Source organism: Aquabacter sediminis, from assembly GCF_028863665.1.
Taxonomy (GTDB): Bacteria; Pseudomonadota; Alphaproteobacteria; order Rhizobiales; family Xanthobacteraceae; genus L1I39.
The window spans coordinates 512,425-569,744 of record NZ_JARBFX010000003.1 but is presented as its reverse complement, the minus strand read 5'-3'; the positions used below and the strand labels follow the sequence as shown (position 1 = coordinate 569,744).

The following is a 57,320-nucleotide window of genomic DNA, read 5'->3' as shown; positions in this document are numbered from 1 at the left end:
CAGCGGCACCAGCAGGCCGGCCATGCCCCGCGCGGCGAGCGCCCAATGGAGCCGGCGGGCATCGAAGACGAGGAGATCCGCCGCCAGCAGGCGCACCCGCGCGGGCCAGCGGGTGACCTTTGCCTCGCGTCCCCCTTGGCCGGTTCGTTCCATGCCCGCCCGCGTTCGTGCCGATGCGAAATGGGAGAGCTGGAGCGTCGAGGAGACCGCCTCTCTCCCATCCCCGTCTTAGACGGCGATCCCGGCGGAGGGAACCGGTCCGGCCGGGCTCGTGTCCTCTGGTCCTGCATCAGGAGCAATTGGCGGTGTCGCCGCGTGCCGGAGGGCGCGCCGGGTCAGGCGCGCCAGGTCAAGGATGCTCTGGCCTCGCCCCGTGTCACCCCTCGCTCACGGCCGCGATGGCGATGATCTCCACCTCGCGCCCGGCCACCATCGCCACGTCGCCTACGCTCTTGCCCATGACCGCATGGGCGAGGGGGGAGACGTAAGACACCGTGCCCGCGGCCGGGTCCGCCTCGTCTTCGCCGACGATGCGGAACACCTGCCGCCGCCCATCCTCCCGGTCCAGCGTCACGCGGGTGCCGAACTGCACGGTGCTGGCGTCGGTGGGGGGCTCGACCAATTGGGCAGTGGCCCGGCGGGCACTGAAATAACGCAAATCCCGTGTCGCCCGCGCCATGGCGGTGCGGTCCGCCTGGACATCGCCCAACTGCGCCGCTGCATAATCCGCCCGCGCCTGCGCCAATGCCGCGTCCAAAGCCGCCAGTCCGGTTGCCGTCACCAGGTTGGGATGGGGCGAAATGGGACGGTCCGGCAGGTCGGCGGCGGTGGCTTCCAGGTCGTTTTCGCGTGTGAAGGCAACGGACATGAGTGCGGCGGTTTCCTGGGCTGGAGGACGCGCATATGAGGCTGAAGGAGAAGAGATAGGGTCTCGGGCCAAGAGGCGCCACCCCGGGCGGGTGAAGATCCTCCAATCTGTCCGGGCGGTGATGGGGCACGCGCACAACCGATCCGGCAACTGCCATTGGCATGGCCGGAACCAGGCCATATGAATTGAGGCGCCGCCACGCCTTTCAGGGAAAGACACGCCTTTGGCCGAAAGCGACATCGTGGATGTCCTCAACATCATTGGCACTGCGGTCTTTGCCATCAGCGGCGCGGTGGTGGCCGGCCAGCGGAACATGGATCTGTTCGGCGCCCTGGTCCTGGCTTTCGTCACGGCGGTGGCGGGGGGCATCGTGCGCGATGTGGTGATCGGGGCCATTCCCCCTGAATCCATCGCCTATTGGCAGCCTGCGGCCATTGCGGTGGCGGCGGGGCTCTTCACCTTCTGCTTCCCCTCCCTCATTGCGCGGCTGCGCTTCCCGGTGTTGCTGTTCGATGCGGTGGGCCTCGGCATATTTGCGGTCACCGGCACCCAGAAGGCGCTGGAGTTCGGCATCACGCCGGCCATGGCCGTCGTCCTGGGCATGGTGAGCGGGATCGGCGGCGGCATGATGCGCGACGTCCTGACCGCGCAGATCCCCATCGTGCTGCGCGCCGACATCTATGCGGTGGCGGCGCTGGCGGGTGGGGCGATCGTGGCGGTGGGGCATCAGTTCGGGGTGCCGGTGCTGCTCACCTTGCTGGCGGGGGCCGCGGCCTGCTTCTTCCTGCGCCTGATGGCGATCTATCGCGGCTGGCACCTGCCCCGCGCGCGTCAGGTCCAGGGGCCGCCTGGGGGCTGATGCGGTCTATCGCGTCGCGAAGACCCTGGCCGGGCGCAAAAGGGCGGGGCGGACGAACCGCGTCGTCTCCGGCCGGGGCAGCGGGGGTCACTCTGAGGGCGGCGGTGCAACGCGGGTGGTGGCGTCCCCGGTCAGCAGGGTGCCAGACGGCGCAGCCTGCGGCAGCCAGGAGGCCAGCGCGCTGCGCCCCAGGTCCGTCAGCCCATAGACGCCGCGCTCCGCCCGTTCGAACCAGCCATAGACGTTGCGGCGCAGGATTTTCTGCGCATCCGGGCAGGTGGGCTTGAGATCGCGCGGCCTTTGCGGCGCGGCGGCCATGGCGGCGGCGCACGCCAGCGCCTGCTGACGGTAGGCGGTCATGATGGGCTTGCGCGTGCCGCCGCCCGCCACCGGGTCGCCCTGGCGCTTCTTGTGCTCCTCCATCAGCCTGGAGCGGCGCTTGGCATCCTTTCGGGGCAGGGGGGCGACGGGGGAGACGAGGATGTCGACGCGGCCGGCGGCCGACACGCCCAGCAGGCCGAAGCCCAGGCGCCGGCAGAGATTGCGGTAGCGCGGATCGCTTTCCCGCCCCTTGCCGCGGGCGGAGAGTTGCGCCGCCAGCCAGATCTCGTCCCCCATGGTCGCGCGGTCCACGCCCTGGAGGATGAGCTCCAGGTTGAAGGCCATCTTCAGTTCGCAGATGACCACGACGGGGGAATCGTCGTCGCGCACACCCACCATGTCGCAATGCCCGACCTCGCCTTTCACGGCGTAGCCGAGCTGCTCCAGGAAGCGCTTGACGGGCTCGTAAAGGGAAGTCTCCAACGCCGCGCCTCCAACGTCACGCTTTGCGGGCCGACGCGGACCCTGGCCCACCAGTGGTTTCGAAACGGCAAAAGGCCGGCACATGCCGGCCAGTTCCCGCCTCGTGGCAGGGGGATGCCCAAGGTTTTCGAAGGGTCGTCATCAGACAGGCTTCAGGGCGCCCAGTCCGGGCGCCCTAAGCTGTGAGGATCACGAGCAGCCGGTGGTGGAGCCGCAGGTGTCGCACTTCAGGCAGGTGCCGTTGCGCACCAGCGTGAAGTTCATGCATTCGGGGCAAGCTTCGCCCTCATAGCCCTTGGCGCGGGCCTCTGCCCGGCGCTCGGCGGCGCGGGCCTTGGGGCTCCAGGGGAGCTGCTTGTCCATGACGCTGGTGGCGGCTTCTTCCACCGCTTCGGCATCCACCTCCAGCAGGGCCTCGGGCTCTGGCTCGGACTTGAGCGCGGTGGCGCCGTCGGTCCGGGCGCGCAGCACCGTGACCTTGTCCGAAGAGGCGCGGGGCTCGGCTTGCGCCATGGCCTGGGCCAGCAGGTTCACCGTCTTGCCGCGCACCAGGCCCTTGGACACGATGCGGGCCGCTGCAGCCGAGGGCGCCTTGCCTTCTTCCACGCCCTTGCCGAGGGCGTCGAAGCCGGTGTCGGCGGGGTCCACATGGCCGAGGTCGCTGCGCGCCAGATAGGACACCGCCAGTTCCCGGAACACATAGTCCAGGATCGAGGTGGCGTACTTGATGGTGTCGTTGCCCTGCACCGGGCCGGCCGGCTCGAAGCGGGTGAAGGTGAAGGCGTCCACATATTCCTCGAGCGGCACGCCATATTGCAGGCCGAGCGAGATGGCGATGGCGAAGTTGTTGAGGAGCGAGCGGAGCGCCGCGCCCTCCTTGTGCATGTCGATGAAGATCTCGCCGATGCGGCCGTCATCATATTCGCCGGTGCGCAGATAGACCTTGTGGCCGCCCACCACCGCCTTCTGGGTATAGCCCTTGCGGCGGTCGGGCATCTTCTCGCGCTCGCGCACCCGGTGCTCGACGATGCGCTCCACCACGCGCTCGACGATCTTCTCGGTCACCGAGGCGGTGCGGGCGGCGGCGGGCTGGGCCACCAGGGCCTCCACCGCATCGTCCTCGTCCTCCTCGTCCGCCACCAATTGGGCGTTGAGGGGCTGGGAGAGCTTGGAGCCGTCGCGATAGAGCGCGTTGGCCTTCAGCGCCAGGCGCCAGGACAGGAGGTAGGCGGACTTGCAGTCCTCCACCGTCGCGTCATTGGGCATGTTGATGGTCTTGGAGATGGCGCCGGAAATGAAGGGCTGCGCCGCCGCCATCATGCGGATGTGGCTCTCCACCGAGAGGAAGCGCTTGCCGAGCCGCCCGCAGGGGGAGGCACAGTCGAACACCGGCAGGTGCTCGGCCTTCAGGAAGGGCGCACCTTCCAGCGTCATGGCGCCGCACACATGGACGTTGGCGGCATCGATCTCGGCCTTGGTGAAGCCCAGGTGCGCCAGCAGGTCGAACTTGGGGTCCGCCAACTGCGCCGGTGCCACGCCCAGCGTCTTGGCCAGGAACTCCTCGCCGAAGGTCCAGCGGTTGAAGGCGAACTTGATGTCGAAGGCGCTCTTGACCGCGCTTTCCGCCTTCTGGATCGCCGCCTCGTCGAAGCCCTTGGCCTTCAGCGTGGTGTGGTTGATGCCCGGGGCCTGGGCGAGCGAGCCGTGGCCCACCGCATAGGCCTCGATCTCGGCGATCTGCGCCTCGCCATAGCCGAGCGCACGCAGCGCTTCCGGCACGGCGCGGTTGATGATCTTGAAATAGCCGCCGCCGGCCAGCTTCTTGAACTTCACCAGCGCGAAGTCGGGCTCGATGCCGGTGGTGTCGCAATCCATCACCAGGCCGATGGTGCCGGTGGGGGCGATCACCGAGACCTGGGCGTTGCGGTACCCGTGCAGGACGCCCATCTCCACCGCCTTGTCCCAGGCCGTGCGGGCATGGGCGGACAGGCGCGCATCCTTGATGGACGCATGGTCCAGCGGCACCGGGTCGACGGCGAGGCCCTCATAGCCAGCGGCCTCCCCATGGGCGGCGCGGCGATGGTTGCGGATGACGCGGGCCATGGATTCGGCATTGGCCTCATAGGCCGGGAAGGTGCCCAGCTCCTTGGCCATCTCGGCCGAGGTGGCATAGCAGATGCCGGTCATGATGGCGGAGATGGCGCCGCAAATGGCGCGGCCCTCGGCCGAGTCATAGGGAATGCCCGACGACATGAGCAGCCCGCCAATATTGGCATAGCCCAGGCCCAGCGTGCGGTATTCGTAGGACAGTTCGGCGATGCGGCGCGAGGGGAACTGCGCCATCAGCACCGAGATTTCGAGCACCACGGTCCACAGCCGCACCGCATGCTCGAAGCTCTCCACGTCGAAGCGCTTCTCGGCGTCGCGGAACTGAAGCAGGTTCAGCGAGGCCAGATTGCAGGCCGTGTCGTCCAGGAACATATATTCCGAGCACGGATTGGAGGCGCGGATTTCGCCGCCCGCCGGGCAGGTGTGCCAGTCATTCACCGTGGTGTGGAACTGGATGCCGGGATCAGCGCAATGCCAGGCGGCGGCGCCGATCTTCTCCCACAGCTCGCGGGCCTTGATGGTCTTGGCCACCTTGCCGTCGGTGCGGCGGATCAGCTCCCAATCCGCGTCCGCTTCCACGGCGCGCAGGAAGGCGTCGGTCACGCGCACCGAATTGTTGGAATTCTGGCCGGCGACGGTCAGGTAGGCGTCGCCGTCCCAATCGGTGTCGTAGATGTCGATGTCGATGTCCGTATAGCCCTGACGGGCATACTGAATGATGCGCCGGATGGCGGCATCGGCCACATGGGCCTTGCGGGCGGCGCGGATCTCGCGCTTCAGGGCCGGGTTCTTCTCCGGGTCGAAGCAGGAATCCCCCGCGCCCTCGCAATTCACGCAGGCCTTGAGCACGGCCTTCAGGTGCTTGGCATTGAGCTTGGAGCCGGTGACGAGGGCGGAGACCTTCAGCTCCTCCACCACCTTCCAGTCCACATAGGCCTCTATGTCTGGATGATCCGCATCCACCACCACCATCTTGGCGGCGCGGCGGGTGGTGCCGCCGGACTTGATGGCGCCCGCCGCGCGGTCGCCGATCTTCAGGAAGCTCATGAGCCCGGACGAGCGCCCGCCGCCGGAGAGCTTCTCGCCCTCGCCGCGCAGGGACGAGAAATTGGTGCCGGTGCCGGAGCCATACTTGAACAGGCGCGCCTCGCGCACCCACAGGTCCATGATGCCGCCTTCATTCACCAGATCGTCGCCGACCGACTGGATGAAGCAGGCATGGGGCTGGGGCCGCTCATAGGCGGAGGTGGAGGCATGGACCTCGCCGGTCACATGGTCCACGTAGAAATGGCCCTGGCCGGGGCCGTCAATGCCATAGGCCCAGTGCAGGCCGGTATTGAACCACTGGGGGGAATTGGGGGCGACCATCTGCATGGCCAGCATGTAGCGGTGCTCGTCGAAGAAGGCCTGCGCGTCGGCCTCGCTGTCGAAATAGCCGCCCTTCCAGCCCCAATAGGTCCAGGTGCCGGCCAGGCGATCGAACACCTGCTTGGCCGAGATCTCGCCGCCATAGCGCTTGTCCACGGGCAGGGAGGCCAGCGCATCCAGGTCCGCCTTGGCGCGCCACAGGAAGGAGGGGACGGCATTCTCCTCCACCTTCTTCAGGCGCGAGGGCACGCCCGCACGGCGGAAATACTTCTGCGCCAGGATGTCGCTCGCAACTTGAGAGAAGTGCGCGGGCACCTCGATGCCTTCCTGCCGGAAGACCACCGAGCCATCCGGATTGCGGATCTCGCTGACGGTCTCGCGGAAGGCGATGCCGGCATAGGGCGACTGTCCGGCCGTGGTGTAGCGGCGTTCGACGCGCATATCGAGACTCCTCAGCCCCCCAAGGGCATTCAGCAAAGATGGCGGCAGCCGAACGCAAACGCGCGGGTACGACGGCTCGCGCCGTCCCGGAGACCGGACTGCTGTGTTTGGAACCGACAGTGGGTGAATACCGGCCTTCGGCCAATGTGTCCCGCTGTCGAGGAGGTGGACGCTAGAGCGAGTCTGGCGCCGCCGTCAAACACAGATTTGGGGGCTCCCTTCGTTGGCTGCCTACTAAATATAGTCGCGCCATCCCTGTTAACAAGTCGTAAACGTCCTTGGCCCGACGCGGGTTTCGGCCTCTTTGGGCCTGTGGACAAGGCCGGCCCCGGGGCCCCAGCGTTATGCACGTCATCCACAGCCGGCGAACCAACAATCGCGCGGTGTGTCTTTCGCGCGTCATGCGGGGGATTGGCCCCGCTACCGACGCGCGAACAGTTTCTCCACGTCCGACAACGAGAGCGTGACGAAGGTGGGCCGGCCGTGATTGCACTCGCCGGAATTGGGGGTCGCTTCCATCTCCCGCAGGAGGGCGTTCATTTCTTCCAAGCGCAGGCGGCGGCCGGCGCGCACGGAGCCGTGGCAGGCCATGGTGGCGGCCACGTGCAGGAGGCGGCGCTCCAGGGGCAAGGCATCGTCCCATTCCGCCGCATGCTCGGCGAGGTCGCGCACCAGGCGGGTGGTGTCGGCCTCCTTCAGCAGCGCCGGCACCTCGCGCACCAGCACCGCGCCATGGCCGAAGGATTCGAGCACCAGGCCGAGCCGCTCCAGATCGCCCGCCCGCTCGGCGAGGCGATCGGCCTCCGCCGGGTCGAGATCCACCACCACGGGCACCAGGAGCCCCTGGCGGGCGACCCCGTCGCGCTCCAGGGCGTGCTTTAATTTCTCATAGACGAGCCGCTCATGGGCGGCGTGCTGGTCCACCAGCACCATGCCGGCGCGGGTCTGGGCGACGATATAGGTCTCGTGCAATTGCGCCCGCGCGGCGCCCAGCGGCCGGTCGAGATCAGCCGCCTCCACCGGTGCGAAAGCCGGGCGGGCATCCACGGAGGGCGCGCCCAGCTCGAAGGCCGATTGCACCGGCTCCGCCAGCACGGCGGCGGCCACGGGATCGGCCACCAGCGGCCGGGCGGGGGAGGTGCGCCAGTCATGGCCGCCGGCGGGCAGGGGCTCGGGCGCCCGGAACCGGCCGGACCAGCCGCCATCGGGGCGGGGGAGCGGGCGGGGGAGGCCGGGGGGCAGGGCGGACGCCGCCGGCCCCGCTTCCAGTTCCGGCGCGCGGGCAAGCGCCACCAGGCGGTCCGCCATGGTGGCGGCGGTGCTGGGGGCACGCTCGGCCAAGGCCGTGGAGAGGGTGCGCACGATGAGGGCGCGGATGTTGCCGCCATCGCGGAACCGCACCTCGGTCTTGGCCGGGTGGACATTCACATCCACCTCGCGCGGATCGAGGGTGATGAACAAGGCGAGCAGCGGATGCCGGTCGGACGGCAGCAGGTCCGCATAGGCGCCGCGCACCGCGCCCATGAGCAGCTTGTCGCGCACCGGGCGGCCATTCACGAACAGGAATTGGGACAGCGAATTGGCCTTGGAGAAGGTGGGCAAGCCCGCAAGCCCCGTGAGCCGCGCCCCCTCCCGCTCGCCCTCCACCGGGATCACATTGCGCCCGGCCTCGGCGCCCAGCACATCGGCCATGCGGGCGGCGCGGCCTTCCGGGTCATCGGCGCGGGCGGGAAAGGTGAGGGGGCCGCGCTCCTCGGCGACCAAAGTGAAGGCCACATCCGGACGGGCCAGCGCCAGGCGGCGCACCACGTCGGTGGCGGCGGCTGCTTCCGCCCGATCGGATTTCAGGAATTTCAGCCGCGCCGGGGTGGCGAAGAAGAGGTCGCGCACCTCCACCCGCGTGCCGGCGCTGAGCGCCGCCGGCCGCACCGCGCCGACAACCCCGGCCTCCACCTTGATCTCGAAGGCATGTGGCGCGCCCTTCAGGCGCGAGGTGATGGAAAGCCGCGCCACCGAGCCGATGGAGGGCAAAGCCTCCCCCCTGAACCCCAAAGTGGAGATGGCGAGCAGATCCTCGTCCGGCAGCTTGGAGGTGGCGTGCCGCTCCACGCAGAGCGCCAGTTCGTCCGGCCCCATGCCGGAGCCGTCATCGGCCACCCGGATCAGCCGCCGCCCGCCGCCATCGATCACCACCTCGATGGATTTGGCGCCTGCATCCAGCGCATTCTCCACCAATTCCTTCACCACGGCGGCCGGCCGCTCCACCACCTCGCCGGCGGCGATGCGGTCGATCAGGATGGGGGGCAGGCGGCGGATGGGCATAAGGCGGCTCGAAACGGGACAGGGGCAAGCGGGGCGACTCGGAACAACCGAGGCGCCAGTATAGGCCCTCCGCGCCGCCCGTGCCGGGGTCCCGTGCGAAAGGGCACTGTCGGGCGCACCGGGCTATTTTTGTTCATTCCCCGCGCCAGCTTCCCCGCCTTAACCTTTGCCGCACGGTGACAGGCCGCATGCGGAAGGCGGCAGGCAGGCGGGGGCCAACAGCCGATGACGGGATCAAGGACCATCGTCTCCATTCAATATCTGCGCGCGCTCGCGGCGCTCACCGTGGTGCTGCACCATGCGCGCAACCCCGATCCCGGCCTGTTCGATCCCTTGAGCGGCTTCAATATCGGGGTGGCCGGCGTCTATGTCTTCTTCGTCATCAGCGGCTTCATCATGTATCGCGTGGGCCGCACGGAGACCCCGCTCCGCTTCCTCTATCGCCGCATCGTGCGGGTGGTGCCGCTCTATTGGATCTGCACCACCATCGCGGCGGTTCTGCTCTACAAGGTGCAGGATTGGGCGCCGCGGGCCCATGAGTTCTTCATGAGCTATGTCTATTCGCTTTTCTTCATTCCCCATTATTCGCTGAAATGGCCGGATGAATTGTGGCCCATCCTCATCCCCGGATGGACGCTGAATTACGAGATGTTCTTCTACGCCATCTTCGCCCTGTCCCTGGCATTCGGCGCGGTGGTGCTGGTCAACAGCGTCGTCATCCTGGCCTTGGTGGCAGTGGGCGCGCTGGTGGCGGTGAGCGGGCCGGTGCTGCTGACCTATACGGACTATATCCTGCTTTATTTCCTCATGGGGCTGTTCATCGGCTGGATGTACGACACCCGCGACCTGACCCGATGGGGCTTCTGCCTGCCGCTGGGGGGCGCCCTCATCCTTCTTGCCATTGCCTTTGGCGGGCGGGCGGAGGACCTCCTCCTCTTCCTCGGCGCTCCGCTCGTGGTGCTGGGCGGCCTTGCCAACGAGCCGGGCCTTGCCCGCTGGAACTGCCGCCTGCTGCACCGGCTGGGGGATGCCAGCTATTCCATCTATCTCACCCACGCTTTGTTCATCTTCGTGCTGCGCGCGGTGTTCGTGCACCATATGCCCTATGGCTGGCTGCAATTTACCAGCTGGATCGCCACCGCCCTGATCTCCGCCAGCCTGGTGGGTCTCCTCGTCCACCACTGGGTGGAGGCGCCGCTCACGCGGGCTTTGTCGGGGCGGGGGAAGCGGGCGGCGGTGGTGTGAGGGGGGCGAGGGGGCGGGGGGGGGGGCGCTTGGGCGCCCTGCGATGGTGCTCGCGGGAGCATCCGGCGTCGTCCCGCCCGACCTTCCCTAGGCCGCCGGCCGCTCTACCACCGGGCCGGCGGCGAGGCGGTCGATCAGGATGGGGGGTAGGCGACGGAGGGGCATGGGATGCGCGGACGCTCCGACTCAAGGGGATGGGAGCGGGCAGTATAGGGCAGAGGGCAAGGGGTGGGATGGGGGAGCATCTGAGATGGGGTGGTTTGCGGACAGGCTGGTTTCGGGCGACGAATTTGCGAAAGTGGCCATTCAGATCGTCTGCTGACTTGACCGCGACGCGCCCCCAATGTCAGTCGTTCGTTCTGCTTTGCTGCGCCCACGACGTATCAACGGTCATCACATGTTTGGAACATCACTGAATGCCTATTGTGCCAGAAATTGAGTTGCGCAATATTTTGCGGAATCAATCAATCTCAGCGCTCTCGATCGACACCAATATTTTCGACGAGAAAGGCCTACAACTTAGCGCCGCCCCACTTGCAACTGTCGCTATCCTTAACAATAGACCATTCGATTTCCTGCTGTCCGGCACCGTCGCCAAAGAGATTGTCAGCCATCTTGAGAAAAGCGCCGAAGATGCCTTCCGTAATGTTCGCAAGGCAATTGGGGAGGCCCTCTACGCGTTTGAAACGGTCCAGCCCACCAGAGATCATATACTGGATCTAATCACTGGAGGGCAAACAGCTACAGGAGCAGCTCAAACGCGTTTCGCGCAATACGTCCAGAACACGGGATGTGAAATTCTGCCGGACGAGGACTTGGTCACGACCAAGGAACTGTTCGACGGCTACTTCGGTGGACAGGCGCCGTTCGGTACGGGTAAAAAGAAAGATGAATTCCCCGACGCTTTGGCGCTCCATGCTTTGGAAGCAACAGCCCGCCTACGCGAAAAATCTTTCTTGGTCGTCTCCAAAGACGGTGATTGGCGAAAATTCTGCGAACAATCGCAGCGTCTCTATCTCGTGCCCGAACTCGAAACAGCGCTGGCGCTCCTCAATGATCCGCCGCTCGTAGTCAGGCAGTCGATCTTAGGTTGGCTTGCGGCAGATAGCGATGGTCGTGCTGAAATCCGAAAAGAACTTGAAGGAGTGATCACCAATCTCGATGTCGATGTGAACGGATATGCAACGTCTGGTGAATTGGATGCGATTCCCTATGGCACAGAGTTGCGAAAGGTCGAATGGGCAGACGATGCCGATGTAGACATTATCGAGACAAGCGATCCCGATGAGGGAGGTATTGTAACCGCGGTTCTGAGCATGCCTATCCAGCTTGAACTGCGCGTGCATGTCGAGTTGAATTTCTCTGTTTGGGATAGCGTCGATCGGGAATCAGTCAGCATGGGCGGACGATCGGTCGAGGTCGATGAAATTCATGATGTCCGCGCTACGGTCACGGTCAGGATGCACGATCTAGGAAGTGAGGATCAGGAGATCGAACTTGCGTCATGTGAAATCGACCTGAATGGAATCGACGTTGAACTTGGCGACGTCGATGTGTTCGAGCCTGACGAATACTACGATGATAGCGACGAGCAACGGTGATCTCGGCTCGACTTCCGTCGCCTACACGACCAATCTCAGTGTGTTCGGCATCCCTCGTTACGGCTGTTTAACAGGGTCGCTGAAGGCAGATGGGCTGCGGCGACGGCTAACCATGCGATGCAGTTCGGCTGACACTGGAACGGCCGCTAGACCTTTACGTCGTCCGATAACAGACCGTCCTTCACCGGCCCCGTTCAAGGCGTTATTCGGATGCCTTTCGACCGTTTTCAGGCTGCGGGCAAGGCAAGCTGAACGACCGCAACGGGGTCCGGAGCAGACCTGCATGAACGCTTCCAAGAATAACCGCTTCTGTCGCGACCCCACCGCAGGCGGCCCCTCCTAGAGCCGCCCGCTCCCCATCCTCACACCGTAACCAACGGCTTCAACCCCGCCTCGATCCGCGCCCGGCGCCCCTCCAGGAAGGGCGGCAAGGACAGCTTTTCGCCCAGGGTCTCCAGCGGCTCGTCGGTGGCAAAGCCGGGGCCGTCGGTGGCGAGTTCGAAGAGGATGCCGTTGGGCTCGCGGAAATAGAGGCTGCGGAAATAGAAGCGGTCCACGGGGCCGGAGGAGGGCACGCGCAGGGAAGCGAGGCGCTCGGCCCAGGCGTCGTATTGCGCAAAATCCGGCACCCGGAAGGCCACATGGTGCACGCCGCCCGCGCCCTGGCCGGCGGGGCGGAGCTTGGGTTCGATGCGCACGTGAAGCTCGGCGGCCGGGCCCCCTTCGCCCATCTCATAGACGGCCACGTCCGCGCCCTCGGCCTGGTAGATGCGGGCCTGGCGCATGTTCATCACATGGGTCAGCACCGCATCGGTGGGGGCAAGGTCTGGCACCGAGAGGGTGATGGGGCCAAGGCCGCGGATCTGGTGATCGGCGGGCACGGGGCTCTTCTCCCACGGCACGCCGGGGCCGGTGCCGCCATCGGCGAGCAAGGTCAGGCGCTGGCCTTCCTTGTCCTCGAAATCCAGCACGGTGCGCCCGTCGCGGCTGATGAGGCCGGAGGTGGCGAGGCCCTTCTCCTTCAGCCGTCCGGCCCAGAACTCCAGCGCCGCCTCATCGCGCACCCGAAGGCCGGTGCGCACGATGGCATGGGTGCCGCGCCGCTCGGGCGCCGCCGGCCAGTCGAAGAAGGTGATGTCGGTGCCGGGATTGGCTTCGCCGTCCGCATAGAACAGGTGGTAGGCGGAGGTGTCGTCCTGGTTCACCGTCTTCTTGACGAGGCGCAGGCCCAGCGTGTCGGTGTAGAAATGGTGGTTATAGGCCGCATCCGCCGTGATGGCGGTGAGGTGGTGAATGCCGGTGAGCTGCATGGTGCGTCTCCTGCGTCTCCGATCGGCCTGAGCCGTCGGAGGGGGAAGGGGAGCCCTCGCCCGCCGGTTCCCGCTTTGGGGGCGGGCACGGCGTGTCGAGGGCGTTGATGCACAGTTAGGGGCTCATAACCGGGATTGCGATCTGCGCTTTCGCAAACGGGGCTTGCGAGGCGGCATGGCCGACCATTCAGAGGCTTCCCTCCGCGCCCCTGCGGCGATATGGGCTTGGCCCATGTCCTATGCGGTGAAGGAAATGTTCAAGACCCTCCAGGGCGAGGGCGCCCAGGCGGGTCGGGCGGCGGTGTTCTGCCGTTTCGCCGGCTGCAACCTGTGGTCGGGGCGCGAAGAGGATCGCGCTGAGGCCGTGTGCCGCTTCTGCGACACGGATTTTGTCGGCCTGGATGGCGAAGGCGGCGGGCGCTTTGCGGACGCGGCCGTCCTGGCGGCGGCGCTCGCCCGCGTCTGGGGGCCGGAGCGGGCACGGCGGCTGGTGGTCTTCACCGGTGGCGAGCCGCTGCTGCAGCTGGATGACGCGCTCGTTGAAGCCGCCCACGCGGAAGGCTTCGAGATCGCCATCGAGACCAACGGCACCTTGCTGCCGCCCGCCGGCATCGACTGGATCTGCGTCAGCCCCAAGGCGGGCGCGGCGCTCAATCTCACCGCCGGCCAGGAATTGAAGCTGGTCTATCCGCAGGCGGGGCTCGACCCGGCTGATATGGCGGGCCTCGCCTTCACCCATTTCTTCCTGCAACCCATGGACGGCCCGGCGCGCGCCGAGAACACCGCCGCGGCGGTGGCCTATTGCCTCGACCACCCGCACTGGCGCCTCTCCGTCCAGACTCACAAGATGGTCGGCATCCCATGAAGATCACCCAGGCCTTCACCTTCGAGGCGGCCCACCGCCTGCCGAACGTGCCCCAGACCCACCGCTGCTTCCGCATGCACGGCCATTCCTACCGGGTGGAACTGGTGCTGGAGGGCGAGGTGGATGCCCATACGGGGTTCGTGGTGGATTTCTTCGACGTGGAGGCGGTGTTCGACCCGCTGCTGAAGCGGCTCGACCATTATTGCCTCAACGAGGTGGAGGGGCTGGAAAACCCCACCGCCGAGAACATCGCCATCTGGATCTGGGACCGCGCCAAGCCGCTCCTGCCGCCGCTCGCCACCGTGCGGGTGTTCGAGACGCCCCTCTCCTGGGCGGAATATGAGGGGCGCTGAGGGGGCCGGGCTCTAGACGGAGCGCATGAGCCCGCCATCCACCTTGATGTTCTGCCCCGTAATGTAGCCCGCGCCCTCCGAGGCAAGGAAGGCGATGGTGGCGGCGATCTCGGCCGAGGTGCCGTAGCGGCCCATGGGCACGGCGTCGCGGCGGGCGTCCTGCTGGGGCAGGCTGTCGATCCAGCCGGGCAGCACATTGTTCATACGCACATTGTCGGGCGCATAGGTGTCCGCGAACAGCTTGGTGAAGGAGGCGAGCCCCGCCCGGAACACCGCCGAGGTGGGGAACATGGGGCTCGGCTCGAAGGCCCAGGCGGTGGAGATGTTGATGATGGCGCCCGCCTTCTGCGCCTGCATGATCGGCGTCACCAGCCGGGTCGGGCGGATGACGTTGAGGAGATAGGTGTCCATGCCCCGGTGCCAGTCCTCGTCGGTGATGTCGAGAATGGCGGCGCGGGGACCGTGGCCGGCGCTGTTCACCAGCACGTCGATGCGGCCGAAGCTGGAGACGGTCAGGTCCACCAGGCGCTTGAGGTCGTCATTGGACTGGTTGGAGCCGGTGACGCCCACGCCGCCCAGCTCGGCGGCGAGCGCCTCGCCCTTGCCGGAGGAGGAGAGGATGGCCACCTTGAAGCCGTCCGCCGCCAGCCGCTTTGCCGCCGCAGCCCCCATGCCGGAGCCGCCGGCCGTCACCACCGCCACCTTCTGATCGCCCAAGGGTGCCTCCCTGCCTGTGCGGGCGGCGGAACGTGCCGCCCTTCGGCAGGTCTTGGGCGCCAATTCGCGCCTTTCGTCAAGGCGGCCGGCAGATCAGAGCTTGGGCATTTCCAGCGTGCCGTGGGGGCTCAATTTGTCGACCACCACGGGCAAATATTGCGCCATCAGTCCCGGCAGCATGGGCGCGGGCACGCCGATGGCGGCGGCCAGGTCCCCCATGGTCATGGGGTCCACCGCCTCCATGATCTGCTCGCGGGTGAGAGGACGATTCTCGCCCTGCGACAGCCAGGAGGCCACCTCCTCGCCAAAGCCCGCCTCGCGGAAGCGCTCCAGCAGTCCGTCGAGGTCGCCATAGGGGCTGGCGGCCAGCGCCGCCTGGAGCTTGGCCGGCAGGCCGGACATCATCGCGCCCGCAAGGCCGGAATTGAGGAGGCCGCCCAGCCCGCCGCTGAGCTTGTCGAACAGGGCCATGGGCCGTCTTCCTTCTGATCCTTGTACGGTCGACCAAAAAGCGCGAACGCGCCGCCGGTGCAACCCGAACGATGGTCGCGGGGGCCAGGACGATCACGCTTTCCTGAACGACGCCCTCCCACCGCCCCCCGCGACGGAAAGCAGCCTTTGCTTTGCCCGCATCCTCCGGTAACGGCATAAACATGATCTCCGCCCCGCTTTTCGCGGCGCTGGCCCTGATGACCGCGGTGGCGGTCATGGCCGTGCTGTGGCCGCTCAGCCGTCGACGTGCTCCCCGCGAGGCGCGGGAGGCGGACCTTGCCGTCTATCGCGACCAATTGGCCGAGCTGGACCGGGATCTGGCCGCCGGCCTCCTCTCGCCGGAGCAGGCGCAGGCGGCGCGGGTGGAGGTCTCCCGTCGCATGCTGGCGGCCGCCGACCAGGCGGGGCTGGACGGCGCCCCCGCTCCGGCGCGCTCGGGCACCGGCCGCCGACGCATGGTGGCGGCACTGGCCCTGGTGGCGGTGCCGGTCATGGGCGCCGCGCTTTACTGGCATCTGGGATCGCCCGCCCTTCCCGGCGCGCCTTTGGCCGAGCGGCTCGCGGCGCCCGCGGATCGCACCGACGTGGCCATCTTGGTGCGCAAGGTGGAGGAGCATCTGGCCGCCAATCCCACCGACGGCCAGGGCTACGAACTGCTCGCCCCCGTCTATGTGCGCATGGGCCGGCTCGACGATGCGGTGCGCGCCTATGCCCAGGCCATCCGCATCCTCGGCTCCACCGCCGAGCGGCAGGCGGCGCTGGGCGAGACGCTGGTGCTGCGGGGCGACGGCATCGTGAACGAGGACGCCGCGCGGGCCTTCAAGGCGGCGCTGGCGCTTGAGCCCGACATGCCGAAGGCCCGCTATTTCCTTGGTTTGGCTGCCGAGCAGGATGGTCGCAAGGCCGAGGCGGTGGCCATCTGGACCAAGCTGGTGGAAGAGGCGCCTCCGGGGGCGCCCTGGGTCGGGCTGGTGCGCGCCGCGCTCGCCCGCGCCGGCGCGCCGGTGCCCCAAATGAAGCCCCTCGCGCCTCCGGCGTCTCCCGGACTGGCGATTCCCGGTCCCAGCGCCCAAGATGTGGCTGCGGCCTCCAGCCTCTCGGCGGACCAGCGCTCGGCCATGGTTCAGGGCATGGTGGATCGCCTGGAGCAGCGGCTGAAGGCGTCTCCCAAGGATCTGGACGGCTGGCTGCGGCTGGCGCGCGCGTTCCAGGTGCTGGGCGAACCGGACAAGGTTCGCGGGGCGCTGGATCAGGCGCGCACCGCCTTCAGCGGCGATGCCGAGGCCACCGCCCGGATCGAGGCGACGGCGAAGGAATTGGGCGTCGGCGGCTGATCCGCCGTCGCACGGATGGGTTTGGGCAAGTGACGTTTGGGCGAGTGACGTTTGGGCAAAGCGGGGCCAAGGTGGAGGGTGTGAGGACGTGACGCGAAAAGGTCGCCGCCTGGTCCTGATCGGGGTTGGGCTCGCCGTGCTCGGTCTTGCCGCAGGCCTGATCCTGACAGCGCTCAACGACACCATCGTCTTCTTCCGCACCCCGACCGAGGTGGCGGAACACAAGGTCGCGCCCGGCACCCGCACCCGCCTCGGCGGGCTGGTGGAGACCGGCAGCCTGGTGAAAGAGGGCCCGTCCGTGCGCTTCGCCGTCACCGACGGCAATGCCCGCGTGACCATCGCCTATACCGGTATCCTGCCGGACCTGTTCCGGGAAGGGCAGGGCGTGGTGGCGGAAGGGGCGGTGCAGCCGGACGGCACCTTCAAGGCCGACACGGTGCTCGCCAAGCATGACGAAAAGTACATGCCGCGCGAGGTGGCCGACGCTCTCAAGCAGCAGGGCCACTGGATGGAAGAGGCTCAGCAGGCCAGGCCCGGCGCTGCCGACGGCCCGGCCAAGGCCAAGCCCGCTGCCGCCACCACCAAGCCCGCCTCCACGGCGCCCGGGAGCCTCACCCAATGATCGCCGAGCTTGGCCAATATGCCCTGATCCTGGCGCTGGCTCTGGCCCTGTTCCAGACCGTGGTGCCCGCCTGGGGCGCGGCGAAGGGGGACAGCGTGCTCATGGGCGTCGCCGCTCCGGTGGCGATCGTGCTGTTCGGCTTCGTCACCTTCGCCTTCGGGGCACTGGTGGCGCTTTATCTCACGTCCGATTTCTCGGTGGTCAATGTGGTGGAGAATTCCCACTCGCAGATGCCCACCATCTACAAGATCACCAGCACCTGGGGGAACCACGAGGGCTCCATGCTGCTGTGGGTCTTCGTGCTCGCCACCTTCGGCGCGCTGGTGGCGGTGTTCGGCGCCAACCTGCCGGACCAGTTGCGGGCGAATGTGCTAGCGGTGCAGGGCTCGGTGGCGACCGCCTTCCTGCTGTTCATCCTGCTCACCTCCAACCCCTTCCTGCGCCTCGTTCCGGCGCCGGGCGAGGGGCGGGACCTCAACCCCATCCTCCAGGATCCCGGCCTCGCCATCCACCCGCCGCTCCTCTATCTCGGCTATGTCGGGCTCTCCATTTCCTTCTCCTTTGCCATGGCGGCGCTGATTGAGGGGCGGATCGATGCCGCCTGGGCGCGCTGGGTGCGGCCCTGGACGCTCGCGGCCTGGGTGTTCCTGACGCTCGGCATCGCTATGGGTTCCTATTGGGCCTATTACGAACTGGGCTGGGGCGGCTGGTGGTTCTGGGACCCGGTGGAGAATGCCTCCCTGATGCCGTGGCTCGCCGCCACCGCCCTCCTGCATTCCGCCGTGGTGATGGAAAAGCGCGACGCCTTGAAGGTGTGGACCATCCTGCTGGCGGTGCTCGCCTTCTCGCTCTCCCTCATCGGCACTTTCCTGGTGCGCTCGGGCGTGCTGACCTCGGTGCACGCCTTCGCCACCGATCCCACGCGCGGCGTCTTCATCCTCGCCATCCTGACGGTCTTCATTGGCGGCGGCCTCGGCCTGTTCGCGCTCCGCGCCGGCGAGTTGCGGCAGGGCGGCCTGTTCGCGCCCGTCTCCCGCGAGGGAGCGCTGGTGCTCAACAATCTCTTCCTCACCGCGGCCACCGCCTCGGTGTTCGTGGGCACGCTCTATCCGCTGGCGCTGGAAGCCATCACGGATGACAAGATCACGGTGGGGCCGCCCTTCTTCAACCTGACCTTCGGCGGGCTGATGCTGCCCCTCGTCTTTGCCATGCCCTTCGGCCCGCTTCTGGCCTGGAAGCGCGGCGACCTCTTGGGGGTGGGCCAGCGGCTGATGCTGGCGGCGGCGCTGGCCGTGGTGGCGGCGGTGGTGACGGCGGCGGCGGAGGGGCGCGGCCCGGTGCTCGCGCCGGTGGCCATCGGAATTGCGGTGTTCATCATGATGGGCGCCCTCACCGACCTCGTCGAACGTTCCGGCTTTGGCCGCGTGCCGGTTTCCACGGCGCTGCGCCGGCTGCGCGGGCTTCCCCGGTCCACTTTCGGCACGGCGGTGGCCCATTTCGGCGTCGGCCTGTGCCTGCTCGGCATCGTCTCCGAGAGCACGTGGAGCCTGGAAAGCATTGGTGCGGTGAAGGTGGGCCAGTCCATCACCATCGGGTCGCGAGACCTCACGCTTGCGCGCATGGAAAACCGAAGCGGCCCCAATTATCGCGCCCGCGTCGCGGTGTTCGAGATCCGAGAGGGCGGCGTCAGCCAGGGCACCATCGAGGCGGGCAAGCGCCAGTTCGCGGCGCGCCAGATGGGAACCACCGAATCGGGCATCCGCACCTTCGGGCTGAGCCAGCTCTACGTGGCCATGGGCGAGGAAAGCACGGACGGCGTGGTCTCGGTGCGCGCCTCCTGGAAGCCGCTGGTGACACTGATCTGGATCGGCGCGGTGGTCATGGCGGTGGGAGGCGCCCTGTCCTTGGCCGATCGCCGCCTGCGGGTGGGCGCGCCGCGCACGGCGCGGCGGCGGACCGTCGCCACCGTTCCGGCGGAATAGCCATGCGCGTCCTGCTTCTCCTCTTCGCCCTTCTGTTGCCGCTGCATGTGGCCCCCGCCTTTGCGGTGCAGCCCGACGAGGTGCTCTCCGACCCCGCATTGGAAGGGCGGGCGCGGGAACTCTCCAAGGAATTGCGCTGCATGGTCTGTCAGAATCAGTCCATCGACGATTCCGATGCCCCGCTGGCCCGCGACTTGCGCCTCCTGGTGCGCGAGCGGCTCAAGGCCGGCGACACGAACCAACAGGTCCTCTCCTTCATGGTGGACCGCTACGGCGAGTTCGTCCTGATGCGCCCGGTCTTGTCCTGGCGGAACGCCCTGCTTTGGGGAGCTCCGATCCTGGCCGTGATGCTGGGCGGGGTGGTTGTGCTGCTGGCCCTGCGCCGGCGCGCCGCTCCGCCGGAAGTGGCCCGCCTGACACCCGACGAGGAAGCCCGCGTCGCGCGCCTGCTGGCCCAAGAGCACCGCGAAGAGTAGCACCGCGAAGAGTAGCACCGCGAAGAGTAGCAACGCGAAGAGCGCTGAGGTCCCGGCCCGCGCTTGTTCCGCGCCACGCCCTTCCTTTCCTGACCTGCCACGCCATGCGCGGTGGGGCGCCTCGGCACGTTCGCGTGCTTGCGACTTGCCTCTGCTGCGTCCTGCGTCCGAGATAAAGCGCCGCCGAAATGGCGGAGGCGATCACACGGCGCTTGACAGCGGGAACGTTCCAGGCGAACGTTGGGAACGTTCCCGCTAACGATCCTCTCTGGAGGGCATCACGTTGGGGGATCGCTTGCAGGCGCCTCTTTCATTCGGCGCCGCGCCCACGAGAACCCAAGGAAGGACAAGAGAAATGGCGATCGATTGGAAGGGCCTGAACCCGGCGCCCGTCACCCTGTTCAAGGACAATGGCGATGTGGACTTCGAGGGCAATGCCCGCCTCGCCAAGTGGCTGGCGGCCATCCCCGGCGTGAAGAGCCTCGTGATCCTTGGCCATGCGGGCGAGGGCACGTTCCTGACCCATGACGAGCAGCTCGAGCTGATCCGCGTCTACAAGGACGCCACGCCCCTTCCGGTGGTGGCCGGCATCACCGGCGAGGGCACCAAGGTCGCGGAGATCGAGGCCAAGCAGAAGATCGAAGCCGGCGCCAGCGCCGCGCTGGTCTATCCGAACCACGGCTGGCTGCGCTTCGGCTACCAGAAGGGCGCGCCGCAGGACCGCTACAAGGCCATCGCCCAGTCCGGCCTGGAATGCATCCTGTTCCAGTATCCCGCCGTCACCAAGGCCAATTACGACCTCGACACCCAGCTTGAGATCGCCGCCATCCCCGGCGTCACCGCCACCAAGAATGGCGTGCGCGACATGAAGCGCTGGTACAACGAGATCCCCGCGCTCAAGAACGCCTTCCCGAACCTGGCCATCATGTCCTGCCACGATGAGTGGCTGCTGCCGACCATGTTCGACGTGGACGGCCTGCTGGTGGGCTACGGCAACATGGCGCCCGAGCTGCTGCTGGAATTCCTCGCGGCCGGCAAGGCGCAGAACTATACGCTCGCCCGCAAGTATCACGAGCAGCTCCTGCCGCTCACCCGCGCGGTCTATCACCGCGGCTCGCACATGGAAGGCACGGTTGCGCTCAAGCACGCCCTGCGCGCCCGCGGCCTGATCGATAACGTGAACATCCGCGAGCCCCTGAAGCCGCTCGGCGATGCCGCCGACGCCGAGATCCGCGCCGCCGTGAAGGCCGCCGGCTATCCGCTCGTCGACACCGCGCTCGCCGCCTGACGACCTCTTGCGCCTCCCGCCGGTCTGGATCGGCGGGAGGTGTTTTCACACCAACCTGAAGAGACGATAACGTCTGATACCAAACGGCCGCCCACCCAGAACAAGAAGGGCGCCTTGGAGGAAACCATGCTCAAGAGACGCGACTTCCTGATCTCCTCGGCCGCCCTCATGGGCGCGGGCCTCCTGTCCGCCTCCTTGCCGGCGGCGGCAAACGATTTTCCTAACCGCCCCATCAAGATGGTGGTGCCGTTTGCGCCTGGTGGCGGCGTGGACGTCTTTGCCCGCCTCATCGCCCAGCAATTGCGCGACCTGAAGAACTACACCGTCGTGGTGGACAATCGCAGCGGCGCCAATGGCTCGGTGGGCGGCAATGCGGTGCGGAAGTCCGATCCCGACGGCTACAATATCCTGTTCTCGGCGGGCACGCAGGTGATGGTGGGCTCGGTGATGAAATCGGCGCCCTATGATCCCATTACCGATTTCACCCCCATCGCCCGGGCCGGCGTGGCGCCCATGATCCTGGTCATGTCGCCCAAGCGGCCACAGACCACCATTTCCGAGATCGTCGCCGCCGCACGCAAGTCGCCCACGGAATGGAACTTCGCCGCCTCGGCCATGGGCTCTCCCGGCCATCTGGCGGAGCTGGAGTTCAACCGCCTGGCCGGCCTCGACCTCGATGTGATCCCCTATCGCGGCACGGCTCCGGGCCTGCTGGACGTGTCCGGCGGCAATGTGCAGCTGATGATCGACCCGGTGCTGGCGTTGCTCCCCTCGGCGCAGTCCGGCAATGTGAGGGCCATTGCCCTCACCTCCGATGTGCGCACCGCGCTGGCGCCGAACGTGCCGACCGCCGCGGAGAGCGGCATGCCCGGGCTGAACCAGTTTTCCTGGTACGGCGTGTGGGGCCCCAAGGACATGCCCGCAGATCTGGTGACCACCCTGAACGGGGCGATCAACGCAGCAGTGGCGGCTCTGGCTGCCAGCGGGCAGCTGGCCAAGATCGGCGTCGAGCCCACGACCGAGACGCCGGCCGCGTTCGATACCTTCCAGCGGGCCTATCTCAAGAAGGGCACCGAGCTGTTGCGCGCGGCCAAGTTCGAGCCGACCTGAGCCGCACACGGGCGGACCTTGACGAACCCGCCGCCGAGAGGCGGCGGGCAACGCGCGTTCCGGTCACGCGCGGGGCGGCCGAGGGCTGCCCAGGCCCGCCTCCAAGACCACCGTCCTTCTATTCCAGCAGTCCGGCGCATGTGTTGCCTTCGGGGCGCCATCCGCCGTTTCGAGAAGGGCGCGGGTGGGCTTTCTCCTCGCCGTGAGCGGTCCGCTCACGCAGCCGTGACGCGCATTACAGATCGGTAATCCCATAGCCAGGGAGCTGTAAGGGTCACGTTTCTACATTCCCTCTCAAGGGTGCCCCAGGGGGGGCAAAAACTTGAGAGACGACGTCCCGATGACTGGAACCACGCCTTCTTCCTCTCGCATCCGTCGCCGCCGCAACCTGCTGCTCGCCGGTGTCGTCGGTCTCGCCGTCACCGGGGTGGTGGCCGGCCAGTTCGTTCCGCCCTATGCCAGCCCGGCCATGGCGCAGATCGCCACCAATACGGCCCCGGGCCAGAATTCCTTCGCCGACATCGTCGAGAAGGTGTCGCCCGCCGTGGTCTCGGTGAAGGTCAAGAAGGACGTGAATGCCCAGTCCATGGCTATGGGCGAAGAGGGCATGGGCGGCCTTGGCGGCGACGTGCCGCCCCAGATCGAGCGCTTCCTGAAGCGGTTCGGCTTCGAGGGTGGTCCCAATGGCCCCATGGGTCCGCGCGGTCCCAAGGCTGACCGTGGCGGCCCGTCCGAGCGCCGCGTGGTGGGCCAGGGCTCCGGCTTCATCATCTCCGCCGACGGCTATGTGGTGACCAACAACCACGTGGTGGACGGCGCCAGCGAGGTGGATGTCACCACCACCGACGGCAAGGATTATGTGGCCAAGGTCATCGGCACCGATCCGCGCACCGACGTGGCGCTGCTGAAGATCGAGGGCAAGACCGACCTGCCGTGGGTGAAGCTCTCCGACGCCGCGCCCCGCGTGGGTGACTGGGTGATCGCGGTGGGCAATCCCTTCGGCCTCGGCGGCACGGTGACCGCCGGCATCGTATCGGCCCGCGGCCGCGACATCGGCGCCGGCCCCTATGACGACTTCATCCAGATCGACGCGGCGGTCAATCGCGGCAATTCGGGTGGCCCGACCTTCGGCCTCAATGGCGAGGTCATCGGCATGAACACCGCCATCGTCTCGCCCTCCGGCGGCAATGTGGGCATCGCCTTCGCCATCCCGGCCGAGACCGTGAAGACGGTGGTGAACCAGCTGCGCGAGAACGGCAAGGTGGCCCGCGGCTACATTGGCGTGCAGATCCAGCCGGTGACGGACGACTTGGCTTCTGGGCTCGGCCTCAACGGTACCGAAGGCGCGCTGATCGCCCAGGTGCAGCCCGACGCCCCCGCGGCCAAGGCGGGCCTCAAGAGCGGCGACGTGATCGCCAAGGTGAATGGCGACGTGGTCAAGGACGCCCGCGACCTGTCCAAGAAGATCGGGATGATGAAGCCGGGCACTTCGGTGCAGCTCTCGGTGATCCGCGATGGCAAGACCCTCCAGATGGCCGTGAAGCTCGACCAGCTGCCGGGCGAGCAGCAAGCCAGCCTCTCTGACAAGGACGGCGCTCTCTCCGGCCAGAGCGTGCCGCGCCTGGGTCTCCAGCTTGCCCCCGCCAAGAGCGTGCAGGGTGCTGGCTCCGAGGGTGTGGTGGTGACCGAGGTGGATCCCTCCGGCCCCGCCGCCCAGCGCGGCATCCGCTCCGGCGACGTGATCCTCGACGTGGGCGGCAAGTCCGTCGCCTCGCCGAAGGACGTGCAGGACGGCTTTGCCTCCGCCAAGGCGGAGAACCGCAAGGCGGTGCTGGTGCGGGTGAAGAACGACCAGGGCGTGCGCTTCGTGGCCATCGCCCTCGACAACAAGGCGGGCGGCTGAGGCGGGCCGGAAGCCGGGATCGGCTTCCGCAACCCGTGCGCGCCCGAGAGGGGGCGGCCGGCCCTCGCTCGCGCAAAGACGGAGCGAGGGCCGGGCTGCACCCCTGAAGGGGAGCGTGCCAAGTCGTGCCTTGAGGCGTCGAGCCGAGGTGGCGCTTCCGTCGCCCAAAGCCGCCCCGGTTTGGCCGGCGCGGGGAGCTTTTCGCTCTCCGCGCCTTTCTCGTTTTCACGGCAAACCTTCCGCAGATGGGCTATAGACTGCGATGACGACGAATCTTGACCAGGGTGATCCGTTCGCCATGCGCCTGCTCCTCATCGAGGACGACCGGGATGCGGCCGACTATCTGCGCAAAGCCTTCCGCGAGGCCGGGCATGTGGTGGAGCATGCTGCCGACGGAGAGGAAGGGCTGAGCCTTGCCCTCGACGGCCGCTTTGACGTGCTGGTGGTGGACCGCATGCTGCCGCGCCGGGACGGCCTGTCCGTGGTGTCCGAATTGCGGGCCCGTGGCGAAAAGACACCGGTGCTCATCCTGTCCGCCCTTGGGCAGGTGGACGACCGGGTGGTGGGCCTTCGGGCCGGTGGCGACGACTATCTGCCCAAGCCCTATGCCTTCACCGAGCTTCTGGCGCGCGTGGAAGCCCTCTCCCGCCGCGCGGCACCCCATGCGGCGGATACCGTCTATCGGGTCGGGGATCTGGAACTGGACCGCCTCGCCCACCGGGTGAGCCGCGCCGGCAAGGACATTCCCCTCCAGCCGCGCGAGTTCCGCCTGCTGGAATATCTCATGCGCCATGCCGGGCAGGTGGTGACGCGCACCATGCTGCTGGAAAACGTGTGGGATTATCACTTCGATCCCCAGACCAACGTGATCGATGTGCATGTCTCGCGCCTGCGGTCCAAGATCGACAAGGGCTTCGACGTGCCGCTGCTGCACACGGTGCGCGGCGCCGGCTACATGGTGCGAGAAGGTTTGAGGTGAGCGGGGCGCAAGGGCTCCCCGCCTGCGGCGCGGCGCGCGGGGCGCCATGGCCATGAAGGTGCGGCGCGATCTCTTCCGGCTGGTGCGCACCACGGCCTTCAAGCTGCTGGCCGCCTATCTCGTCATCTTCGCTCTCTTCGCCGTCTTCATGATCGGCTACGTGGCCTGGCACACCCGCCAGCTCATCGAGGCGCAAGTGGCGGAGAATGTGCAAACGGAAGTGCAGGCACTGGCCGAGCAGTATCGCATCGGCGGCATCCAGCGGCTCGTCCTGGTCATCGACCGGCGCACGCGACGGCCCGGTTCCTCCATCTATCTGCTGGCCACCTATAATGGCGAGGTGCTGGCCTCCAACGTCTCGGACCTGCCGCTCGGCCTCCTCGACAAGCCCGGCACGACCTTCACCCCCTATCGCCGCTCCGAGGAGCCGGGGGCGAAGGAGAATCTTGCCTTCGTGCAGGTCTTTATCCTGCCCGGCGGGTTCCGCCTGCTGGTGGGGCGCGACATCGAGGAGCGCGACACGCTGCGCCAGATGGTGGTGCGGCCCGCCCAGGGGGCGCTCGCCATCATCCTGGTGCTGGGCCTTGTGGGCGGCTTCTTCGTCACCCGGCGCGTGCTCAAGCGCATCGATTCCATGACTGCCACCTCCGAGACCATCATGGCGGGCGACCTCAGCGGCCGCCTCGCGGTGGATGGCACCGACGACGAGTTCGACCGCCTCGCCCACAGCCTCAACGCCATGCTGGATCGCATCGAGTCCCTGATGAGCGGCCTGAAGGAGGTCTCGGACAACATCGCCCACGACCTGAAGACCCCGCTCACCCGCCTGCGTAACCGCGCCGAGGAGGCGCTGCGCAATGCATCGAGCGAGGAGGACTGGCGCGCGGCGCTGGAAACCACCATTGAGGAAAGCGACGGCCTGATCCGCACCTTCGATGCCCTGCTCATGATCGCCCGCGCGGAAGCCGGGCAGGCGCGGGGCAACATGGTGGACCTGGACCTCGCCGCCATCGTGGAAAACGTGGCCGAGCTCTACGAGCCGCTGGCGGACGAGCAGGGCCTGGACCTGACAGTCTCCGCCGAACCCGTGGAGGTGCATGGCGTGCGGGAATTGCTCGCCCAGGCGCTGGCGAACCTCGTGGACAATGCCATCAAGTATGGCACTTCGGCCGATGGCAGCCGCGGCCGCATCGAGGTGACGCTGCGGCGAGAGGGCGAGGAAGCCGTCATCGGCGTGCGCGATACCGGGCCGGGCATTCCCGCCCAAGACCGCGACCGGGTGCTGGAGCGGTTCGTGCGGCTGGATGCCAGCCGCAGCCGGCCGGGCTCGGGCCTCGGACTCTCGCTCGTTTCGGCGGTGGCCCGGCTTCATGGCGGTCGCATCGCGCTGGAAGATGGCGCGCCGGGCTTGCGCGTCTGCCTGCATCTTCCTGCGCGACCGGCGAACCCGTGAGCGGATTTGCAGACTGCCTGTCAGGCGTGCAGTTTTTACCGTCTGCAATCCGTTGGAAGCGGCCTTAAGGATCGCGCCGGTAAGGGCTTGCACAGGCCCGTTGCATCGTGCCCTTTAGGAAGGCAATGGATCGCTGCGACGCAACGGATTCGACCCTCTCTCCCGGCCTCGCATCGCTGATGCGGGAAGGACCGGTCGTTGCCGATCCGGCGACCGCCTCCATTCGCCTGGAACAGGTGCTCGAAGGCCTCGATGCCCACCGGCGCGCCGCGATGGAAGAGACCTTCGAGGCCTTCCCGCTCGCCCACCGGGTGCTGCTCGGCATTGCCGAGGCCTCGCCCTTCCTTCTGGAGATCGTCCGGACCGACCCGATGCGCCTCGTCACGGCGCTGGAGACGGCACCCGATGCGCGAATCGCCGCGTTGGTGGCGGAAGGCCGTGCGGCGGTGGCTGCGGCGGCCGATGAGGCGGCAGCCATGCGCGCGCTGCGCCGCATGCGGGCGGAAGCGGCGCTGGTCATCGCGCTGGCCGACATCGGCGGCGTCTTCGACCTGACCGCCGTCACCGGCGCCCTCACCGACGTGGCCGACACGGCCGTCTCGAGCGCCCTGGACTTCCTGCTCCGGGAAGCGGCAGCCGAAGGGCGCCTTCTCAGCCCCGATCCGCTGAACCCGGCGTGGGGCTGCGGCCTCGCCGTAATCGCCATGGGCAAGCATGGCGCCCGCGAATTGAACTATTCCTCCGACGTCGACCTGATCGTGGTCTATGACCGCGACGTGGCGCCGCTCAAAGACGGCGTCGAACCCTCGCCCTTCTTCGTGAAGATCACCAAGGGCCTGGTGCGCATGCTCCAGGAGCGCACGGGCGACGGCTATGTGCTGCGCGTGGACTTGCGCCTGAGGCCCGATCCCGGCTCCACCCAGATTGCCCTCTCCACCGCCGCCGCGCTCGCTTATTACGAGCGGGAGGGCGCCACCTGGGAGCGGGCGGCCTATATCAAGGCGCGGGCGGTGGCCGGCGACCTGGGGGTGGGGCGCGCCTACCTCGCCGAACTCTCCCCCTTCGTGTGGCGGCGCGTGCTGGACTATCAGGCCATCGCCGACGTCCATGCCATGAAGCGCGAGATCCATGCCTTTCGCGGCCACGATGTGGTGGCGGTGGAAGGGCATAATGTGAAGCTCGGGCGCGGCGGCATCCGCGAGGTGGAATTCTTCGTCCAGACCCAGCAATTGATCGCCGGCGGGCGCGACCCGAACCTGCGCTCCCCGCGCACCCTTTCCGCCCTCGATGCCCTTGTCTCCGACCGCTGGATCGATTCGGCGGTGCGGGACGACCTGGCCGACGCCTATGTGTTCCTGCGCCGGGTGGAGCACCGCATCCAGATGGTGGCGGATGCCCAGAGCCATGTCCTGCCGGAGCAGGCGGACGCGCTCGCCCAGTTCGCCCGTTTCATGGGCTATCCCGACCGCGACGCCTTCGCCGCTGCGCTGGTGGATCGGCTCATCCGGGTCCAGCACCATTATTCCCAATTGTTCGAGGATGCGCCGCCGCCCGCCGCGCTCGACGGCCAATTGTCCTTCCCGGCCGACCAGGACGACCGCGCGACCCTGGCCGCCCTCGCCCGCCTTGGCTTCCGCGAGCCGGCCCAGGCGAGTGCGCGGGTGCGGGGCTGGCTGGCGGGCAGCTATCGGGCGCTCAAGAGCGAGGCGGCGCGGGGGCATTTGGCCGCCATCGCCCCGCTCCTGCTGGAGCAATTCTCCCGGGGCGGGGACCCCGACGGCGCGCTGGTGGCCATGGACCGGTTCCTGACCGACCTGTCCGGCAGCCAGCTTCTGCCGGCCCTGCATCGCCATCCCGATCTGGTGCGCCTGCTGGCCAATGTGCTGACCACAGCGCCCCGCCTGGGCGAAACGCTGGCGCGCCAGCCCTCCTTGCTGGACGCGCTGCTGGATCCCGCCTTCTTCAACATCCTGCCTGATGTCGCCACCCTGGAGCGGCGCCTCGATGCGCTGCTCGATACGGCGGAGAATGACGAGGACCAGCTGGACCGCGCACGCCGCTTCCGGCAGGAGCAGCATGTGCTCATCGGTGTGCGCATCGTTTCCGGCACGCTGGCGGCCGAGCGGGCAGGGGAGGCCTATGCGGCGCTCGCCGATGTGATCATCCGCGCCCTGCACAAGCGCGTTTTCGCCCGCTTCGTGGAGACCCATGGCGCCATTCCCGGCGCGGCCACCGCCGTGGTGGCCATGGGCAAGCTCGGCGGCCGGGAGATGACCGCCGGCTCCGACCTCGATCTCATCGTGCTCTATGACTATGAGGGCGATGCGGGCGTGGCCTCGGACGGTCCGCGCCCGCTGGTGGGACCCCATTATTTCGCCCGCTTCACCCAGCGCCTGGTCTCCGCCCTCACCGCCTTGACCAATGCGGGCAAGCTTTATGACGTGGACCTGCGCCTGCGCCCGTCCGGCCGGGCCGGCCCGGTGGCGACGCGCCTTGCCTCCTTTGAGAGCTATCAGCGCACCGAGGCCTGGGCCTGGGAGCATATGGCGCTCACCCGCGCCCGGGTCATCGCGGCGACGGACGGCTTTGCCGAGCGGGTGGAGGCGGTCATTCTCCAGGTGCTCAGCCGGCCCCGCGACCGCCGCCTGATCGCCGGCGACATCCTGGACATGCGCCGGGCCATTGCCGCCGAGAAAGGCGAAAGCGAGCGCTGGAACCTCAAGCACGCGGCGGGCGGGCAAGTGGATGTGGAGTTCCTCGCCCAATATCTGGTGCTGGTCAACGCGGCCACCCATCCCGAGATCGTCGATACGGCTACGGCCCGCGTGCTGGCGGTGGCCGGCTGGCTGGGCCTCTTGCCGGCGGCGGATGTGGAGACCCTCTCGAAGGCCTGCGGCCTCTACCAGGACTTGACCCAGGTGCTGCGCCTGTCGCTCGACACCCACGCTTTGACCGGAGAGGTGAGCCCGGCCCTGCGCGCGCTTCTCGCCCGTGCCGGCCAGATGCCGGACTTCTCGACGCTCGATGCCGATCTTGGCGAGACGCAGGCCAAGGTGCGGGAGATCTTCACCCGCGTGCTCGAAGACGCGGCAGACTAGAGTTTCCCGGGGCGGCGACGTCTGGCCCGAACATGCTCGGGCCGGCCCTCACATCACCGCGCTGAGACGGGGCGCCTCATTGGCATTGGCCGCGCGCCCGTCCAGGGGCAGGCGGATGACGACGGAGGTGCCCACCCCTTCGGTCGAGCGGATGCGCATGGCGCCACCATGGAGCTCGGTCAGGGACTTGGCGATGGCCAGACCCAGCCCAGAGCCCTTGTGGGTCTTGGTGAACTGGCTTTCCACTTGCTCGAACGGCCGGCCGATCTTGGTAAGGGCATCCTGGGGGATGCCGATGCCGGTGTCCTCGATGGCGATCACCGCCGCCCCGCCATTGATGCGGGCGCGCACCGCCACCTTGCCGCCTTCCGGCGTGAATTTCACCGCGTTGGACAACAGGTTGAGCAAGATCTGCTTCAGCGCCCGCTTGTCGCCGCGCAAAGCCAGTCCTTCGCTGGTGTCGGCGGTCATGACGAGGCGCTTTTCCTCGCCCTTCAGCGCCATCACACGCATGGCATCCGCCACGATCTCGTCCAGGCGCACATCCTCCAGCTCCAGCTGCATGCGGCCGGCCTCGATCTTCGACATGTCGAGGATGTCGTTGATGACGTCGAGGAGGTAGGTGCCGGAGGTGCGGATGTCCGTGCAGTATTCGGAATATTTGTCCGACCCCAGCGGACCGAACATGCCGCTCTCCATGATCTCGGAGAAGCCGATAATGGCGTTCAGCGGGGTGCGCAGCTCGTGGCTCATATTGGCCAGGAACTCGCTCTTGGCGCGGTTGGCGTCCTCGGCGCGGTTCTTCTCTTCCGAATACTTCTCGGCCAGCTCCGCCAGTTGCTGCGCCTGGTGCTCCAGGGTCTGCTGGGACTTGCGCAGATCCGCCACCAGCGCCATCAGGCGCTTCTCATTGTCCATGAGGCGTTCCTCATGGCGCTTGAGCGGGGTGATGTCGGTGCCCACCGAGACGTAGCCGCCATCCTTGGTGCGGCGCTCGGCGATCTTGAGCCAGCGGCCGTTGGACAATTGAGCCTCGAAGGCGCGCGAGCCTTCCTCGGGCTTGTCTTCCGGCTTCAACGGAGTGCGGGTGATGGGGTGACGGCCGACCGTGGCGATGGTGTCGAACGGCGTGCCGGCGACGATGGCCTCGTCGGGCAGTTCATGCAGCGTCTGGAACTTGGAATTGCAGAGCACCAGGCGGTTCTGGCTGTCCCAGAGCACGAAGGCTTCGGAGATGCTCTCGATGGCGTCGCGCAGGCGCATGTCGGCGGTGACCGTGCGCTCGGCCATGTGCTGCGCCTCGGTCACGTCCATGGCGATGCCGATCAGGTGCGGGCCGTCTTCGCCCGCCTGCTGCACCACCTCGGCGCGCATGCGCAGCCACACATAGTCGCCGCGTGCGGTGCGCATGCGGAACACCCGGTCCACCGAGGCGCCGGGGCGGTCGGCCAGTTCCTGGGCCAGTTCGTAGAGGTCGCCGTCGTCGGGATGGACGAGATTGGCGATTTCGCCAAAGGACAGGAGTTCGTCCCGGCGCTCAAGGCCAAGGATCTCGAACATGGTGTCGGACCAGTACATGCGCCCACGGGCCATGTCCCAGTCCCACATGCCGCAGCGGCCGCGATTGAGGGCGGTGTCGATGCGCATGCGCACGGTGTCGTAGATATGGTCCGCCTCCCGCGCCCGGCTTGCCTGCCAGTGGAAGGAGAAGCCGAGAATCAGCAGCACCGCCCCCGTGGTGGTGAACAGCGTGATGGTGAGCGTGGTGCTCTCGGACCAGACGGACAGCGCCCGCTTGACGGGCTGCACATAGACGATCTGGCCCAGCGGCGGGTTGAGGTTGCGCACCGTGGCGAGCGCGTCCTCGCCATTGACGGGCACCTCCAGCACGCCAGCGCGCTCCGCGAACACGGTGAGGGGCTGGGAGGGATCAAGGATGTCCGCGAGCGATTTCGCGGCGGGCAGGCCCGAGGGGGCCGCCGCGATGACGCGGCCGGCGGGATCGGTCACATAGACGCGGCGGCCTTCCTGCGTGGCGCGAGGGGGCAGGCTGTCCTGGAGCGCGGCCTGGGCGCGGGCGGGATTGCCGCCGAGGCGCTGGCCGAGGCCCTCGGCGGTGGCGAGGGCCATAAGGGCGATGTCATCCTTGGCGGCGTCGATGGCGGCCTGGCGCTGGGCGTGCACCTGCACCACCGCGCCGACGCCGATGACGCCGAGGAAGGTCACGATCAAGGCGGGGACCACGCGGCGCAGGAAGGGCTCGGCCTCCAGCAGCCGCTGATAGGCGGGGCGTGCTACGGATCGAGCAAGTCCCCCAATGGCTTGCCCGCGCACGCCAGCGCTCGCAGCGTTGGCGCGTGCCATCGCCGGCCTCCTCTCCGGATTGTCCGGCCTCAGGGCTGCCACACCCCTTGACCTATCGTCCTCTTTCGACTTGGAGGGACGTGCCGCATCTCTCCGAATCAAGGTCGATTGGAATCGAATCGGGGGTGCGTTGTCTAGAGTCAGGGGGAGTCAAGAGGCGAAAAATTGCGGGGACCGACCTGTTTTTCGAGCCCGCACGCTGTAGGCAGAAATCTCCTCCTCTCAAGGATTCTCGCCATGCCCCACTCCGCTGCCGACATCTGGTTCAAAACCGGCGAAGCCACCGTGCTTGCCGCCGAGGGCCAGTTCACCGATGCCATGCCGGAAGTGCTCATCGGATCGGTGCGCGGACCCGCCGGCACCGCCTTCGCCTCCATGATGGGGCAGGTGCAGGGGCACACCCGCATGTTCGTGGTGCGCGACCTCAACCAGCTGGTGCGGCCTGCCACCATGATGACCACCAAGGCCACAATTCACACGGCCGAGTATGTGGAATTGCTGGGCGGGGTGGTGCAGGGCGCCACCGGGGATGCCATCATCGACTGCATCATCGAAGGCATCCTGCCCCGCGAAGGGCTGGACGAGATCTGCATGATCATCATGATCTGGCTCGATCCCCGCTGCCCGGAGGATCCCAACCTCGACAAGGCAGACCTCTACCGGACCAATTACGAGGCCACCAAGCTCGCCATCGCCCGCGCGCTGAAGGGCGAGCCCACGGTGGAGGAACTGATCGCCAACCGCAAGAGCGTGAAGCACTACGCCTTGGACGGCGTGGTGGAGTATTGAGCGGAGGCTCCGTCCGCCCGAAGCCAGCGCTGATAGGCTTCCACCATGAAGTCGACAAACACCCGCACCTTCAGGTCGAGGGTGGCGCGGGCGGGGAACAGGGCGACGGTGTCCAGGGGCTCCTGGCGCTGCCAGTCCGGCAGCACATCTTCCAGCTCGCCGGCATCCAACCGCCGGCGGGCGAGGCAGCGGGACATCATCAGAATGCCCGCTCCGCCAATGGTCTGCCGCAATGCCATGATGGCGTCATTGGTCACCATGCGCGGCGTGATCTTGAGCGACACCGGGCCGGACGGCCCGTCCAGGTCCCAGGTCAGCGGCCCCGGATGGCTTCGGATGGCGATGAGATCGTGGCCCACGAGGTCGGAGGGATGCGTTGGCCGGCCCCGCCGGTCCAGATAGGATGGGCTCGCCATCAACGACAGGTTCTGCTGGCCCAGGCGGCGCACCTGATAGCTGGAATCGCGCACGGGCCCCGTGCGCACGCCCACGTCGAAGCCGTGTTCGATCAGATCGAGGGGATGATTGTCCAGCGTCAGGTGCAGTTGCACCTTGGGATAGCGGGCGCGGAAGGTCGCGAGCTCCGGCTCAAGGATGAGAATGGCCGGGGCATAGGTGATGAGCACCTTCAGCGGACCTTCCGGCTCCTGGGTCAGGGCGCGGATGGCGGCATCCGCATGGTCGAGGGCGGCCATGGCGTCCACGCACTTGCGGTAATAGGCCTGCCCCGCCTCGCTCGGCCACACCTTGCGCGTGGTGCGATGGAGCAATTGGACGCCGAGCCGATCCTCCAGGGCCTTGATCTTGCGGCTGACGGAGGTGGCGGGCATGCCCAATTGTTCCGCCGCCCCGTTGAAGCTGCCGCGTTCCACCACGCGCAGGAAGACTTCCACATCGTCGAGACGGGACATCATTGGGCCTCCGGGGCCGGGGCGCGCGCTGCGCCGGCCAATGCCATGCATATGGGGCGGCGGTCCCGATCGGACCGCCGCCCCTCATTCACAAGTTCGCGCTTTCAGGGCTCAACCGGCGCGGGGGCCGTTCAGTTGGTGCCGAGGCCGCGGTCGCCGATCTTGAAGGTGATCTGGTCGGCGGCCGTGGGCTGGGGCGCCGGCATCTGGGCGAGCGGATTGGCCTGGTGGGCGGGGGTGGCATAGGCCAGCGGAGCGGCCTCATAGGCGGGACCCGTCTGCGCCGCCACCGTGTAGTTCTCCTTGTTCTGCTCGGTCGTATATTCGTCGGCCTGGGCGATGGAGGCGAAGCCGATGGCAGCGGCAAGGGCGAGGGGGGCGATGGTGAGGTAACGCATGGGACTTATCCTTTGTCAGGGTGGGAGCCGGCGAGGCCGGCGCCTTCGATGACGTGAAGATAGGTCCCAAGCGGCGCTGCGATAATGTGCAGTTTGCGGTGCACACTCTGCCGGTTTCGGCAGCAATCGATCCCCATTCCCGCCGCTTTTTCCGGCAGGGCGGGCGGCGACGCGCTTCCGCGGCGCCAGCTTAGCCCAGCGAACGCAAGGCGATATCCGCCACATCCGGCGACAGGCCGGGCGTGTCCGCCACCTTGCGCAAGGCGCGCTCGGCGAGCGCCGCGCGGCGGGGCTCCATCTGCCGCCAGGTCTTGAAGGCGGACAGCATGCGAGAGGCCACCTGCGAGTTGGTGCCGTCCAGGGTGAGCACCACGTCGGTCAGGAAGTCGTATCCGGCACCGTCCAGACGGTGGAACTGGGTGGGATTGCCCATGGCGAAGGCGCCGATGAGGGCGCGCACCCGATTGGGATTGGTCATGGAGAAGGAGGGCAGCAAGGTGAGCGCCCGCACCCGGTCGAGCGTCCCCGGCTCGGGGATCTGGGCCTGGAGGCTCAGCCACTTGTCGATGACCAGCGGGTCGCGCTCGTAGCGCCGGTGGAAGTCCTCCAGCACCTCGGCGCGGATGGGACTGTCATGCTGGGCGATCACGGCGAGCGCCGCGAAGCGGTCTGTCATGTTGTCGGCGGCGAGATACTCCCCGCGCGCCCGCTCCAGCGCCTCGGGCGTACCGGGGACGGTGAGATAGTCCAGGCACAGGTTGCGCAAGGCCCGCCGGCCCGCCGCCGCCGCATCCGGCGAATAGGCCGCACCGGAGGTGAGAGCCGCGTGAGTCGTCGCGAAGGCGGGGGAGAGCGCCTGCGCCACAGCCCGCTTCAACTGGCGGCGGGCGAGGAGGACGGCGTCGGGGTCCACCAGGGTGGCCAGTTCCCGGGCGATCTCGTTCTCGCCCGGCAGGGCCAGGGCCTGGGCCTTGAAGGCGGGATCGAGGGCAGGGTCCGACAGCAGCAGGCCGGCGGCGTGGAGCAGGGCATCCGCCGGCGGCAGCGTGCCTTCGCGGGCGCCGCGCTTGAGGAGATCAAACGCCAGGCCTTGGATGGCGTCGAAGCGATTGAACGGATCGCTGTCATGGGCGGCGAGGAAGACAAGGTCCTCGGCGGTGAGGTCCACTTCCAGGTTGATGGGCGCCGAGAAGCCGCGATTGAGCGAGGCCACGGGGCGGACCCCCAGGCCTGTGAAGGTGAAGGTCTGGTGCGGTGCGCTGATTTCCAGGACGCCCGTCTCCACCGTCGTGCCATCGGCGAGGATGAGGGGCTGGGCATCGCCATTGGGACCGAGCAGGGCCACCGCCAGCGGGATGACCACCGGCTTCTTGTCGGGCTGGCCCGGCGTTGCCGGTGTTGCCTGGGTGACATCCAGGCGATAGGTGCGCGCTGCGGGGTCATATTGGGTTTGCACCCGCACCTTCGGCGTGCCGGCCTGGGTGTACCAGAGCGAGAATTGCGTCAGGTCGCGGCCGGTGGCCTCGCTGAAGCAGGCGAGGAAATCCTCGATGGTGGCGGCATCCCCGTCATGACGGGCGAAATAGAGATCCATGCCGGCCCGAAAGCCGTCCTCGCCCAGAAGGGTGCGCAGCATGCGCACCACCTCGGCGCCCTTCTCATACACGGTCGCCGTGTAGAAGTTGTTGATTTCTCGATAAAGATCCGGCCGTACGGGATGGGAGAGCGGCCCGCCATCCTCCGTGAACTGCTGTGCCTTGAGAAGCCGCACATCGGCGATGCGCTTCACCGGACGCGAGCGCTGGTCGGAGGAGAATTCCTGGTCGCGGAAAACCGTGAGGCCCTCCTTCAGGCACAATTGGAACCAGTCGCGGCAGGTGATGCGGTTGCCGGTCCAGTTGTGGAAATATTCATGGGCGATGATCGCCTCGATATGGGCATAGTCCGCATCGGTGGCGGTCTCCGGGCTCGCCAGCACGTATTTGTCGTTGAAGACGTTGAGGCCCTTATTCTCCATCGCCCCCATGTTGAAGTCGGAGACGGCGACGATGTTGAACACGTCGAGGTCGTATTCGCGCCCGAACGCGGTCTCGTCCCAGCGCATGGAGCGGCGCAGCGCGTCCATGGCATAGGCGGCGCGCGCCTCCTTGCCCGGCTCCACATAGATGCCAAGGTCCACCGGCCGGCCGGAAGCGGTCACGAAATGGCCGGGCACCTTGGAGAGCTTGCCGCCCACCAGCGCGAACAGATAGCTGGGCTTGGGCCAGGGGTCGTGCCAGACGGCATAATGCCGGTTGGTGCCGGAGATCGGCCCGCTCTTGATGAGGTTGCCGTTACCCAGCAGCACGGGGGCTTCGTCCCGGTCCGCCTCGATGCGGGTGGTGTAGACCGCCAGCACGTCGGTGCGGTCGGGGAAGTAAGTGATGCGGCGGAAGCCCTCCGGCTCGCACTGGGTGCAATAGGTGCCGGAGGTGCGATAGAGCCCCATCAGCTGGGTGTTGGCGGTGGGGTCGATCAGGGTCTCCACCTCCAGCACGAAGCGATCGGCCGGGGGATGTGGAATGATGAGCGCGGCCGGGTTGGCCTCGAACGCGCCGCCCGTGGTGGGAAGCCCGTCAATGGCCACGCGCACCAGGGTCAGGCCGTCGCCATCCAGCACCACCGGCGCGCCCGGCCGGCCCTTGGCATTGCGCACCAGGCAGAGGCGCGAGACGACGCGGGTGGCCTCCGGGTGGAGGCTGACATCCAGATGCACGGTCTCCACCAGCCAGTCCGGCGGACGATAGTCCGCAAGGCGCACGGGACGGGGTTCGGCATCACGCATGGTTCACTCCGGGCCACTGCGGGACGCCGTGCGCCCCCGCCGTCTATCGGTCTGCGCCGACTTTAGGACCTCACGCGCGCGGGCGAAAGACCGCGCGGCTTCGCACGCAGGCCGCACCTTTTAACCGCTTCTCTGCGCCCAGCGTGCACCTGCTTCCCGCCGCGCTCATGGGCGGCGGGGAACCCCTTCGCACCGCAGCAATTGAGGAGAGCGGAGGAGACGCGCATGGATCGTTTTGAAGCGCTGGATGCGTGGCGTGGGATTTGCGCCTTGCTGGTGGTCCTGTTTCATTTCTGCTTCGTGTTTGTCTCACCCCTGACGGAGGTGCGGCTCGTCGCGAATGCTTATCTGCTGGTGGACTTCTTCTTTGTCCTCAGCGGCTTCGTAGTCTGCCACGCCTATGGGCACCGGCTGGGAAGCCTCGCCCACTGGCGCAGCTTCGTCGTGCGGCGCATGGGTCGGCTGTGGCCGCTGCACGCGGCCATGCTGGCGGCCTTCGTCGCCTTTATTGGCTTCGTCAACCTGGTGCCGCACCCGGAGAGGTTCGACATCACGGTGCTGCCGAGCGAATATTCGCTCGTCTCCATTCCCATCCATCTGGCGCTGCTGAATGCCGCCAATCTCCATGGCATGTCGTGGAATGCCCCGAGCTGGAGCATTGGGGCGGAATTCTACACCTACCTTCTGTTTGGGGCGGTGGTGGTGCTGGCCGCCCGTCGGCTCTGGGTGGCGGCGCTGCTGCTCTCGCTGGCGGGCGTCATCGTCTTGGCCGTCGCATCGCCCACCTATATGAACTCAACGGCCGATTTCGGCCTGTTCCGCTGCGTCGCAGGCTTCTTCCTGGGCGTGGCGGCCTATCACCTGCACGCGCGCATCGGCGACATACGGCTCCCGGCGGCGAGCATGCTGGAACTCCTCGCCGTGGGCGCGGTGGCGGGCTTCGTCGTGGCGGCCGGCCATGGACCCGACCAGGTGGCGCCCTGGAGCCTCGCCGCGCCCCTTGTGTTTGCCGGTGCGGTTCTGGTGTTCGCCCGGCAAGGGGGAGCGGTCTCGCGGCTGCTTCTCGCCAAGCCGTTCGCGCGGCTGGGGGCGTGGTCCTATTCCATCTACATGACGCACCAATGGGTGCTCATGGTCGCCGCCTTCCTCGCCTGGGCGATGGCGGGCCTCCTCGGGGTGAATCTCGAGCGGCAGGTGATGGTGGAAGGGCATGCCAAGGCGCTCTATGACCTCGGCGGCATGCCCGCCAGCCTTGTGCTGCTGGCGGCGATCCTCGCCGCCGTTCTGGCCCTCTCCGCCTTCACCCATGCCCGCATCGAGCGCCCGGCGCAGGTGCGCTTCAACCGCATGGCGGAGCGTCTGGAGCGCGGCGTCCAGGTGCGCCGCGCCTATGGCCTCGCCCGTCAGCGGCCCGACAGGCGGGCCTCCAGGGCCTCATAGAGCGGATTGTCGGAGGCAAACACATATTCGATGGGCGCCACGGTCACCATGCTCGCCCCATGGGTGCGCAGGAAGGTGGCAAGGCCATGCAAGGTGTCCGGCGGGCAGTGCAGGGTGAGCATGCCGGAGGAGGTGGGCCCGCCGAACGGGGCCACGCAGCGGAAATCCGCCACCGCCCGCTCCACGAGGCTTGCATCGCACTGCTCGAAGCGCGTGCGCACTTCCCGCATGGTGCGGGCGCGCCGCTCCGCTGCCATGCGGTCGAACATGGCGCGGGCCGCCGCGCGCGCGCCCATGGTCCAGGGGGCGGTGAGGGAGGCCACCAGATTGGCCTCCGAGCGCAGGATGACGCCATCATCCACCACCTTCAGCGCGTTGGCCGCAAGGGTGGCGCCCGTGGTGGTGATGTCGACGATCAGTTCCGCAGACCCTGCGGCAGGCGTGCCCTCGGTGGCGCCGGCGCTTTCCACGATCCGATAGTCCACGATGCCGTGGCGGGCGAAGAAGGACCGCGTGAGGTTCACATATTTGGTCGCCACCCGGATCCGGCGCCCGGTCCGGCCGTGGAAATGGCTGGCCACGTCGTCGAGGTCGTCCATGGTGGAGACATCGATCCAGGCCTGGGGCACCGCCACCACCACATTGGCGTAGCCGAAGCCCAGCTTCTGCAGCAGGGTCACGCGGGTCTCGGCCTGGGGGATATTCTCCCGCACCAGGTCCTCGCCGGTCACGCCCACATGGGCGGAGCCGGAGGCGAGCGCGCCGGCAATCTCGGAGGCGGAGAGATAGGCCACTTCCACGTCCGCGACGCCGCCAAGCGCGCCGCGATAGTCGCGCGCGCCCCGTGCCTGCAGCAAAGGCATGCCGGCGCGGGAGAAGAAGGCCTGCACATTTTCCTGAAGCCGGCCCTTGGAGGGCACGGCGAGGATCAAGGTCTCGCTCATCAGCGCGCCTCCAGGTTCGCGAGCCGTTCCACCCAAACGGCAAATCCCACCGCCGGCACGCTGCGTCCGGCGCCGATGCGCGCCAGCAGCGGATCGTAGCGCCCGCCCGCCACCAGGGGGCCGGAGATCCGCTCCTGCGGATCGTCCAGCTCGAACACCATGCCGCTATAATAGTCCATGGGCCGGCCGAAGGCGGTGGAGAAGGCGATGTCGGCGGGCTCGATGCCGTGCACGGTGAAGAAGCCCGTGCGCCGGTCGAACACGTCGAGGGCGGCATTCAGATCGATGCCCGCATCCGCTGCCAGCGCCCGCAATGCCGCCGAGGCGCTGTCCGGGTCGCCGGAAATGGACAGATAGCGGGTCAGGATCATGGAGGTCTCGGCCGGGAGGCCTTCGCCCGCATCCAGCGTCGCCTGTTCCAGGAAGCGTTCGGCGATCTCGGACACGGAGCGTCCGCCCACCGTGTTGATTCCCGCAATGGACAGGAGGTCGGTGATGAGCGCGCGGGCGCCTTCCGGGTCGCTGCCGGCCAGTGCGTTCAGCACGCCGCTCGGCACCGTGCTGCCATTGGCGCGGGGCGCGCCCAGGCGGGAGAGGTCGGCATCGAGCCGGCTCTGGCCGAAATCCTTGATGAGACGGCGCTTCCACACCGGCGCGAGGGGAAGGGCCTCCAGCAGCGCCGAGAACAGGCCGAGATCACCCAGCCGGATCTTGGGAGCGGGCACGCCATAGAGGGCGCAGGCTTCGAGGCCCAGCGCCAGGATGTCGGCGTCCGCGGCCTCGGCGTCGGTGCGGCCGAAGGATTCCACCCCTGCCTGCCGGAATTCGCCGGACGCCTCGCCCCGGAAGCGGAAGACCGGGCCGAGATAGCTCACCGCCGCCGGGAGGGGCTGATTGCGGGCGATCACCTCGCGGGCGACGGGAATGGTCAGGTCCGGCCGCAGGCACAGCTCGCGCCCGTCCGCATCGACCGTCAGGAACAGGCGGCGGCGGATGGATTCGCCCGACACGTCCAAGAACACGTCCGCCGGCTGGAGGATGGGCGGGTCGCACGGCGCATAGCCAGCGGCGGCGAACCGCGCCAGCAAAGCGTCGTCGAGCGCGCGGGTGTCGCGCGGGGGGAGGGGGCTCTGCGGCGCTTCGGCCATGGGATGTCTTCGCCCTGTGGGAGTGCACGTGCGTTTGGCGCGGCTTCTAGCAAAGGCAGCGCCCCGCCACCACCCCGGCGGGCGCGGGAGAGGGCTGCGCGGGACGGCCCGCATGGAGAGCGGCGGGTGATCAGGCTATGGTGCGCGCCGATTTGATTGGATTCGGCGGTCCCATGTCCGCCCGTTCGAGGAGATGCCCATGGCCGAAACCCCCACCGTCCCGGCCAAGGCCGGCAAGGCTCCGGCCGTCGGCAATCTCAGCTTTGAGGCGGCGCTGGCCGAGCTGGAAGCCATCGTCCAGCGCCTGGAGCGGGGCGACGTGCCCCTGGAGGAATCCATCGCCATCTATGAGCGCGGCGAGGCCCTCAAGAAGCGCTGCGATGCGCTCTTGAAGGACGCAGAGGCCCGTGTGGAGACCATCGTGCGCGATGCGGACGGGCGCCCGTCTGGCACTGCGCCCCTCGATCCCGCCTGATCATCCCTGTCCCATTCCGGGACAGGAGGAGGATCGGGGAGGGGCTGGAGCGGGAACAGGAGGCGAGCGAATCGCGACCTTGTGGATATCCGTTCTTTGTTCCTGCCGGCCCACGGGTGGTCCAAACAAGAGCGGCGGGGCCGGCCTTCGCCGAACCCCGCCGCCAAAGACCGCAGGCTTTTTGGCAGCGATGACCCGGACCGGTGCCGTCCTTATTCCTCGCCGACCACCTTTTGGCGGTGAAGAACGGGCGGGCGGAACACCAGCAGCTTGTCGATGCGCCGGCCGTCCATGTCCACGATCTCGAAGCGCCAGCCATAGGCATCGAACACCGCGCCCACGGACGGAAGTTCCTTGATGTGGGAGAGGGCAAAGCCGGCAATGGTGTGGAAGCCCCGGTCCGAGGGCAGTTCCACGTCCAGGACCTCGCGCAGCTCGTCCACCGGCGTTTCGCCCGAGATCAAATAGGAGCCGTCCTGCCGGCGGACCACATGGATTTCGTCGGAGGAGTGCTCCTCCGAGATGGAGCCGGTGATGGCCACCAGCAGGTCATAGCCGGTGACGACACCGACCATGTCGCCATATTCGTCCACCACGATGCCCATGGGCACGTCGGCGCCCCTGAGAATGCGCATGGCCTCCAGCGCTCCCACGGTCTCCACCACGAAGGGCACAGGCTGCACGAAGGCGCGCGGGTCCGGCGTCTCGCCCTGGAGGTAGGAATCCAGCAGGCGCTTGGCCTGGATGATTCCCACGGTCTCCTCGGGTGACTTGTCGCAGGCGGGCAGGCGGCTGTGGGGCGTCTGGAGCAGGGTGTCGCGGATTTCCTCGGCGCTCGCCGAAATGTCCACCCATTCCACGTCGGGACGCGGGGTCATGATGGCGGTGACCGGCCGGTCGGCCAGGCGCATCACGCCCGAGATCATGCGCCGCTCGGCGGGCTCGATGACGCCGGCGGTCTCCGCCTCGGTGATGATGGCGCGGATCTCCTCGTCGGTGACGCCTTCCCCGCCACGGCCCTTCTCGCCCAGCAGGCGCAGAACGAGGCGGGTGGACGCGTCCAGCAGCCAGACCGCCGGCGCGGCCACCTTGGACAGGCGCACCATCAAGGGGGCCATCACGCAGGCGAGCGCCTCAGGATTTTGCAAGGCGAGGCGCTTGGGGATCAGTTCGCCGATGACCAGCGACACATAGGTGATGCCGCCGACCGCCAGCGCATAGCCCAAGCCGTCGGCCGCGGCCTGGGCAAGCCCCGCCTCTTGCAGGACCGCGGACAAATAGGCGCCGAGGCTGGCGCCGGAAAAGGCGCCGGCCAGGATGCCGATGAGGGTGATGCCGATCTGGACGGTGGACAGGAAGCGGCCGGGCTCCGCGCCGAGCGCGAGTGCGGCCTGGGCTCCCTTGTGTCCCCGATCCGCCCGATTCCGGAGCCGGGCGGGACGGGCCGAGACGATGGACAATTCCGCAGCGGCAAGCACCGCATTGAGAAGAACGAGAAGGAGAACGATCAGGATTTCTATTATGGGCATGGCTTAAAGTGTGACCTGTGCCCTTCCTCCATATCACAGCCGAGGGCCAAAACGCGAAGCCCGGTGGGGCAAAAACCGCGCCGCCGCTTGATCTTGACACTTTTGCGACGATCCCATCCCCGCCTTTCGTGCGCCATGACCGCTTGGAACGAAGGCCGCCTGGGCCTTCGGAGGGCTGCGTTAGGCGGCGGTGGGCGGAACAAAACATTGCCCAAAGGGCGCATCGCGCTCTAGGAGAGCGCCATCGGTTCATCCGGCTTTCGGCAGGCATTCATGTCCTTCAACACCTTCGGTCACATGTTCCGGGTCACCACCTTCGGGGAGAGCCACGGTCCCGCGATCGGCTGCGTGGTGGATGGCTGCCCGCCCGGCTTGCGCTTCACCCTGGCGGAGATCCAGGCCGCCCTCGACCGCCGTCGCCCCGGCCAGTCCCGCTTTACCACCCAGCGCCGCGAGCCCGACGAGGTGCGCATCCTTTCAGGGGTGCTGGAGCAGGAAGAAGGCGTGCTGGTGACCACCGGAACCCCGGTGGCGCTCCAGATCGACAATGTGGACCAGCGCTCCAAGGACTATGCCAACATTGCCGGCAGCTACCGCCCCGGACATGCCGACTATACCTATGACGCCAAGTATGGCCTGCGCGACCATCGCGGCGGCGGCCGCTCCTCGGCCCGCGAGACGGCGACCCGCGTCGCCGCCGGCGCGCTCGCCGCCAAGGTGCTGCCCGGCGTGAGCGTGCGTGGCGCGCTGGTTCAGATCGGCGAGATCGCCATCGATCGCAGCCGCTGGGACTGGGACGAGGTCCCCAACAATCCCTTCTTCTGCCCGGACGCCGCCACCGTGCCGCTTTGGACGGAGTATCTGGACGGCATCCGCAAGAGCGGCTCTTCCATCGGCGCGGTGGTGGAACTGGTGGCCGAGAATGTCCCCGTGGGCCTGGGCGCGCCGCTCTATGGCAAGCTTGACGCCGACATCGCCGCCGCCCTCATGGGCATCAATGCGGTGAAGGGCGTGGAGATTGGCGAAGGCTTCAATGCCGCCCGCCTCACCGGCGAGGAAAATGCCGACGAGATGCGGCACGGGCCGGACGGCCCTGTGTTTCTCTCCAACCATGCGGGTGGGGTGCTGGGGGGCATTTCCACTGGTGCACCGCTTGTTGCGCGCTTTGCCGTCAAGCCCACGTCCTCCATCCTCACCCCCCGCCGCTCGGTGGACCGCACCGGAGCCGAAACCGAGGTGATGACCAAGGGGCGGCATGATCCGTGCGTGGGCATCCGTGCGGTTCCGGTAGGCGAGGCCATGATGTGGTGCGTGCTGGCCGACCATATGCTGCGCCATCGCGGGCAAGTGGGGTCAACGCCCCATTGGCCTTTCGAAGGCTGATTTCAGTATCGCTGAAATTTTCAAAATTTCATTGTCGCTGAAATTCACCTCTGCTAGCGTTCGGGCATGAAGCTCGCGGACTGGCTCGAAAGCACCGGAACCAAGCGCAGCGCCTTCGCCAAGCGGGTGGGTCTTTCCCCCGCCAGCGTGACGGCCCTGTGCAACGATGCGCGCGCCTGGGTCTCCCGCGAGACCGCCGAGCGGATCGCGGAGGCGACGGGTCACGCCGTGACCCCGAACGACCTTCTCGGCCTGCCTGCCCCCCGCATCCGAGGTTTGCCCGTGACCGATACTGTCCAGTCCCGCGTCCAGTCCGCCATCGAGGCCATCGCCCGGGGGGACATCGTCGTCGTCACCGATGATGACGACCGGGAGAATGAAGGCGATTTGATCCTCGCCGCGTCCCTCACCACGCCGGAAAAGATGGCCTTCGTCATCCGCAACACGTCCGGCATCGTGTGCACGCCGCTGCCCCCCTCCGAGGCCAAGCGCCTGCGCCTCGAGCCCATGGTGGCCAATAACGACGCCCCCATGGGCACCGCCTTCACCGTCTCCGTGGACGTGAAGCACGGCACCACCACAGGCATCTCCGCCGAGGAGCGCACCAACACCGTGCGCGCCTTGGCCAATCCGAACATGGGCGCCGCCGATTTCGTGCGTCCCGGCCATGTCTTCCCGCTGATCGCCAAGGAAGGCGGCGTGCTCATGCGCTCCGGCCACACCGAAGCGGCGGTGGATCTGTGCCGCCTTGCCGGCCTGCCGGCAGTGGGGGTGATCGCCGAGCTCGTGAATGACGACGGCACCGTCCAGCGCGGCCCCCAGGTGACCGCGTTCGCCGAGAAGCACAATCTGGTGCGCATTTCGGTGGCGGACCTCATCGCGTATCGCCAGGCCCGCGAAAAGCTGGTCACCCGGTCCGCCGAGTTCCCCGTGCCCACCGTCATCGGGGAGATGAAGGGCTATTCCTTCCTCACTCCGTTCGAGTCGGTGAACCACCTTGCGGTGGTCTATGGCCGCATCGGCGACGGCGAGAACGTCCTGGTGCGCCTGCATCGCGCGGACCCCATCGGCGATGCCTTCGGCGGTGCCAAGTCGGTGCAGAAGGCGCTGGAGCGCATTAAGGCCGAGGGGCGCGGCGTGCTGGTCTATCTGCGTGACGGAACCGCGGGCGTCCCCGCCACCGCCGTGGGCGAGACCGAAAAGACCGCCAGCGAGGCCGAGCGTGATCGCCATTGGCGCGAGATCGGCCTCGGCGCCCAGATCCTGCGCGATCTCGGAGTCGTCTCCATTCGCCTGCTCGCCTCGAAGACCCGCACCTATGTGGGCCTTGCCGGCTTCGGCATCGAGATCGTCGAGACCGAGCCGCTGGAAGCCTGATGCCGCCTTTGTGACAGCCGCGCGCGTCCCGGCGTGTGCGGCCGTGCAAACGCGGTCTTTTGCCGACACGGCGTTGGTGGCAGCATGGGGCATCCCGGCTGCCATCTTCGGAGGACGCCATGGCCTGGCGGTTCGCCCCTTCCCTTTGCCTCGCTTCCTTGCTCGTGGCGCTGCTGGGAGACGGCGCCGCCCGGGCGGCGCCCGCCGCAGACAATGTGGTGGACGTGCAACTGGTCCTCGCCGTGGACGTGTCCTATTCCATGGACCCTGACGAGCAGGCGCTCCAACGCGATGGCTATGCAGCGGCCCTCGTCTCAGATGAATTCCTCAATGCCCTGCGCCAAGGTCCGCGGGGGCGGATCGCGGCCACCTATGTGGAATGGGCCGGCGAGCGCGAGCAGAGGGTCGTCCTGGACTGGCGCATCATCGACAGCCCCGCCAGCGCGCGGGCCTTCTCGGATGCCATCCGTGCGGCACCGCTGCGGCGGGTCTATCGCACCTCGATCTCTTCCGCCCTGCTCTTTTCCGCAAACCACTTGAAGACATCAGGTTATCGGGGCTTGCGCAACGTCATCGACGTCTCCGGAGATGGGGTGAACAACCAAGGCCCTCCGGTGGAGCAGGCGCGGGACGAGGTTGTGGCCCAGGGCATCACAATCAACGGCCTGCCCCTGCTGCTGAAGCGCAGCGCCAATTCCGCCATCGATATCCCCGACCTCGATGTCTATTACGAGGATTGCGTCATCGGTGGCGCCGGGGCTTTCGTCATCCCGGTGCGCGAGCAGGCGGAGTTCGCCCGCGCCATCAAGACCAAGCTGGTGCTGGAGGTGGCAGGGCTGCGGCCGCCCGAAATGCCCCGCATCATCCCAGCCGTCAGCCCGCCGCGCCTGTCTTGCCTCATCGGCGAGCGGCTATGGCGGGAGAACTGGAACAACTGACCGTCTCGACCCCCGCCTCAGCGCGCGGCGGCCTTGGATGTGACGAGGTCGTAGCACATGGTCAGGTGCATCTTGATGGTGGGCAGCGTCTCGGTGGCGAAGGCGCGCATCACCGCATTGCTGCCGCCCTTGGAATAGCCGCCGAAAAGGCCGACCGCATCCATGTGGCCCTGCGTCTGCGCCACCACATAGGCGGCGTCGAACGCGGCGCCGGACTTGGCGGACAGATCGGCCATGATCTTCTCCAGGTCCGGGGTCAGGCCGGGGGGCGGGGTGATGCCCGTGTCCGCCTTTCCGAGCGCTGCGACGAAGGCCTCCCCGATGCGGGTGTGATCTGTGATCATGTGCTGGGCGAAGGCCCGGATGGCCGGGTTCTTGGACTTTTCCAGCGCCAGCTTGCTGCTGGCAATCTCGAAACCGTTGGCCGCCGCAGCCGTCTTCACGAACGCCTCCGTGGACGGCACCCGCGCCGCCGCGACCAGGGCCTGGGGGGCGGGGCCGGGCGCATCCTGCGCAACGGCGGGAAGCGTGGGAATCGCAAGGCCGAGAACCAATGTCACGGCGACAGTCTTAAGGCCACTCACGGAATTGCCCCTGGTCTTTGCGTTACGCCGGCATTGTACAGAAACATGGCGTGGCGAACAGCTTGGCGCCTTCGGCGTGGCGAGGGCGGGTCTCAGCGCTCGAAAATCCCCACCAGCTCCACGTGCGGCGAATAGCGGAACTGGTCCACCGGCGTCACATGGGCGAGGCGGAAGCCGCCGGCGGTGAGAAGGGCGGCGTCGCGGGCGAAGGTGGCGACGGAGCAAGACACATAGACGAGCCGGCCCACCTTGGAGCGGGCCAGTTCCCGCGCCTGGGCTTCCGCGCCCTGTCGGGGCGGGTCGATCACCACCGCGTCGAGCTTGGCCATTTCCTCGGGGAGGAGGGGGCGGCGGAACAGGTCCCGGACCTCCGTCTCCACCCCCTTCAGGCCCGGCGTGCCCTGCGCCGCGCGCTTCAGGGCGGCGATGGCCGGGGCATTGCTCTCCACCGCCAGGATTCGCGCGGACGCGGCGAGGCGCAGGGCAAAGGTACCCACCCCGCTGAACAGGTCCGCCACACGCTTGGCGCCACCGATGCCCGCTTGCGCGAGCTGGGCAAGGCAAGCCTCGCCCTCGGCGGTCGCCTGGAGGAAGGAGGCGGGCGGCAATTCCACCCGCGCCGCGCCCATGGTCAGGAAAGGCGCCGCCCGCTGCAGCACCAGTTCGCCGTGGCGTGTGAGGCGGGCGAGCCCGAAGCGCTCGGCGATCATCGCAAGGTCCATGGCCAGCAGCGGTGGCAAGGGGCCAGAGCCGCGCACGTCCACGTCGAGTCCGCTTTCGGTGGCGGTGACCTGGAGGTCCAGCGGCTTGTTCAGCGGCGCCAGCGCCTCCGCCAGCGCCTGCGAGGCCTCCAGCGCACGGGCAAGGCCGGGCGCGAGCACCGGGCAATGGGTGATGGCGACCATGGAATGGGACCGGCGCTCGGCGAACCCCACCACCGTGCGCGGTCCCTTCTGGCGGGCGTGGAAGATGACCCGCCGCCGGCCGGCGCCATGGGCGTCGATGAGCGGCTTCACCTCGCTGGCAAGGCCCTCCCGCTCCAGCGCCTCCACCACGATCTGGCGCTTCCAGGCCTTGTAGGCGCCCGCCTCCCAATGCTGCAGAAGGCAGCCGCCGCAGACGCCGAAATGGCCGCATTCCGGCGCCACCCGCGCGGGGCTCGTCTGCAGGATGCCGGTGACCCGCAGCCGGTCCTTCTCCCGCACCCCTTCCACCATCTCGCCGGGCAGCACATAGCTGGCGAACAGCGGGCCTTCCGAGGTCTGCGCGATGCCATCTCCCTGCGCGCCCATGCGCGCGATTTCAACCTGCATCGGACTGACCTGCCTGTGTGTCGCAGTCATGGGCGCTGGGCCGGGATCTGCGCGGGGCGCTCTGCACCCAGAAGAAATTCACGATTGCCGTCGCCGCCGGAAATGGGGGAGGGGACGATGCCCCGGACGCGCCATCCCTGGTCTTCTATCAGGCCTTGGATGCGGGTGCACACCTGGGCGTGTACGGCGGGATCGCGCACGATGCCCTTTTTCAGATGGGCCGGCCCCGCCTCGAACTGGGGCTTGACCAGCACGGCAAGCCGCGCGCGGGGGCCCGCCAAGGCAAGAGCCGGCGGCAGAACCAAGGCGAGCGAGATGAAGCTCACATCCGCCACCACCAAGTCCACCGCCTCGGGGATAAGGGCGGGGGTGAGACGGCGGGCGTCAGTCCCCTCAAGAAGCCGAACCTCAGGCCGATCCCGCAGGAGGGGATGGAACTGGTCGTGCCCCACATCCACCGCATAGACCCGCCGCGCGCCCCGCCGCAGCAGGACGTCTGTGAAGCCTCCGGTGGAGGCGCCAAGGTCGAGGGCGACGCAGCCTTCGGGATCGATGCCGAAGGCATCCAGGGCCGCGGCGAGCTTGAGCCCCCCCCGCGAGACGTAGGGGTGCACGTCCTGTGCGGAGATGGGGGCGTCCACATCGACCATCTCGGACGGCCTGTCCACGACACGGCCGGCGACGCTGACGCCACCGGCGGCGATGGCGGCCTGGGCGCGGGCGCGGCTGTCGAACAGGCCGCGCGCCACCATCAGCTTGTCGATCCGCTCACGCCCCATTCCCGCTTCGCCTCGCCCTTCGTGTCAGCGCGCTCCATCGCCCGGGGAGGGGCAAGGATGCAACACTTTTGAGAGATGTGCAGTCCGCTGCCGCTCCCGCGATGCTGCAAGGCGAGGTGAACACGTTGGGAAACATATGATTTTGGGGCAGCACGCGCGTCCTTCCTCCAGCCGTCGCGCGCGTCGGCGCCTGTCGGTTCCGCATGGACGTGCCTAGGGCGTTGAAATAATAAGGATATGGGTTTGGCTGAGGGATGATCTGATCACCGGCAGCGGTGTTGCTCGCGTGTGACCGGTGGCTTGGCAGTCTCGCGGTTTGAGGCGGATTCGCCGGGTTCACGCATTCCGCACCAGCCTGGGCTCAGCCTCGGCCGCTATGGCCTTTGCGGCTGTGCGATGCTCCGGCCGCGAGGTCGCGATGGGAGACGAGATGCGTTTCAGGTTCCTGGCTCTTCCCCTCGCAGCGGCATGCCTGGCGCTGGGCGCAGGCGCGCTTGAGGCGGCAACGTCCAAGGCCAAGCCCAAGCCCGCGACGCCCCCCGATCCCCGGGTCTGGTCGCTCGCCAAGGGAGAGGACACCTTCGCCCTGCGCTATGCCTTGCCGCGCGATGTGGACCCCTCATTCGCCGCCACGTGCCAGCCCTCCGCCAACCTCCTGCAGATCGCGGTGGAGGTGAAGACCAAGAAAATCGCGTCCGGCGACGGCGTGCCCCTGTCGCTTTCCAACGGCCGCCGCCGGCTGGAACTGGCCGCCACCGCCTTCCTGGGATCGTCGGACGGGGACCTGGTGGTGGAGGCTGCGGTCAGCCTGAACACTCAGGTTCTCGACCTCTTTCGCGAAGGCGACACCCTGGTGATCAAGCTCCCGGGCGAGACCCAGTCCCTGCCTCTTGCCGGTGTTCGCCCGCGGCTTGCGGATTTCGAGCGGGTCTGCCTGCCCCGGCGATAGGGCCGACTCGCCGCCGGGAGGTGCCGTGCGCAGCGGACGTTTGAGCGCGGTGGCGGGGGTTCTTTTTCTTTTTACAAGTCTCGCTATGATCGCGCGCCTGCCTTCATGGAGCACATCATGTATCGCGCAGTTCTGGCGCTTTCCGTCCTTGCGGTCTCGGCCCTGCCGGCTGCGGCACAGGTTAAGCTGAATTGGACGACCACCGAGACGGATTCCGGCGCCAACCTCACCTTCGGCACCGAAGACAGCAGCATGCTGCTGTTCGTATGCGAGCGCGGCAAGGCCCTGGCCTTGGTCAGCGTTTCCGGCGCCAAGGGCCTGAAGGCGGATGATCCGGCCAAGATCATCTTCACCGCCGGCAAGCTCAAGAAGGAACTGGCGGGAAGGGCGGTCGCCAACGACGACACGTCTGGCATCGACGTGGAAGCCGGGGCCAAGCTGGACGATGTGAAGGCAGTGCTCGCGGGCGGCAAGACCATGACCGTCGAGGTCAAGGGCGCCAAGCAGCAGGTGGCGCTGACCGGCGCGCCCGAGGCCTATGGCCAGTTCGAGGCCGCCTGCAAGGCCAATTGACGGGCGACGGGTTCTTTCGAGGAAGCGAAGCGGGGCGCGGGCCGCCCCGTTTTTGCATCACGCGCTCAGCGAGCGCATCTTCCGGTCGCCCGTGCGGCCAAGGGCGCCCAACACCTTGGCGCAGATGGCGGTGGCGTCGAGGCCAGCCTCGGCCAGCTGGCGGGCCTGGGTGTCCTGGTCGATATAAGTGTCCGGCAGCACCATGCTGCGCACCTTCAGGCCCCTGTCCAGCGCGCCCTTGTCGGACAGCAGCTGAAGCACCAGCGCTCCGAAGCCGCCCACCGAGCCTTCCTCCACGCTCACCAGCGCTTCGTGGGAGCGGGCGAGGCGCAGCATGAGGTCCTCGTCGATGGGCTTGGCGAAGCGGGCGTCCACCACCGTCGCGGAAATTCCGAGGTCCAGGAGCCGTTCCGCGGCCTCAAGGCAGGCGGCAAGGCGGGTGCCCAGCGAGACGAGGGCCACGTGCGTGCCCTCCTTCACCACCCGGCCGCGCCCGATGGGCAGGATCTCGCCCTTCACCGGCCGTTCGACGCCAACGCCGTCGCCGCGCGGGAAGCGGAAGGCGATGGGCCCCTCGTCAAACGCTGCGGCGGTGGCGACCATGTGGGTGAGTTCTGCCTCGTCGGACGGCGCCATGAGGGTAAAGCCCGGAAGACAGGCGAGGTAGGTAATGTCGAAGGCGCCCGCATGGGTCGCGCCATCGGCGCCCACCAGCCCCGCCCGATCGATGGCAAAGCGCACCGGCAGGCCCTGCAGCGCCACGTCGTGGATCACTTGGTCATAGGCACGTTGGAGGAAGGTGGAATAAAGCGCGCAGAAGGGCTTGTAGCCCTCGGCGGCGAGGCCCGCGGCGAATGTCACCGCGTGCTGCTCCGCGATGCCCACGTCGAACGTGCGCTTGGGATAGGCCTGTCCGAAAAGGTCGATGCCCGTGCCCGACGGCATGGCGGCCGTGATGGCGACGATCTTCTCGTCGCGGCGCGCCTCGGTGATCAGGCTCTCGGCGAACACGCGCGTATAGCTTGGGGCGTTGGACTTGGGCTTGACCTGGGCGCCCGTCACCACGTCGAACTTCACGACGCCATGATACTTGTCGGCGGAAGCCTCGGCGGGGGCGTAGCCCTTGCCCTTCTGCGTGACCACATGGACCAGGATCGGCCCGGTCTTGGCGTCGCGCACATTGCGCAGCACCGGCAGCAGGTGCTCCAAATTGTGCCCGTCGATGGGGCCCACATAATAGAAGCCCATCTCCTCGAACAGCGTGCCGCCTGTCCAGAAGCCGCGGGCGAACTCTTCCGCCCGCGCGGCGCCGCGTTCCACGAACTTGGGCAGGTGCCCGGCCAGCTGCTTGCCGATCTCCCGGAGCGAGAGATAGGTGCGCCCCGAGATGAGGCGGGCCAGATAGGCCGACATGGCCCCGGTGGGCGGGGCGATGGACATGTCGTTGTCGTTGAGCACCACGATCAGCCGGCTGTCCATGGCGCCGGCATTGTTCATGGCCTCATAGGCCATCCCCGCCGACATGGCGCCATCACCGATGACGCAGACGACGTTGCGCTCCTCGCCCGACAGGTCACGCGCCACCGCCATGCCGAGGCCGGCCGAGATGGAGGTCGAAGAATGGGCGGCGCCGAACGGGTCGTACTCGCTCTCCGAGCGTCGCGTGAAGCCGGACAGTCCGCCGCCCTGGCGCAAGGTGCGGATGCGATCCCGCCGGCCCGTGAGGATCTTATGGGGATAGCACTGGTGCCCCACGTCCCAGATCAGCCGATCATGAGGCGTATCAAACACATGGTGCAGGGCGACGGTGAGTTCCACCACGCCGAGGCCCGCTCCCAAATGGCCGCCCGTCACCGATACGGCGTCGATGGTTTCCGCGCGCAGTTCGTTGGCGAGCTGGGCGAGCTTCTCATCGGGAAGCCGGCGCAGGTCGGCCGGCACGTGGACCGTATCAAGAAGCGGGGTCTTGGAAACCGTCACTTATCACTCCGCCGAATAAGGCGCGGCCCGCTGCGGGACCGGCGTCTGGCGCCCGGCCGGACCGTCCGGGGCGCGTCATGGGCCGCGCTGAGCGCGGCATTGTTCCGGCTCCCTAACCGGAGAGCCATACATACACAAATAACAACGCGCAACGCACGCGCAATGGACCATTGGAGGGGGGAGGCATGCCGGGGACGCCGGGGCATTCAGTCCGGGCCCGTGCGCGCGCCCGGCCGGCGCATGTCCAGGAGGCCGGCGAGCTTGCCGGCGCGGATCATGACCCGGTGGGCATTGAGCGTGAGCGCGGCGAGCGCGATCCCCACCGCCAGCCGGGCGAATATGGGCGCAAAGGCTGGCGGGCGATGGTGTTTCCGGCGCAGATAGAGTTCCGAGCGCATCTTCCAGCGGTTGATCCGGAAGGTCTGCGACAGGGCCGGGGTGGAGGATTTGCCACCGGCATGCCGGACCTGCGCGTCGCGCACCACGATGATGGGACGGCGTCTCGCCAGCGCCCGCAGGCCGAGATCGTCGTCCTCATGATAAAGGAAGATGGCCTCGTCAAAGCCACCCAGATCCAGGAACACCTCCTTCTCCACCAGGAAGGCGGCGCCATGGACGAAGCGGGTGCAGTAATCGCCCGCAATCTCCTGCGCCGAGAGACGCCGGGCGCGGGGGACGGGCTCCAGGATGGAACCTTCCTTGCGCATGAGGCGTCCGTCTTCCGCCAGGATGGTCGGCATCAGCAGGGCCGGGCCGTAGAGGGCCGCCGCCGCCAGAAGGTGCTCCAGCGCGCCCTCATCCAAGGCCGCGTCGGGATTGAGGAACAGAAGGAAGCGGCCTCGGGCCTCTTGCGCCCCCAGGTTGCAGGCAGCGCCAAATCCCAGGTTGCGCGGTTGTGGCAGGAGGCGCGCCGGGCGTGTCAGCTCGGCGGCAAATCCGGTGCCGGCGGGGCTCGCATTATCGACGATCACCACCTCGCACGCCTCCGGCACGGACGCGACGGCGCGGCCGATGACGGCGTGGCTGTTATAGGTCACGAACACGACGGAGACCGAGGACAAGTCCGTCGCCGGATGAGCCGTTGCCAGTGCACCCTCCCTGCCGCCAGCGGGAGGCCGGCGTCCCCGGCTTGGTAGACTGGCCGTCATCCGTTGGGAAGGCGGATCACGGCCAGATGTCGCTCATGCCACGACCTCATGCCACGACCTCTTGGCACGGTGCCCTTCCGTCCGGCGCCGTCCTCCATTAGAAGGCGCGGACCATGTCTCAGGACGGCCCGCACACCTTCATCCGCCGCCACTTCTTTTTCGTGGCCGGCTACGACCCCATGGATGTCGTGGGCCATCACCGCATCTTCGCGCGCGAAAGCGCCCGCTTCGCCGGCACTTGGGGCGTGCGGACCTGGGGCGAGGAGGCGCTGCACGAGACGCCCACCGGCGCCTGGTGGGATGCCGGCGCCGCCGGGCCGAACTGGGAGAGCGCCACCCGGTTCGAGCTCCTTACCTGGAATGACATCGTCAAGGCGGACATGTCCCGTTCCCGCTGGTCCCACATGCGCGGCACCGTCCGCGCCCTGTGGGACATGGTGGTAACCGGCACGGTTCTCCGCTACTTCCGGTTCAGCCATCGCTACGGCATTTTCTTCGCCCTGACCTATGTGATGCTGCTCGCCATGGCAGGGCTCGGCATCGCGGCGGGCATCGTCGCTCATGGCCTTGCCCTGCCGCTTGGCCAGGTGGTGGCGGTTCTGGCGGGGGCGGCGGCAGCGCTGGCCGTCTTTTTCGGCCTCATGGCCACGCTTGGCGCTCGGGTGAAGCTGAAGCAATCCCTGGATCTGGCTGAATTTTCCGTCGATTTCGTGCGGGGGCGCCATGGCGCCATCGACGCGCGCCTGGAGGCCTTCGCGGACCGGCTCATCGCCGTGGCCCGGCAAGGTGGCGCGGACGAGATCGTTCTGGCCGGCCACAGTCTGGGCGCCATGCATGCGGTGAGCCTGGTGGCGATCGCGCTGCGCAAGGACCCGGATTTCGCCCGGCATGTGCCGCTGCGCCTGCTCACCGTGGGCTCCACCGCCGCCAAGTTCGCCCTTCATCCGGCCGGCACCCGGCTGCGGGAGGCCGCCTATGCGGTGCATGATGCTGCCAGCCTGGAATGGATCGAGTTCCAGGCCAAGGATGACATCGTCAGCTTCTACAAGGTGGACCCGGTGCACCTGACCCATGCGGGCAATGCGGATGGCAGCCGGCGGCCCTTCATCCGGCAGGTGACCATCCGGGGCATGATGACGCCGGGCACCTTTGCCCGATACCGGCTCGACATCATGCGCCTGCACTGCCAGTTCTTCCTGGCCAATGACACCCGCGCCCCTTACGACTTCTACGCCTTCATCCACGCCCCGGTGCCCTTCTACGATCTGGTGGCGCAGATGGAGGGGCCGATGGCCATCTTCGCCCCCGACGGCAGCCTTATCCCTGGCGCACATCTGAGACGTCTATGACCCTGCTTGCCTTTTCCAAGATCGCCTGGGCCCTTGGCGTCATTGCCTGGTACGTCATCCGCTTGCCCTTCGAGCGCAAGGCCAAGCGCGCGCAGGTGGCGGATGCCCGCCATCGCACGCTCAGGGAGATGGTGCTCCTGTCCATTTCCACGCTGGGCCTGGGCATCGTTCCGGCCATCTATGCCGCCACGGGCTTTCCCAAGGGGCTGACCTATGCCCTCTCGCCGGTTCAGGTGGTGGCTGGCATCTGTGTCTTTGCGGCTTCGCTCTGGCTGTTCTGGCGCACGCACCGGGATCTCGGGCGCAACTGGTCGGTGACGCTGGAGATCAAGGATGCCCATCAATTGGTGACAGGGGGCGTCTATGCCTATGTGCGCCATCCCATGTATTCCGCCTTCTTTCTGTGGGCGGTGGCGCAGGCGCTGCTTCTCCCCAACCTGCTCGCCGGTCCCGCCGGGCTCGTCGGCTTCGGCATCCTGTTCGCCTTCCGCGTCGGGCGGGAGGAGGCCATGATGCGCCAGACCTTCGGGCCGGCTTATGACGCCTATTGCGCGCGCACCCGGCGGATCATTCCCGGCGTTTTCTGAGCCGTCTCACAGCGGCTTGTCGGGCCAGCGGCACAAGTCGTTGATGGGGCAGATCGGGCAATCCGGCCGCAGCGCCTTGCAGATGTATCGTCCGTGCAGGATCAGCCAATGATGGGCGTGCAGCTTGAAGCGGCCGGGAATACGCGCCTCGAGCTTCTCTTCCACCTCCAGGGGGGTGGCGCCAGGGGCGAGGCCCGTGCGGTTGGCGACCCGGAAGAGATGGGTGTCCACGGCGATGGTGGGATGCCCGAAGGCGATGTTCAGCACCACATTGGCGGTCTTGCGCCCCACGCCCGGCAGGGCCTCCAGCGCCGCGCGATCCTGCGGCACCGTCCCGCCATGACGCTCCAGCAGGAGCCGGGACAACTCCACTACATTCTTCGCCTTGCCCCGATAAAGGCCGAGCGTGCGGATATGGCCGGCCACGCCTTCCTCCCCCAGCGACACCATGGCGGCGGGCGTGGAGGCGGCGGCGAACAGGCCGCGCGTCGCCTTGTTGACGCCCGCATCTGTCGCCTGGGCGGACAGCACCACCGCCACCAGGAGGGTGAAGGGGTCGGAATGCTCCAATTCGCCCTGCGGCTCGGGGTTTAGCTGCTCGAAGCGAGTGAAGGCCTCGGTGATCTCGCGCTTGCTCCAGGGCCGAACCGTCTTGCCATGCGCTGCCGCGGCGGCATTGGCGACCGCGCGTCGGCGCGGGGCCGGGGCGGGATCGGGGAGCAGGAGCGCGGCTAGGTCTGCCTTGCCCTTCGGGCGCCCGGCGGGCCCTGCCAGGGGGCCTTTCCCCGGCGGCGGCTCCACCGCCCTCGCGACAGGGGGCTTTCTCGGCCGGGCGGCGGCGCCGGGCGCGCCCTTGTCTTCGATGGGCCCGACCGAGGCGTCTGGTGCGTTGGCTATGGTTTTCCGGGCCATTTTCTCCTTATAATGGCGCGCATGACCCACGCCAATGAGATGCCCTTTCCGGAGGATGGAGAGCCCACCGTTTTTGCGGCGGTCATGGCGCCCCATCGCTCTTTGTCACGCAAGGGCTTCCTCATTGTCATGCTGGCCATTGGCGGCATCAGCTTTGTCAGCGGGCTGTTCTTCCTGGCGCTGGGCGCCTGGCCCATCTTCGGCTTCTTCGGCCTCGACGTGGCGCTGATCTATTGGGCCTTCCGCGCCAACTTCAAGGCGGCAGCGGCGCGCGAATATATCCGCATCACCCCGAGCCTAATCCAGGTGCGCCATGTGCCGGCGCGGGGCGCGGCGCGGGATGTGGAGATGAACCCTTTCTTCACCCGGCTCTGGCGGCGGGATGTGGAGGAGTTCGGCACCCTCGACATGGCCCTGGAATCGCGCGGCCGGCGCACGCCCGTGGGCATCCATCTCGGCCCGCACCAGAAGGCCGCCCTGGCGGCCGACCTGACCTCGGCGCTGAGCGAGGTGAAGCGGGGCGTGACGCGCTCGGTCTTCTGAGACGCCTCTTCTGCGCCGCCGTGAAATCGGGTGGGCAGCCCCTTGGGCCCGTGGTCTGATGCCGGCTCGTCAGTCGCGAGGAGATGAGCCGGTGCTTGCGCAGGAGAGCTTTACCCTGGACCTTCCCCAACCCGGCGCCCTCGCCATCCCCACGCCGGCCACCGAGCTGGAGATTGCCGCCGCCGACTACGACGTGGTGCGGCGGGCGGTGTCCTATATCTCCAACCATGTGCGGGACCAGCCTGAGGTGGAGGAGATCGCCCGCGCCACAGGCGTCAGCGCCCGCGCGCTGACGGATCTGTTCCGCCGCTGGTGCGGCCTCACCCCCAAGGCGTTCCTTCAGGCGGTGACCCTCGACAAGGCGCGCCGGGTACTGGCGGAATCCTCCAATGTGCTGGACGCGGCGCTGGAACTGGGGCTGTCTGGCCCCGGTCGCTTGCATGACCTCTTCGTGGTCCACGAGGCCATGTCGCCGGGCGAATGG

Annotated in this window: 48 protein-coding genes (2 of these 48 only partly in view); 27 read left to right on the top strand and 21 right to left on the bottom strand. The window is 67.7% G+C overall.

Going from position 1 to position 57,320, the window contains the following annotated elements; genetic code table 11:
- Both PV781_RS08260 and greA read right to left on the bottom strand, forming a co-directional pair.
- Positions 1–153 carry the beginning of an FUSC family protein gene (locus PV781_RS08260; RefSeq protein ID WP_274775151.1) on the bottom strand. The gene continues 1,857 nt to the left of window position 1, outside the view, so the window shows 153 of its 2,010 coding nt (coding positions 1–153); its start codon is at positions 151–153; its stop codon lies off the left edge, out of view.
- A 223-nt stretch (positions 154–376) separates the two neighbouring features.
- Positions 377–868, bottom strand: a complete 492-nt coding sequence (gene greA / locus PV781_RS08255; RefSeq protein WP_274775150.1) for a transcription elongation factor GreA — start codon at positions 866–868, stop codon at positions 377–379.
- A gap of 223 nt (positions 869–1,091) precedes the next feature.
- On the opposite strand from greA, the gene PV781_RS08250 reads away from it, so the two are divergent.
- On the top strand, positions 1,092–1,727 hold the full coding sequence (locus PV781_RS08250; protein ID WP_274775149.1) for a trimeric intracellular cation channel family protein: 636 nt from the start codon (positions 1,092–1,094) through the stop codon (positions 1,725–1,727).
- Between the two features lie 87 nt (positions 1,728–1,814).
- On the opposite strand, the gene PV781_RS08245 is transcribed toward PV781_RS08250, so the two are convergent.
- The 3 genes from PV781_RS08245 to mutL form a co-directional block, all read right to left on the bottom strand.
- Positions 1,815–2,531 carry a DUF2161 domain-containing phosphodiesterase gene (locus tag PV781_RS08245; RefSeq protein WP_274775148.1) on the bottom strand — a complete coding sequence of 239 codons (717 nt, stop codon included), beginning with the start codon at positions 2,529–2,531 and terminating at the stop codon, positions 1,815–1,817.
- Positions 2,532–2,720: 189 nt separating this feature from the next.
- Positions 2,721–6,449 carry a vitamin B12-dependent ribonucleotide reductase gene (locus PV781_RS08240; protein ID WP_274775147.1) on the bottom strand — a complete coding sequence of 1,243 codons (3,729 nt, stop codon included), beginning with the start codon at positions 6,447–6,449 and terminating at the stop codon, positions 2,721–2,723.
- Between the two features lie 420 nt (positions 6,450–6,869).
- Positions 6,870–8,771, bottom strand: coding sequence for a DNA mismatch repair endonuclease MutL (mutL, locus tag PV781_RS08235; protein ID WP_274775146.1), 1,902 nt, complete (start codon positions 8,769–8,771; stop codon positions 6,870–6,872).
- A 225-nt stretch (positions 8,772–8,996) separates the two neighbouring features.
- On the opposite strand from mutL, the gene PV781_RS08230 reads away from it, so the two are divergent.
- A complete protein-coding gene (locus tag PV781_RS08230; protein ID WP_274775145.1) occupies positions 8,997–10,016 on the top strand; it encodes an acyltransferase family protein in 1,020 nt (339 codons plus the stop codon).
- Positions 10,017–10,432: 416 nt separating this feature from the next.
- Positions 10,433–11,617: a PIN domain-containing protein gene (locus PV781_RS08225; protein WP_274775144.1), complete on the top strand. Its 1,185-nt coding sequence runs from the start codon at positions 10,433–10,435 to the stop codon at positions 11,615–11,617.
- A 362-nt stretch (positions 11,618–11,979) separates the two neighbouring features.
- On the opposite strand, the gene PV781_RS08220 is transcribed toward PV781_RS08225, so the two are convergent.
- Positions 11,980–12,927 (bottom strand): ring-cleaving dioxygenase, encoded by a 948-nt coding sequence (locus PV781_RS08220; protein WP_274775143.1) that lies wholly within the window; start codon positions 12,925–12,927, stop codon positions 11,980–11,982.
- 232 nt (positions 12,928–13,159) lie between these two features.
- Here PV781_RS08220 and queE point away from each other — a divergent pair, with 232 nt between their 5' ends.
- A complete protein-coding gene (gene queE / locus PV781_RS08215; RefSeq protein ID WP_274775142.1) occupies positions 13,160–13,792 on the top strand; it encodes a 7-carboxy-7-deazaguanine synthase in 633 nt (210 codons plus the stop codon).
- On the top strand, positions 13,789–14,145 hold the full coding sequence (gene queD, locus PV781_RS08210) for a 6-carboxytetrahydropterin synthase QueD (RefSeq protein WP_274775141.1): 357 nt from the start codon (positions 13,789–13,791) through the stop codon (positions 14,143–14,145). The genes queE and queD overlap by 4 nt, the downstream gene beginning before the upstream one ends.
- A 12-nt stretch (positions 14,146–14,157) precedes the next feature.
- Here the strand turns inward: queD and PV781_RS08205 are convergent, their stop codons facing one another.
- Complete coding sequence (locus tag PV781_RS08205; RefSeq protein WP_274775140.1) at positions 14,158–14,862, bottom strand: SDR family oxidoreductase; 705 nt, start codon at positions 14,860–14,862, stop codon at positions 14,158–14,160.
- A gap of 93 nt (positions 14,863–14,955) precedes the next feature.
- Complete coding sequence (locus PV781_RS08200; protein WP_274775139.1) at positions 14,956–15,333, bottom strand: YidB family protein; 378 nt, start codon at positions 15,331–15,333, stop codon at positions 14,956–14,958.
- Positions 15,334–15,515: 182 nt separating this feature from the next.
- On the opposite strand from PV781_RS08200, the gene ccmI reads away from it, so the two are divergent.
- The 10 genes from ccmI to PV781_RS08150 all read left to right on the top strand — a co-directional run bounded on the left by ccmI (position 15,516) and on the right by PV781_RS08150 (position 29,599).
- Positions 15,516–16,688, top strand: coding sequence for a c-type cytochrome biogenesis protein CcmI (gene ccmI, locus PV781_RS08195; RefSeq protein ID WP_274775138.1), 1,173 nt, complete (start codon positions 15,516–15,518; stop codon positions 16,686–16,688).
- 88 nt (positions 16,689–16,776) lie between these two features.
- Positions 16,777–17,310 (top strand): cytochrome c maturation protein CcmE, encoded by a 534-nt coding sequence (gene ccmE / locus PV781_RS08190; RefSeq protein WP_209103330.1) that lies wholly within the window; start codon positions 16,777–16,779, stop codon positions 17,308–17,310.
- On the top strand, positions 17,307–19,292 hold the full coding sequence (locus PV781_RS08185; RefSeq protein WP_274775137.1) for a heme lyase CcmF/NrfE family subunit: 1,986 nt from the start codon (positions 17,307–17,309) through the stop codon (positions 19,290–19,292). Before ccmE ends, PV781_RS08185 begins: the two co-directional genes overlap by 4 nt.
- Before the next feature lie 2 nt (positions 19,293–19,294).
- Positions 19,295–19,768, top strand: a complete 474-nt coding sequence (locus tag PV781_RS08180) for a cytochrome c-type biogenesis protein (protein ID WP_274775136.1) — start codon at positions 19,295–19,297, stop codon at positions 19,766–19,768.
- A gap of 355 nt (positions 19,769–20,123) precedes the next feature.
- Entirely contained in the window at positions 20,124–21,056 is a 933-nt protein-coding gene (locus PV781_RS08175) for a dihydrodipicolinate synthase family protein (RefSeq protein WP_274775135.1), read from the top strand.
- A gap of 126 nt (positions 21,057–21,182) precedes the next feature.
- Complete coding sequence (locus tag PV781_RS08170; protein WP_274775134.1) at positions 21,183–22,166, top strand: Bug family tripartite tricarboxylate transporter substrate binding protein; 984 nt, start codon at positions 21,183–21,185, stop codon at positions 22,164–22,166.
- Positions 22,167–22,506: 340 nt separating this feature from the next.
- A complete protein-coding gene (locus PV781_RS08165) occupies positions 22,507–24,069 on the top strand; it encodes a Do family serine endopeptidase (protein ID WP_274775133.1) in 1,563 nt (520 codons plus the stop codon).
- A gap of 262 nt (positions 24,070–24,331) precedes the next feature.
- Positions 24,332–25,048 carry a response regulator transcription factor gene (locus PV781_RS08160; protein WP_274775132.1) on the top strand — a complete coding sequence of 239 codons (717 nt, stop codon included), beginning with the start codon at positions 24,332–24,334 and terminating at the stop codon, positions 25,046–25,048.
- 46 nt (positions 25,049–25,094) lie between these two features.
- A complete protein-coding gene (locus PV781_RS08155; RefSeq protein WP_274775131.1) occupies positions 25,095–26,501 on the top strand; it encodes a sensor histidine kinase in 1,407 nt (468 codons plus the stop codon).
- A gap of 125 nt (positions 26,502–26,626) precedes the next feature.
- Positions 26,627–29,599 (top strand): bifunctional [glutamine synthetase] adenylyltransferase/[glutamine synthetase]-adenylyl-L-tyrosine phosphorylase, encoded by a 2,973-nt coding sequence (locus tag PV781_RS08150; RefSeq protein WP_274775130.1) that lies wholly within the window; start codon positions 26,627–26,629, stop codon positions 29,597–29,599.
- 48 nt (positions 29,600–29,647) lie between these two features.
- Here the strand turns inward: PV781_RS08150 and PV781_RS08145 are convergent, their stop codons facing one another.
- Entirely contained in the window at positions 29,648–31,963 is a 2,316-nt protein-coding gene (locus tag PV781_RS08145) for an ATP-binding protein (protein WP_274775129.1), read from the bottom strand.
- Between the two features lie 237 nt (positions 31,964–32,200).
- Between PV781_RS08145 and PV781_RS08140 the strand changes: the two genes are divergently transcribed.
- Positions 32,201–32,752 (top strand): formaldehyde-activating enzyme, encoded by a 552-nt coding sequence (locus PV781_RS08140; protein ID WP_274775128.1) that lies wholly within the window; start codon positions 32,201–32,203, stop codon positions 32,750–32,752.
- Here PV781_RS08140 and PV781_RS08135 read toward each other — a convergent pair.
- The 3 genes from PV781_RS08135 to pepN all read right to left on the bottom strand — a co-directional run bounded on the left by PV781_RS08135 (position 32,722) and on the right by pepN (position 36,885).
- On the bottom strand, positions 32,722–33,666 hold the full coding sequence (locus PV781_RS08135; RefSeq protein WP_274775127.1) for a LysR family transcriptional regulator: 945 nt from the start codon (positions 33,664–33,666) through the stop codon (positions 32,722–32,724). The genes PV781_RS08140 and PV781_RS08135 overlap by 31 nt on opposite strands.
- A 128-nt stretch (positions 33,667–33,794) precedes the next feature.
- Positions 33,795–34,061, bottom strand: a complete 267-nt coding sequence (locus tag PV781_RS08130) for a hypothetical protein (RefSeq protein ID WP_274775126.1) — start codon at positions 34,059–34,061, stop codon at positions 33,795–33,797.
- Between the two features lie 190 nt (positions 34,062–34,251).
- The gene (gene pepN, locus PV781_RS08125) at positions 34,252–36,885 is read right to left on the bottom strand and encodes an aminopeptidase N (RefSeq protein WP_274775125.1); all 2,634 of its coding nucleotides are present in this window, start codon (positions 36,883–36,885) and stop codon (positions 34,252–34,254) included.
- A 225-nt stretch (positions 36,886–37,110) separates the two neighbouring features.
- Here pepN and PV781_RS08120 point away from each other — a divergent pair, with 225 nt between their 5' ends.
- Positions 37,111–38,325: an acyltransferase family protein gene (locus PV781_RS08120; RefSeq protein ID WP_274775124.1), complete on the top strand. Its 1,215-nt coding sequence runs from the start codon at positions 37,111–37,113 to the stop codon at positions 38,323–38,325.
- Here the strand turns inward: PV781_RS08120 and hisG are convergent.
- Positions 38,289–39,269 carry an ATP phosphoribosyltransferase gene (hisG, locus tag PV781_RS08115; protein WP_274775123.1) on the bottom strand — a complete coding sequence of 327 codons (981 nt, stop codon included), beginning with the start codon at positions 39,267–39,269 and terminating at the stop codon, positions 38,289–38,291. The genes PV781_RS08120 and hisG overlap by 37 nt on opposite strands.
- Positions 39,269–40,417 carry an ATP phosphoribosyltransferase regulatory subunit gene (locus PV781_RS08110; RefSeq protein WP_274775122.1) on the bottom strand — a complete coding sequence of 383 codons (1,149 nt, stop codon included), beginning with the start codon at positions 40,415–40,417 and terminating at the stop codon, positions 39,269–39,271. Before PV781_RS08110 ends, hisG begins: the two co-directional genes overlap by 1 nt.
- Before the next feature lie 199 nt (positions 40,418–40,616).
- On the opposite strand from PV781_RS08110, the gene PV781_RS08105 reads away from it, so the two are divergent.
- Positions 40,617–40,892 carry an exodeoxyribonuclease VII small subunit gene (locus PV781_RS08105; RefSeq protein ID WP_274775121.1) on the top strand — a complete coding sequence of 92 codons (276 nt, stop codon included), beginning with the start codon at positions 40,617–40,619 and terminating at the stop codon, positions 40,890–40,892.
- A gap of 212 nt (positions 40,893–41,104) precedes the next feature.
- Here the strand turns inward: PV781_RS08105 and PV781_RS08100 are convergent, their stop codons facing one another.
- Entirely contained in the window at positions 41,105–42,421 is a 1,317-nt protein-coding gene (locus PV781_RS08100; protein ID WP_274775120.1) for a hemolysin family protein, read from the bottom strand.
- A gap of 273 nt (positions 42,422–42,694) precedes the next feature.
- Here PV781_RS08100 and aroC point away from each other — a divergent pair, with 273 nt between their 5' ends.
- From aroC to PV781_RS08085, 3 genes are all read left to right on the top strand, one after another.
- Positions 42,695–43,804 carry a chorismate synthase gene (gene aroC / locus PV781_RS08095; RefSeq protein WP_274775119.1) on the top strand — a complete coding sequence of 370 codons (1,110 nt, stop codon included), beginning with the start codon at positions 42,695–42,697 and terminating at the stop codon, positions 43,802–43,804.
- 66 nt (positions 43,805–43,870) lie between these two features.
- Positions 43,871–45,181, top strand: a complete 1,311-nt coding sequence (ribB, locus tag PV781_RS08090) for a 3,4-dihydroxy-2-butanone-4-phosphate synthase (RefSeq protein ID WP_274775118.1) — start codon at positions 43,871–43,873, stop codon at positions 45,179–45,181.
- 119 nt (positions 45,182–45,300) lie between these two features.
- Positions 45,301–46,119, top strand: coding sequence for a DUF1194 domain-containing protein (locus PV781_RS08085; RefSeq protein WP_274775117.1), 819 nt, complete (start codon positions 45,301–45,303; stop codon positions 46,117–46,119).
- A 17-nt stretch (positions 46,120–46,136) separates the two neighbouring features.
- Here PV781_RS08085 and PV781_RS08080 read toward each other — a convergent pair whose 3' ends face one another.
- The 3 genes from PV781_RS08080 to PV781_RS08070 all read right to left on the bottom strand — a co-directional run bounded on the left by PV781_RS08080 (position 46,137) and on the right by PV781_RS08070 (position 48,795).
- The gene (locus PV781_RS08080; RefSeq protein ID WP_274775116.1) at positions 46,137–46,679 is read right to left on the bottom strand and encodes a DUF4142 domain-containing protein; all 543 of its coding nucleotides are present in this window, start codon (positions 46,677–46,679) and stop codon (positions 46,137–46,139) included.
- Between the two features lie 116 nt (positions 46,680–46,795).
- Positions 46,796–48,016, bottom strand: a complete 1,221-nt coding sequence (locus PV781_RS08075; RefSeq protein ID WP_274775115.1) for a class I SAM-dependent RNA methyltransferase — start codon at positions 48,014–48,016, stop codon at positions 46,796–46,798.
- Between the two features lie 26 nt (positions 48,017–48,042).
- Positions 48,043–48,795: a TlyA family RNA methyltransferase gene (locus PV781_RS08070; protein ID WP_274775114.1), complete on the bottom strand. Its 753-nt coding sequence runs from the start codon at positions 48,793–48,795 to the stop codon at positions 48,043–48,045.
- Positions 48,796–49,225: 430 nt separating this feature from the next.
- On the opposite strand from PV781_RS08070, the gene PV781_RS08065 reads away from it, so the two are divergent.
- Positions 49,226–49,744 carry a hypothetical protein gene (locus tag PV781_RS08065; protein WP_274775113.1) on the top strand — a complete coding sequence of 173 codons (519 nt, stop codon included), beginning with the start codon at positions 49,226–49,228 and terminating at the stop codon, positions 49,742–49,744.
- Between the two features lie 117 nt (positions 49,745–49,861).
- Positions 49,862–50,317 (top strand): hypothetical protein, encoded by a 456-nt coding sequence (locus PV781_RS08060; RefSeq protein WP_274775112.1) that lies wholly within the window; start codon positions 49,862–49,864, stop codon positions 50,315–50,317.
- A gap of 57 nt (positions 50,318–50,374) precedes the next feature.
- Here the strand turns inward: PV781_RS08060 and dxs are convergent, their stop codons facing one another.
- Together dxs and PV781_RS08050 are read right to left on the bottom strand one after the other, a co-directional pair.
- Positions 50,375–52,297, bottom strand: coding sequence for a 1-deoxy-D-xylulose-5-phosphate synthase (gene dxs, locus PV781_RS08055; RefSeq protein ID WP_274775111.1), 1,923 nt, complete (start codon positions 52,295–52,297; stop codon positions 50,375–50,377).
- A 206-nt stretch (positions 52,298–52,503) separates the two neighbouring features.
- Positions 52,504–53,358, bottom strand: a complete 855-nt coding sequence (locus tag PV781_RS08050; protein ID WP_274775110.1) for a glycosyltransferase family 2 protein — start codon at positions 53,356–53,358, stop codon at positions 52,504–52,506.
- 200 nt (positions 53,359–53,558) lie between these two features.
- On the opposite strand from PV781_RS08050, the gene PV781_RS08045 reads away from it, so the two are divergent.
- A complete protein-coding gene (locus tag PV781_RS08045) occupies positions 53,559–54,794 on the top strand; it encodes a hypothetical protein (protein ID WP_274775109.1) in 1,236 nt (411 codons plus the stop codon).
- Positions 54,791–55,381, top strand: a complete 591-nt coding sequence (locus tag PV781_RS08040; protein ID WP_274775108.1) for a protein-S-isoprenylcysteine O-methyltransferase — start codon at positions 54,791–54,793, stop codon at positions 55,379–55,381. The genes PV781_RS08045 and PV781_RS08040 overlap by 4 nt, the downstream gene beginning before the upstream one ends.
- A 6-nt stretch (positions 55,382–55,387) precedes the next feature.
- On the opposite strand, the gene nth is transcribed toward PV781_RS08040, so the two are convergent.
- Complete coding sequence (gene nth, locus PV781_RS08035) at positions 55,388–56,293, bottom strand: endonuclease III (RefSeq protein WP_274775107.1); 906 nt, start codon at positions 56,291–56,293, stop codon at positions 55,388–55,390.
- Between the two features lie 21 nt (positions 56,294–56,314).
- On the opposite strand from nth, the gene PV781_RS08030 reads away from it, so the two are divergent.
- Positions 56,315–56,836 (top strand): DUF2244 domain-containing protein, encoded by a 522-nt coding sequence (locus PV781_RS08030; protein WP_274775106.1) that lies wholly within the window; start codon positions 56,315–56,317, stop codon positions 56,834–56,836.
- A gap of 91 nt (positions 56,837–56,927) precedes the next feature.
- A protein-coding gene (locus PV781_RS08025) for a methylated-DNA--[protein]-cysteine S-methyltransferase (RefSeq protein WP_425532370.1) crosses the window boundary here: on the top strand, positions 56,928–57,320 show its 5' portion. It continues 588 nt past the right edge of the window; the window shows 393 of its 981 coding nt (coding positions 1–393); the start codon lies at positions 56,928–56,930; the stop codon falls past the right edge of the window.

Bases quoted from the DNA above. Each gene is read 5' to 3' on its own strand.
- PV781_RS08130 (WP_274775126.1), bottom strand. From the start codon at position 34,061: ATGCGTTACCTCACCATCGCCCCCCTCGCCCTTGCCGCTGCCATCGGC.
- ribB (WP_274775118.1), top strand. From the start codon at position 43,871: ATGAAGCTCGCGGACTGGCTCGAAAGCACCGGAACCAAGCGCAGCGCC.
- PV781_RS08160 (WP_274775132.1), top strand. From the start codon at position 24,332: ATGACGACGAATCTTGACCAGGGTGATCCGTTCGCCATGCGCCTGCTC.
- ccmI (WP_274775138.1), top strand. From the start codon at position 15,516: ATGATCTCCGCCCCGCTTTTCGCGGCGCTGGCCCTGATGACCGCGGTG.
- PV781_RS08065 (WP_274775113.1), top strand. From the start codon at position 49,226: ATGCGTTTCAGGTTCCTGGCTCTTCCCCTCGCAGCGGCATGCCTGGCG.
- PV781_RS08145 (WP_274775129.1), bottom strand. From the start codon at position 31,963: ATGGCACGCGCCAACGCTGCGAGCGCTGGCGTGCGCGGGCAAGCCATT.
- PV781_RS08100 (WP_274775120.1), bottom strand. From the start codon at position 42,421: ATGCCCATAATAGAAATCCTGATCGTTCTCCTTCTCGTTCTTCTCAAT.
- PV781_RS08170 (WP_274775134.1), top strand. From the start codon at position 21,183: ATGCTCAAGAGACGCGACTTCCTGATCTCCTCGGCCGCCCTCATGGGC.
- PV781_RS08030 (WP_274775106.1), top strand. From the start codon at position 56,315: ATGACCCACGCCAATGAGATGCCCTTTCCGGAGGATGGAGAGCCCACC.
- PV781_RS08240 (WP_274775147.1), bottom strand. From the start codon at position 6,449: ATGCGCGTCGAACGCCGCTACACCACGGCCGGACAGTCGCCCTATGCC.
- queE (WP_274775142.1), top strand. From the start codon at position 13,160: ATGTCCTATGCGGTGAAGGAAATGTTCAAGACCCTCCAGGGCGAGGGC.
- PV781_RS08225 (WP_274775144.1), top strand. From the start codon at position 10,433: ATGCCTATTGTGCCAGAAATTGAGTTGCGCAATATTTTGCGGAATCAA.
- PV781_RS08180 (WP_274775136.1), top strand. From the start codon at position 19,295: ATGCGCGTCCTGCTTCTCCTCTTCGCCCTTCTGTTGCCGCTGCATGTG.
- PV781_RS08185 (WP_274775137.1), top strand. From the start codon at position 17,307: ATGATCGCCGAGCTTGGCCAATATGCCCTGATCCTGGCGCTGGCTCTG.
- PV781_RS08165 (WP_274775133.1), top strand. From the start codon at position 22,507: ATGACTGGAACCACGCCTTCTTCCTCTCGCATCCGTCGCCGCCGCAAC.
- aroC (WP_274775119.1), top strand. From the start codon at position 42,695: ATGTCCTTCAACACCTTCGGTCACATGTTCCGGGTCACCACCTTCGGG.
- PV781_RS08140 (WP_274775128.1), top strand. From the start codon at position 32,201: ATGCCCCACTCCGCTGCCGACATCTGGTTCAAAACCGGCGAAGCCACC.
- PV781_RS08060 (WP_274775112.1), top strand. From the start codon at position 49,862: ATGTATCGCGCAGTTCTGGCGCTTTCCGTCCTTGCGGTCTCGGCCCTG.
- nth (WP_274775107.1), bottom strand. From the start codon at position 56,293: ATGGCCCGGAAAACCATAGCCAACGCACCAGACGCCTCGGTCGGGCCC.
- mutL (WP_274775146.1), bottom strand. From the start codon at position 8,771: ATGCCCATCCGCCGCCTGCCCCCCATCCTGATCGACCGCATCGCCGCC.
- PV781_RS08070 (WP_274775114.1), bottom strand. From the start codon at position 48,795: ATGGGGCGTGAGCGGATCGACAAGCTGATGGTGGCGCGCGGCCTGTTC.
- PV781_RS08150 (WP_274775130.1), top strand. From the start codon at position 26,627: ATGGATCGCTGCGACGCAACGGATTCGACCCTCTCTCCCGGCCTCGCA.
- PV781_RS08105 (WP_274775121.1), top strand. From the start codon at position 40,617: ATGGCCGAAACCCCCACCGTCCCGGCCAAGGCCGGCAAGGCTCCGGCC.
- hisG (WP_274775123.1), bottom strand. From the start codon at position 39,269: ATGAGCGAGACCTTGATCCTCGCCGTGCCCTCCAAGGGCCGGCTTCAG.
- pepN (WP_274775125.1), bottom strand. From the start codon at position 36,885: ATGCGTGATGCCGAACCCCGTCCCGTGCGCCTTGCGGACTATCGTCCG.
- PV781_RS08220 (WP_274775143.1), bottom strand. From the start codon at position 12,927: ATGCAGCTCACCGGCATTCACCACCTCACCGCCATCACGGCGGATGCG.
- PV781_RS08230 (WP_274775145.1), top strand. From the start codon at position 8,997: ATGACGGGATCAAGGACCATCGTCTCCATTCAATATCTGCGCGCGCTC.
- PV781_RS08045 (WP_274775109.1), top strand. From the start codon at position 53,559: ATGTCTCAGGACGGCCCGCACACCTTCATCCGCCGCCACTTCTTTTTC.
- PV781_RS08135 (WP_274775127.1), bottom strand. From the start codon at position 33,666: ATGATGTCCCGTCTCGACGATGTGGAAGTCTTCCTGCGCGTGGTGGAA.
- PV781_RS08110 (WP_274775122.1), bottom strand. From the start codon at position 40,417: ATGGCCGAAGCGCCGCAGAGCCCCCTCCCCCCGCGCGACACCCGCGCG.
- PV781_RS08155 (WP_274775131.1), top strand. From the start codon at position 25,095: ATGGCCATGAAGGTGCGGCGCGATCTCTTCCGGCTGGTGCGCACCACG.
- PV781_RS08175 (WP_274775135.1), top strand. From the start codon at position 20,124: ATGGCGATCGATTGGAAGGGCCTGAACCCGGCGCCCGTCACCCTGTTC.
- PV781_RS08200 (WP_274775139.1), bottom strand. From the start codon at position 15,333: ATGGCCCTGTTCGACAAGCTCAGCGGCGGGCTGGGCGGCCTCCTCAAT.
- queD (WP_274775141.1), top strand. From the start codon at position 13,789: ATGAAGATCACCCAGGCCTTCACCTTCGAGGCGGCCCACCGCCTGCCG.
- greA (WP_274775150.1), bottom strand. From the start codon at position 868: ATGTCCGTTGCCTTCACACGCGAAAACGACCTGGAAGCCACCGCCGCC.
- PV781_RS08040 (WP_274775108.1), top strand. From the start codon at position 54,791: ATGACCCTGCTTGCCTTTTCCAAGATCGCCTGGGCCCTTGGCGTCATT.
- PV781_RS08120 (WP_274775124.1), top strand. From the start codon at position 37,111: ATGGATCGTTTTGAAGCGCTGGATGCGTGGCGTGGGATTTGCGCCTTG.
- PV781_RS08085 (WP_274775117.1), top strand. From the start codon at position 45,301: ATGGCCTGGCGGTTCGCCCCTTCCCTTTGCCTCGCTTCCTTGCTCGTG.
- PV781_RS08075 (WP_274775115.1), bottom strand. From the start codon at position 48,016: ATGCAGGTTGAAATCGCGCGCATGGGCGCGCAGGGAGATGGCATCGCG.